Annotated in this window: 45 protein-coding genes and 2 riboswitches; of the genes, 8 read left to right on the forward strand and 37 right to left on the reverse strand. The window is 55.8% G+C overall.

The genetic code is table 11. The annotated features are described in order from the left end of the window. Nucleotides 1-72: 72 nt before the first annotated feature. The 6 genes from ACN0VL_RS04935 to ACN0VL_RS04960 form a co-directional block, all read right to left on the reverse strand. On the reverse strand, nucleotides 73-429 hold the full coding sequence (locus tag ACN0VL_RS04935) for a RidA family protein (protein ID WP_417615077.1): 357 nt from the start codon (nucleotides 427-429) through the stop codon (nucleotides 73-75). A 327-nt stretch (nucleotides 430-756) separates the two neighbouring features. Continuing rightward, the gene (locus tag ACN0VL_RS04940; protein ID WP_417615079.1) at nucleotides 757-3,561 is read right to left on the reverse strand and encodes an FAD-binding and (Fe-S)-binding domain-containing protein; all 2,805 of its coding nucleotides are present in this window, start codon (nucleotides 3,559-3,561) and stop codon (nucleotides 757-759) included. Nucleotides 3,562-3,613: 52 nt separating this feature from the next. Next, nucleotides 3,614-4,267: a LutC/YkgG family protein gene (locus ACN0VL_RS04945; protein ID WP_417615081.1), complete on the reverse strand. Its 654-nt coding sequence runs from the start codon at nucleotides 4,265-4,267 to the stop codon at nucleotides 3,614-3,616. Further along, complete coding sequence (locus ACN0VL_RS04950) at nucleotides 4,267-5,685, reverse strand: LutB/LldF family L-lactate oxidation iron-sulfur protein (protein ID WP_417615083.1); 1,419 nt, start codon at nucleotides 5,683-5,685, stop codon at nucleotides 4,267-4,269. The genes ACN0VL_RS04945 and ACN0VL_RS04950 overlap by 1 nt, the downstream gene beginning before the upstream one ends. Then, nucleotides 5,675-6,448 carry a (Fe-S)-binding protein gene (locus ACN0VL_RS04955; RefSeq protein ID WP_417615085.1) on the reverse strand — a complete coding sequence of 258 codons (774 nt, stop codon included), beginning with the start codon at nucleotides 6,446-6,448 and terminating at the stop codon, nucleotides 5,675-5,677. The genes ACN0VL_RS04950 and ACN0VL_RS04955 overlap by 11 nt, the downstream gene beginning before the upstream one ends. Nucleotides 6,449-6,544: 96 nt before the next feature. Then, nucleotides 6,545-8,245, reverse strand: coding sequence for an L-lactate permease (locus tag ACN0VL_RS04960; protein WP_417615087.1), 1,701 nt, complete (start codon nucleotides 8,243-8,245; stop codon nucleotides 6,545-6,547). 143 nt (nucleotides 8,246-8,388) lie between these two features. Between ACN0VL_RS04960 and ACN0VL_RS04965 the strand changes: the two genes are divergently transcribed. Continuing rightward, the gene (locus ACN0VL_RS04965) at nucleotides 8,389-9,294 is read left to right on the forward strand and encodes a LysR substrate-binding domain-containing protein (protein WP_417615089.1); all 906 of its coding nucleotides are present in this window, start codon (nucleotides 8,389-8,391) and stop codon (nucleotides 9,292-9,294) included. Nucleotides 9,295-9,584: 290 nt separating this feature from the next. Next, entirely contained in the window at nucleotides 9,585-10,616 is a 1,032-nt protein-coding gene (locus ACN0VL_RS04970; protein ID WP_417615091.1) for a Gfo/Idh/MocA family oxidoreductase, read from the forward strand. A 72-nt stretch (nucleotides 10,617-10,688) separates the two neighbouring features. Here ACN0VL_RS04970 and ACN0VL_RS04975 read toward each other — a convergent pair whose 3' ends face one another. From ACN0VL_RS04975 to pyrC, 5 genes are all read right to left on the reverse strand, one after another. Then, nucleotides 10,689-11,729, reverse strand: coding sequence for a YeiH family protein (locus ACN0VL_RS04975; RefSeq protein WP_417615092.1), 1,041 nt, complete (start codon nucleotides 11,727-11,729; stop codon nucleotides 10,689-10,691). Nucleotides 11,730-12,006: 277 nt separating this feature from the next. After that, nucleotides 12,007-12,501 (reverse strand): DUF1456 family protein, encoded by a 495-nt coding sequence (locus ACN0VL_RS04980; protein ID WP_417615094.1) that lies wholly within the window; start codon nucleotides 12,499-12,501, stop codon nucleotides 12,007-12,009. Continuing rightward, complete coding sequence (locus tag ACN0VL_RS04985; RefSeq protein ID WP_417615096.1) at nucleotides 12,494-12,775, reverse strand: RNA recognition motif domain-containing protein; 282 nt, start codon at nucleotides 12,773-12,775, stop codon at nucleotides 12,494-12,496. The genes ACN0VL_RS04980 and ACN0VL_RS04985 overlap by 8 nt, the downstream gene beginning before the upstream one ends. A 197-nt stretch (nucleotides 12,776-12,972) precedes the next feature. Then, nucleotides 12,973-14,412, reverse strand: coding sequence for a sodium:solute symporter family protein (locus tag ACN0VL_RS04990; protein WP_417615098.1), 1,440 nt, complete (start codon nucleotides 14,410-14,412; stop codon nucleotides 12,973-12,975). A 97-nt stretch (nucleotides 14,413-14,509) separates the two neighbouring features. Continuing rightward, nucleotides 14,510-14,638: riboswitch (TPP riboswitch) on the reverse strand. A 105-nt stretch (nucleotides 14,639-14,743) separates the two neighbouring features. After that, nucleotides 14,744-15,787: a dihydroorotase gene (gene pyrC, locus ACN0VL_RS04995; protein WP_417615100.1), complete on the reverse strand. Its 1,044-nt coding sequence runs from the start codon at nucleotides 15,785-15,787 to the stop codon at nucleotides 14,744-14,746. 634 nt (nucleotides 15,788-16,421) lie between these two features. Continuing rightward, a riboswitch (TPP riboswitch) is annotated at nucleotides 16,422-16,525 on the forward strand. A 51-nt stretch (nucleotides 16,526-16,576) separates the two neighbouring features. Between pyrC and ACN0VL_RS05000 the strand changes: the two genes are divergently transcribed. The 3 genes from ACN0VL_RS05000 to ACN0VL_RS05010 all read left to right on the forward strand — a co-directional run bounded on the left by ACN0VL_RS05000 (nucleotide 16,577) and on the right by ACN0VL_RS05010 (nucleotide 19,896). Beyond that, a complete protein-coding gene (locus ACN0VL_RS05000; RefSeq protein WP_417615102.1) occupies nucleotides 16,577-17,380 on the forward strand; it encodes a 3-oxoacyl-ACP reductase in 804 nt (267 codons plus the stop codon). Beyond that, nucleotides 17,380-18,690: an LLM class flavin-dependent oxidoreductase gene (locus ACN0VL_RS05005; protein ID WP_417615104.1), complete on the forward strand. Its 1,311-nt coding sequence runs from the start codon at nucleotides 17,380-17,382 to the stop codon at nucleotides 18,688-18,690. The genes ACN0VL_RS05000 and ACN0VL_RS05005 overlap by 1 nt, the downstream gene beginning before the upstream one ends. A 525-nt stretch (nucleotides 18,691-19,215) precedes the next feature. Next, the gene (locus ACN0VL_RS05010; RefSeq protein ID WP_417615106.1) at nucleotides 19,216-19,896 is read left to right on the forward strand and encodes a type 1 glutamine amidotransferase domain-containing protein; all 681 of its coding nucleotides are present in this window, start codon (nucleotides 19,216-19,218) and stop codon (nucleotides 19,894-19,896) included. 17 nt (nucleotides 19,897-19,913) lie between these two features. On the opposite strand, the gene ACN0VL_RS05015 is transcribed toward ACN0VL_RS05010, so the two are convergent. The 5 genes from ACN0VL_RS05015 to ACN0VL_RS05035 form a co-directional block, all read right to left on the reverse strand. Next, the gene (locus ACN0VL_RS05015) at nucleotides 19,914-20,654 is read right to left on the reverse strand and encodes an ABC transporter permease (RefSeq protein WP_417615108.1); all 741 of its coding nucleotides are present in this window, start codon (nucleotides 20,652-20,654) and stop codon (nucleotides 19,914-19,916) included. Then, nucleotides 20,651-21,604 (reverse strand): ABC transporter ATP-binding protein, encoded by a 954-nt coding sequence (locus ACN0VL_RS05020; protein ID WP_417615110.1) that lies wholly within the window; start codon nucleotides 21,602-21,604, stop codon nucleotides 20,651-20,653. The genes ACN0VL_RS05015 and ACN0VL_RS05020 overlap by 4 nt, the downstream gene beginning before the upstream one ends. Next, a complete protein-coding gene (locus tag ACN0VL_RS05025) occupies nucleotides 21,601-22,752 on the reverse strand; it encodes an ABC transporter permease (protein WP_417615112.1) in 1,152 nt (383 codons plus the stop codon). Before ACN0VL_RS05025 ends, ACN0VL_RS05020 begins: the two co-directional genes overlap by 4 nt. Nucleotides 22,753-22,969: 217 nt before the next feature. Further along, nucleotides 22,970-23,887 (reverse strand): ABC transporter substrate-binding protein, encoded by a 918-nt coding sequence (locus tag ACN0VL_RS05030; protein ID WP_417615114.1) that lies wholly within the window; start codon nucleotides 23,885-23,887, stop codon nucleotides 22,970-22,972. A 104-nt stretch (nucleotides 23,888-23,991) separates the two neighbouring features. Next, on the reverse strand, nucleotides 23,992-28,104 hold the full coding sequence (locus ACN0VL_RS05035) for a hypothetical protein (RefSeq protein WP_417615116.1): 4,113 nt from the start codon (nucleotides 28,102-28,104) through the stop codon (nucleotides 23,992-23,994). Between the two features lie 403 nt (nucleotides 28,105-28,507). On the opposite strand from ACN0VL_RS05035, the gene sstT reads away from it, so the two are divergent. Next, nucleotides 28,508-29,728, forward strand: coding sequence for a serine/threonine transporter SstT (sstT, locus tag ACN0VL_RS05040; protein ID WP_417615118.1), 1,221 nt, complete (start codon nucleotides 28,508-28,510; stop codon nucleotides 29,726-29,728). A 111-nt stretch (nucleotides 29,729-29,839) separates the two neighbouring features. Here the strand turns inward: sstT and ACN0VL_RS05045 are convergent, their stop codons facing one another. The 14 genes from ACN0VL_RS05045 to ACN0VL_RS05110 form a co-directional block, all read right to left on the reverse strand. Then, a complete protein-coding gene (locus tag ACN0VL_RS05045) occupies nucleotides 29,840-31,945 on the reverse strand; it encodes a putative bifunctional diguanylate cyclase/phosphodiesterase (protein WP_417615119.1) in 2,106 nt (701 codons plus the stop codon). A gap of 264 nt (nucleotides 31,946-32,209) precedes the next feature. Beyond that, nucleotides 32,210-33,619, reverse strand: coding sequence for a YfcC family protein (locus tag ACN0VL_RS05050; RefSeq protein ID WP_417615121.1), 1,410 nt, complete (start codon nucleotides 33,617-33,619; stop codon nucleotides 32,210-32,212). Nucleotides 33,620-33,684: 65 nt separating this feature from the next. After that, a complete protein-coding gene (locus tag ACN0VL_RS05055; protein ID WP_417615123.1) occupies nucleotides 33,685-34,794 on the reverse strand; it encodes an NAD/NADP octopine/nopaline dehydrogenase family protein in 1,110 nt (369 codons plus the stop codon). A 194-nt stretch (nucleotides 34,795-34,988) separates the two neighbouring features. Continuing rightward, entirely contained in the window at nucleotides 34,989-35,918 is a 930-nt protein-coding gene (locus ACN0VL_RS05060; protein WP_417615125.1) for a LysR family transcriptional regulator, read from the reverse strand. A gap of 132 nt (nucleotides 35,919-36,050) precedes the next feature. Further along, complete coding sequence (locus tag ACN0VL_RS05065; protein WP_417615127.1) at nucleotides 36,051-36,890, reverse strand: metal ABC transporter permease; 840 nt, start codon at nucleotides 36,888-36,890, stop codon at nucleotides 36,051-36,053. Beyond that, a complete protein-coding gene (locus tag ACN0VL_RS05070; RefSeq protein WP_417615129.1) occupies nucleotides 36,887-37,744 on the reverse strand; it encodes a metal ABC transporter permease in 858 nt (285 codons plus the stop codon). The genes ACN0VL_RS05065 and ACN0VL_RS05070 overlap by 4 nt, the downstream gene beginning before the upstream one ends. After that, nucleotides 37,728-38,648, reverse strand: coding sequence for a manganese/iron ABC transporter ATP-binding protein (locus tag ACN0VL_RS05075; RefSeq protein ID WP_417615131.1), 921 nt, complete (start codon nucleotides 38,646-38,648; stop codon nucleotides 37,728-37,730). The genes ACN0VL_RS05070 and ACN0VL_RS05075 overlap by 17 nt, the downstream gene beginning before the upstream one ends. Continuing rightward, nucleotides 38,645-39,565 (reverse strand): metal ABC transporter substrate-binding protein, encoded by a 921-nt coding sequence (locus ACN0VL_RS05080; RefSeq protein WP_417615133.1) that lies wholly within the window; start codon nucleotides 39,563-39,565, stop codon nucleotides 38,645-38,647. The genes ACN0VL_RS05075 and ACN0VL_RS05080 overlap by 4 nt, the downstream gene beginning before the upstream one ends. A gap of 631 nt (nucleotides 39,566-40,196) precedes the next feature. Next, on the reverse strand, nucleotides 40,197-42,674 hold the full coding sequence (locus tag ACN0VL_RS05085; RefSeq protein WP_417615135.1) for an EAL domain-containing protein: 2,478 nt from the start codon (nucleotides 42,672-42,674) through the stop codon (nucleotides 40,197-40,199). A gap of 24 nt (nucleotides 42,675-42,698) precedes the next feature. Next, nucleotides 42,699-43,799: a polyamine ABC transporter substrate-binding protein gene (locus ACN0VL_RS05090; protein ID WP_417615137.1), complete on the reverse strand. Its 1,101-nt coding sequence runs from the start codon at nucleotides 43,797-43,799 to the stop codon at nucleotides 42,699-42,701. 131 nt (nucleotides 43,800-43,930) lie between these two features. Beyond that, nucleotides 43,931-44,599, reverse strand: a complete 669-nt coding sequence (locus tag ACN0VL_RS05095) for a glutathione S-transferase family protein (protein ID WP_417615139.1) — start codon at nucleotides 44,597-44,599, stop codon at nucleotides 43,931-43,933. A 54-nt stretch (nucleotides 44,600-44,653) separates the two neighbouring features. After that, the gene (locus ACN0VL_RS05100; RefSeq protein WP_417615141.1) at nucleotides 44,654-45,697 is read right to left on the reverse strand and encodes an NADP-dependent oxidoreductase; all 1,044 of its coding nucleotides are present in this window, start codon (nucleotides 45,695-45,697) and stop codon (nucleotides 44,654-44,656) included. A gap of 24 nt (nucleotides 45,698-45,721) precedes the next feature. Beyond that, nucleotides 45,722-46,879: an iron-containing alcohol dehydrogenase gene (locus ACN0VL_RS05105; RefSeq protein ID WP_417615143.1), complete on the reverse strand. Its 1,158-nt coding sequence runs from the start codon at nucleotides 46,877-46,879 to the stop codon at nucleotides 45,722-45,724. A gap of 108 nt (nucleotides 46,880-46,987) precedes the next feature. Beyond that, nucleotides 46,988-47,575, reverse strand: a complete 588-nt coding sequence (locus ACN0VL_RS05110) for a TetR/AcrR family transcriptional regulator (protein ID WP_417615145.1) — start codon at nucleotides 47,573-47,575, stop codon at nucleotides 46,988-46,990. Nucleotides 47,576-47,865: 290 nt separating this feature from the next. Between ACN0VL_RS05110 and ACN0VL_RS05115 the strand changes: the two genes are divergently transcribed. After that, nucleotides 47,866-48,828, forward strand: a complete 963-nt coding sequence (locus ACN0VL_RS05115) for a diguanylate cyclase domain-containing protein (protein ID WP_417615147.1) — start codon at nucleotides 47,866-47,868, stop codon at nucleotides 48,826-48,828. 123 nt (nucleotides 48,829-48,951) lie between these two features. On the opposite strand, the gene wrbA is transcribed toward ACN0VL_RS05115, so the two are convergent. The 4 genes from wrbA to ACN0VL_RS05135 form a co-directional block, all read right to left on the reverse strand. Beyond that, a complete protein-coding gene (gene wrbA / locus ACN0VL_RS05120) occupies nucleotides 48,952-49,551 on the reverse strand; it encodes an NAD(P)H:quinone oxidoreductase (RefSeq protein ID WP_417615149.1) in 600 nt (199 codons plus the stop codon). Between the two features lie 170 nt (nucleotides 49,552-49,721). Further along, nucleotides 49,722-50,420: a pirin family protein gene (locus ACN0VL_RS05125; protein ID WP_417615151.1), complete on the reverse strand. Its 699-nt coding sequence runs from the start codon at nucleotides 50,418-50,420 to the stop codon at nucleotides 49,722-49,724. A 27-nt stretch (nucleotides 50,421-50,447) separates the two neighbouring features. Then, nucleotides 50,448-51,443, reverse strand: coding sequence for a glutathione S-transferase family protein (locus tag ACN0VL_RS05130; protein ID WP_417615153.1), 996 nt, complete (start codon nucleotides 51,441-51,443; stop codon nucleotides 50,448-50,450). A gap of 99 nt (nucleotides 51,444-51,542) precedes the next feature. After that, the gene (locus tag ACN0VL_RS05135) at nucleotides 51,543-52,037 is read right to left on the reverse strand and encodes a DoxX family protein (protein WP_417615155.1); all 495 of its coding nucleotides are present in this window, start codon (nucleotides 52,035-52,037) and stop codon (nucleotides 51,543-51,545) included. Nucleotides 52,038-52,163: 126 nt separating this feature from the next. On the opposite strand from ACN0VL_RS05135, the gene ACN0VL_RS05140 reads away from it, so the two are divergent. Continuing rightward, on the forward strand, nucleotides 52,164-53,087 hold the full coding sequence (locus ACN0VL_RS05140) for a LysR family transcriptional regulator (protein WP_417615157.1): 924 nt from the start codon (nucleotides 52,164-52,166) through the stop codon (nucleotides 53,085-53,087). Between the two features lie 206 nt (nucleotides 53,088-53,293). Here the strand turns inward: ACN0VL_RS05140 and ACN0VL_RS05145 are convergent, their stop codons facing one another. The 3 genes from ACN0VL_RS05145 to nhaD form a co-directional block, all read right to left on the reverse strand. Further along, entirely contained in the window at nucleotides 53,294-54,337 is a 1,044-nt protein-coding gene (locus tag ACN0VL_RS05145; RefSeq protein WP_417615159.1) for a methionine synthase, read from the reverse strand. A 43-nt stretch (nucleotides 54,338-54,380) separates the two neighbouring features. Continuing rightward, nucleotides 54,381-55,370: a DUF1852 domain-containing protein gene (locus tag ACN0VL_RS05150; protein WP_417615161.1), complete on the reverse strand. Its 990-nt coding sequence runs from the start codon at nucleotides 55,368-55,370 to the stop codon at nucleotides 54,381-54,383. A gap of 802 nt (nucleotides 55,371-56,172) precedes the next feature. Beyond that, nucleotides 56,173-57,618 (reverse strand): sodium:proton antiporter NhaD, encoded by a 1,446-nt coding sequence (gene nhaD, locus ACN0VL_RS05155; RefSeq protein ID WP_417615163.1) that lies wholly within the window; start codon nucleotides 57,616-57,618, stop codon nucleotides 56,173-56,175. Nucleotides 57,619-57,671 lie beyond the last annotated feature (53 nt).

A 57,671-nucleotide genomic window follows, 5' to 3' on the forward strand; every position in this document is an offset into this window, starting at 1 on the left:
CTTCACGCTTCACGCTTCACGCTTCACGCTTCACGCTTCACGCTTCACGCTTCACGCTTCACGCTTCACGCTTCACGCTTCACGTTCAACGGCAATCACCGATATTTCTACCAGCAGTTCCGGGCGAGCCATGGCAGCTTCCACACAGGCACGAGCCGGAGCATGGCCCTCGGGTACCCAGGCATCCCATACCGCATTCATTTCGGCAAAATCAGCCATTGTTTTCAGATAAATAGTGGCAGACAGCATGTGTTCCCGGCTTGAACCTGCGGCCAGCAATAACTCATCGACTTTATCCAACATGGTGACCGTTTGTTCGGTAATATCTTTGCTGGCATCTTTACAGACCTGGCCGCACAGATGAATGGTGCCGTTATGCTTGACGATACGGCTCATGCGTTGAGCAACCTGCTGGCGTTCTATAGTCATTTGTACTCCCGGTTAGGTATCAAATCTGGCATGAAAGTGATGGTAGGCTGCAAACTTTAACCGCTGGATTGACGTTGTAAACGTTTAATGAAAAAAAGGGTGAAATACATGGCAGTGATCACGGAGCTGAATATCAATCTTCTTGAATTGGCTGACAGTCAACACTCAAATGAGGCTTTGATCACCCGTGAAGGCATGCCGGAAGATCGCCGCTAGCGTGAAATTCCGACAGGCAACACCTCTATGTTTCACGTGAAACACACCTCTTTCCCCTTACCCCTTACCCCTTACCCCTTACCCCTTACCCCTTACCCCTTACTCTTCACATCATGACTGACTCGCTTCATCGACCAGGTAGAGAATGGACTCGTAGTTGATGCCGCTGTGATGGCTCAGCCCCAGTTCGCAGGTACGGCTATTGCTGACCCCTCGGGTACAGCCGGCGGGTATCTGAGTTTGCAGAGGAGCAAGGGCGGCGGCGTTGAGTTCGGGCAGGGTAAAGCCCTTGTCACCGGCAAAGCCACAGCAGCTGATGTGCTCTGGCACCACCACCTTGTTGGCACAGCGTTGGGCCAGCTCCAGCATCTTGTCTGCCAGCCCCATGCGTTGGCTGCTGCAGGTAATGTGCAGCATTACCGTCTCGTCTACCGGCAGCAGCTTCAATCGTTCCAGAGCCTGCTCCAGCACAAAGGCCACCGGCTCATAAACGGTAAGCGGCAGGGTGAAACCGTCCTGACTCAGCTTGGCACACGGGCTGGTGTCCATGAGTACCGGCCAGCGACCCTGCTCCGAGGCTTGCCATAAATGGGCTTCCAACTGCTGGGTTTTGTCACCGGCGAGCTCGGTCATGCCCTTGCTTTGATAGGGCATGCCGCAACACAGGCTGTTTAAATCCCGAGGTACTATGACATCGAAGCCGGCTTTTTCCAGCACCGCCAGGGTGACTTCGGTCAGTGAGCGGCGATCCCGGGCAGCCGGAGATTGACCCAGAGTCCGGCTGGCGCAGGAGGGGAAATACACTACCCTGGCTCGCCCCTGATCCTGCCCTTGTGGTTTATGCCGATTGGCGGCCGGGGTCGTTGGCAACCACAGGGGTACCTTGTTCTTGCTGAGCTTGCGCAATCCCTGATTAAGGCGGGTTATGGTTTTGTCGCCCAGCAACTTGCGGCCCGCATCGGCGGTATTCAAGCCGATGGCCACAGCTCTGGTGGTGCCTGCGAAGTGTGCTGCGCTCCAGCGGGCGATAGGCTGAAACTTCTGGTAGCGGGCGCTGCGCAGTTTACGTACCAGGTCCCCGGTGTTAATGCCTACCGGGCAGCGCTGTTCACACAGGCCGGTGGCGGCGCAGGTATCGACACCTTGATACTCGAACACCTGCTGCAAGCCGTCGTCTATGACTTCATTGTCGGCCTGTCGCCGTTGTAGTTCCCGATATAGCACTATGCGTTGACGAGGCGTCAGGCTTAAGTTTTGCGATGGGCAGACCGCCTCGCAAAATCCGCACTCGATGCACTTGTCCACCAAGGGGTCGGCGGCCGGTAAGGGTTTCAGGTTGTTAAGGTGCGCCTTGGGGGCGGCATTCACGATGACTCCCGGGTTGAGAATACCATTGGCATCAAACAGTGACTTGATGCGCCGAATGAGCTGATAGCCCGCTTTTCCCCACTCCAGTTCGACATAGGGTGCCATGTTGCGGCCGGTGCCGTGCTCAGCCTTTAACGACCCTTGATACTCCACCGCCACCAGCTGGGTGACTGCATCCATAAAATGGCCATATCGGTCTCGCTCGGCCTGACTATCGAAACCCTGGGTAAAGACGAAGTGCAGGTTACCCGCCAGGGCATGACCGAAGATAATGGCTTCGTGATAGCCAAAGCGTTCGAACAAGGTGGTCAGTTTACGCACCGCCGCGGCAAGATGTTCCACGTGAAACGCTATATCTTCAATCACCACGGTAGTGCCGGTTTCTCGCACCGCACCCACCGCGGGAAACATGCCTTTTCTCATGGCCCACAAGGTGGCGCAGACCGTCGGGTCTTGCGTAAAGGGCACCTGGTTTAGTGGGGAAAATGCGGTGATGGCCGCCATGGCCTGATCACAGTGGTGTTGTAACTGGGCGGCACTTTCCCCGTGAACCTCAATCAGCAAGGCGGCGGCCTCATTATCCAGGGTCTTGATAAAGTCTGGCATGCCGGCGTTGTTGGCAATGGAGCGCAGGGCTCGACCATCCATGAGTTCCACGGCGGCAACGGGGGTGTTGGCCAGTTCGGTCACCGCCAGGCAGGTGGTTTCTATATCCGGATACACCAGCAGGCAAGACGCCTTGAACGGATGATCGGGTACCGTGTGATAGGTTATCTCATTAATGAACCCCAGGGTGCCTTCCGAGCCAATCATCAGATGGGCGAGCATATCGAAGGGATCGGTAAAATCGAGCAGGGCGTTCAGGCTGTAACCCGTGGTGTTTTTCAGTCGATATTTATGGCGAATCAAGTCAGCCAGGGGCGGGTTACTGATGACTTCATGATGCAGCTGCTGCAATCCGTCCAGTAATTGTGGCTGTTGTTCGGCAAAACGAGCACGGCTTTGTGCATCCCGGGTGTCCAGCAAAGTACCATCGGCCAGCACCACACTCATGCCTGCCAGGGTGCGATAAGAGTTTTGCGCCGTACCGCAGCACATGCCAGAGGCATTGTTGGCGGCAATGCCGCCAATTTTACAGCTATTGATAGAGGCCGGATCCGGGCCTATCTTGCGGCCATAGGGCGCCAGATATTTGTTGGCATCGGCCCCGATCACGCCGGGCTGCAGGGTGATTTTATGGCCGTCATCCAGAATATGGTGCTGGCGCCAGTCATCGGTGAGGGTGATCAGCACAGAGTCGGAAACAGCCTGACCAGACAGGCTGGTTCCCGCGGCACGAAAGGTGCAGTGGATGCCATGGCTGCCGCAGAGTTGCAGCACCTGCACCACTTCATCTGTGCTTGCCAGACGTAGTACCATCTTGGGCAGCAGCCGGTAAAAACTGGCGTCGGTGCCGTAGGCCAGACAGAGAGCACTATCGGTAATGATACGCTCGGCGGGCAGAAACTTAGCCAGAGCATCAACCAGCAGGCGATATCTATGTTCCATCAAGGGTCCTCTAACATCAGAACTAAAAGTGAATTTGGTATGGGTACTGTTATCAGACGTCTTCCAGGATCAGTACCAGTAGTTGCTTGGGACCGTGGGCGCCATAGGCTAATGTTTGCTGGATATCGGCAGTCTTGGAAGGACCCGAGATCAGCAGTAAATTAGTGGGCATACCATTAGCCCAGCCTTGTTCCTTCATCATTGCTGGTAAATTAGAATGCAGCGTCGAAGCCTTGAGAATAGCAATATGACAAGGAGGCACCAAGGACAGGGTTCGGGGTTCTGCTGCGTTAGGCCAAAGCACCAAGGTGCCAGTGGCAGCAATGGCACCATGACATCCGGTAATGCCGGCGTCTACCTGGTTGAATAGCTCATCTTTCCATTGTTCCAGCGGAGTATCGAAAAGCAGCTGTTCGGCATGCCCGGCCAAGGCTTGAGTTATCTCGGTATGAAAGTCTCCGCCGGTACCGGTAGTAATTCGCTTTAGTCCCCGTTTGTTGATCTGAGTTTGTAGTGTGCCGATCAACTCGGCATGTTTCAGTGTATATACCTCGGCATGGTTTTGTTGCAGCAAGTCGACCATTCTGGCGAGCATGGTATCTTGGTCGGTTACATCCCAAATAGGATAATCCGGATCATTGACGGGCAGCGGTTGAACCTCTGCCTGGCGGAGTCTGTTGAGAATAGCTTTACGAGCGGTCGACATTATTTGTTCCTTTTGGCCATGAGTTCGCGCAAGGTGTTGGCTGCGGGCTTGGGGGCGGTTCGGCAACGAGTCCATGGTCCAAGCTTGCTGGGGATCAAACCCCGCAGGCGGGTGGCAAACCAGGTAGTCATTCTGTATAGGGCTGGGTGACTGGCAGCAAGGCTAAAGCTGCGCCAGGCAAAGGCTTCCAGATTACTTTTTGCTGCACCTTGCCCCCGTAGTGCCGGCACATCTGGCCGTGGATCCTGTTTAGCTTCTCTACGCAGCCGCAGTAACATTTCAGGAATGGGAATCCGCACCGGGCAGACTTCGCCGCAGGCACCGCAAAGACTAGAAGCAGTGGGAAGATCCTGGGTAGCTTCCAATCCCATCATGTGAGGCGAGATAATCTTGCCGATAGGGCCAGGATAAACGGTACCGTAAGCATGGCCGCCAATCCGTGTATAAACAGGGCAATGGTTCATACAGGCGCCGCAACGAATGCACTGTAATGTCTTGCGCATTTCTTCGTCGAGGAAAGCCTGACTACGACCATTGTCGAGTAATACCAGGTGCACCTCTTTGGGTCCGTCCAGCTCACCGTCCTTACGTGGCCCACTGATCATATTGAAGTAGGTAGTAATAGTTTGACCGGTTGCAGAGCGGGTTAGCGCACTGAACAGCGGCGGTACGTCGGACAGAAACTCCACCACCTTTTCGATGCCTGTAATGGCGATATGGACCTCTGGCACTGTGGTGCACATGCGCCCGTTGCCCTCGTTTTCTACTAAACACAAGGTGCCTGTTTCGGCCACCGCGAAGTTGACCCCCGACACCCCTATGTGGGCGCTACGAAACTTCTCGCGCAGTACATTGCGTCCGGTCTGGATCAGGGTATCCACGTCCAGGGTATGTTTAAAGCCGGGTACGTGCTCGGCAAACAGATCCGCCACCTGTTTCTTGTTCTTGTGAATAGCGGGCATGATGATATGTGACGGCGTTTCGTTGCCAAGCTGGACTATGTATTCGCCCATATCACTTTCCAGGCAGTCGATGCCTTCCTTCGCCATGGCGTGGTTCAGCTCTATCTCTTCGCTCACCATCGACTTGCCCTTGACCGCCAGGGTGCCGCCATGGGATTGAATAATATCGGTAAAGAGGGCGTTGGCCTGCTCGGCATTTTCAGCCCAGTGCACCTGAATACCGTTGGCGATACACTTGGCTTCCAGCTGTTCCAGTAAAGATGGTAACTTACTCAGGCAGCGCTGGCGGATCGTCTCGGCTCGGTCACGAATCGTGCTTTCTTCATGGGGATCGGCGAAAGCACTTTGGCGTTTATCTCGTAGATAATCCATGGCGCCACGGAAGTTGGCGCGCAGCTCGGGATCGAGGAGAGCTGCCTCTGCCTGTGGGTGAAATAGTTGCGGTTTATTGTGCATTTGAACCCTCCAACCGATTCAGCAAGAAGGTTGCTAAATGTGTGCCTTGCAGGTCTTTACCCTGATATTCCAGAGCACCATTGATATTGAGTAAACAGCCCCAGTCAGCACTAATTAATTGTTCGGCTTGAGTCTCGGCCAGGTGTTGGGTCTTGTCCTGCACCATGGCTTCGCTAATCGCAGGGTGCCTGACCGAAAAGGTACCGCCAAAACCACAGCACTCGCTTTCGTAGGCCTGCTCGCGCAGTTCTACTCGGCTCAACTGACTCAGTAGTTGACGACCGGTGACGTGCACCTTCATTTCCCGACGGGCGGCGCATGAGGTATGCAGCACTACCGAAGTGGCTGGACCTTGGTCATCTAGTTTTATGCGACAGACTTGCACCAGAAATTCGGTCAATTCAAATACCCGATCACAGAATTGATTGACTGACTGTTCCTGTTCACTGCCAGCAAATAGTCGACGGTAGTGATGGTGCATCATGCCGCCACAAGAACCTGACAGTACGACAACGGGCCAGGGCTCGGGAAAAAGCTCCATCTGGCTCAGGGCAATCGTTTTGGCGTCATCTTCATAACCGGAAGAGTAGGCTGGCTGCCCGCAGCAAGTTTGTTTGGGAACATAAACAATTTCGACACCGGCCCGTTCCAGCAGCTTCATGGCATCCAACCCACTTTGAGGAGAGAACATGTCTACCAGGCAGGTGGCATAGACATATACCTTGTTAGGCTTGGCGGGATACATGCGAATAGCAGACGACATAAGATTATTCCTTAAATACGACTTCATACAATTGGTTAAAAGCGAGGGCCTGTTTATCGACTCCTCACTTTTGTGCTTATCAGCAGGGAATATGACTCAAGACAACTTCAACAAAGGGTCTGCAATACCCAGCCAATAAATGGCAACCATGCCGATGATGCCGGTGAACACCAGGTAGTAGAAAGTAGGTATTGCCGTCTTGCGCAAGGTCAAACCTTCACGACCGAGCAAGCCAACGGTGGCAGAAGCAGCAACCACGTTATGAATGGCGATCATGTTACCGGCGGCAGCACCCACAGCCTGCAATGCAACCACCATGGCGGTGGATACGTTTAGCGTTTGGGCAACTTCAAACTGAAACTGTGAGAACATCATATTGGAGACGGTGTTTGAGCCAGCAATGAAGGCTCCTAAAGCACCAATGACGGCACTGATTGCAGGGAAGAAATCACCGACCAGGTCTGCTGCAACCTTAGCGGTCATCATCGGCATACTGGCAATATCGGCCTCGTTAATGCCCGAGTTGATAAAGATACGGACCATGGGCACGGTAAACATGAGTACGAAGCCGGCACCAATTAGGGTGCGGGATGACTCTGTTATCGCTGGTACCAGATCTTTGAGTGAACGAGTCTGTGTGAGTACCGCCACCAGAGAAACCATGATCAGAATGCCGCCCGGCAGATACAAAGGCTGAATGCTGGTGCTAACACCGGCTTCACCCAGAATATCGCTAAATGTCATACTCCAACTGGTGAGCAAACCTTTGAAGCTGTCACTGGTACGGCTCAGCACCAGCAATATCGGTAGTAGCAGGTAGGGGAACCAGGCCAGGGGCAGGCTGATTGGCTTTTTCTTCAGATCTTCCTTGTTAATAACCAGTGATCCCAACCATTCTTTAGGCCAGTTTTTTTCTTCTGGAAATTCGAAAACACTCTTGGGGACCAGGAAGCCTTTACGCGCGGCGGGAACCACAATAGACAAGGAGACCAAGCCACCGATTAAGGAGGGGAATTCAGGGCCGAGTACAACACCTGTGATGGCATAGGGAATGGTAAACGCCAGACCGGCAAAAATAGCGAATGGCAGTATATCCAGACCTTCCATCCAGCTTTTTTTCTCGCCGAAGAATCGGGTGAGCATCATGGACATGAACAGTGGCATCAAAATCCCGACGATAGCGTGAGTCACCGACACATAGCTGGTCACTGTGTGCAGATAGGCTTCCCAGCCGGAGCCGGCGGTGGCCAGGGTATTGTTGATGGCGGTGTTATCCAGGCCAGTGGTTACGCCGACTATGATGGGGGTGCCCACAGCACCGAACGATACCGGCGTGCTCTGGATCATCATGCCCATGAGTACCGCGGCGAGGGCCGGGAAGCCCAGTGCCACCATCAACGGAGCCGCCACGGCGGCGGGAGTACCAAATCCTGAAGCACCTTCGATGAAGCAACCAAAGCACCAGGCCACAATAATGGCCTGAATGCGCCGATCCGGGGAGATGGCGGTGAAGCCATTACGGATACTAGTGATGGCTCCGGTGTGCTTTAGGGTATTGAGGAGTAGAATGGCGCCAAAGATAATCCACAGTAAAGAAACGGATACCAGTAATCCTTGCAAGGTGGAGGCGAGCACTCGTGTCGCCGTCATCTCCCAAGCAAACAGGGAAACCAGTACGGTTAAGATAAATGCCAACGGCATGGCGCGTTTGGCTGACCACTGCAGGCCCACCAGTAGAACGGCAGCTAGCAAAATAGGCGTAAACGCTAAGAGTGCCAACAGAGAATGATTAAGCATAGTCTTCCTTTCTTAGTGATAGGTTACTGGCAATAAAAGCCACCCACAGTGGCATAATGGGTGTTAACGGTGTGTAACGATATGCTGTTGTTATTTGTGAATATATAGATTTAATGAAACACACTATTTCCAAAAATGGATGAATGATGCCGAAAACCGACGATCTCGTTCTGTTTGCTCAGGTGATTGAATTAGGCTCCTTCAGCAAGGCAGCCGACGCCAACGGCCTGACCAACTCGGTGGTGAGCAAGCGCATCGCCCGGCTGGAAAAGGAACTGGGCAGCACTCTGATTCACCGCACCACACGACGTTTGACACTGAGCGAGGCGGGGCAGGTGCTGTACCAACACGCCCGTCTGGTGGCACAGGCCGCTCAGGAAGCATTTGACGCTGTGACCGGCTATAGCCAGTCGTTACAGGGGCATATCCGGATGTCGGTCCCTACTATTTCCGGTGAGTTGTTGCTGGCGGAGGCCGTTGCCGAATTTTGTGAACTGCATCCGGCTATTTCGGTGGATATGTCGCTGGAGAATCGTTTCGTGGACCTGATTGGAGAGGGGTATGATCTGGTGATTCGCACCGGGCACCTGGACGACTCCAATCTGATAGCACGTCATATATTGGACTCAAGGTGGACCATTTGTGCCGCCCCCGAATATATCAGTCGTCGTGGCAAACCTTTGGTGCCGGAGGACCTGCTGCAACATAACTGCCTTATCTACAGTTATCAGAAAAGTGGTGCTCGCGACTGGCTGTTCAACCGGCATGGTGAGGTTTATCCGCTACGGGTCGGTGGCAACTTTTCCACCGACAACGCTGCCGCCTTGCGCAAGGCGGCCCTCGCCGGGCATGGCCTGGCCTATATGCCCAGTTGCCTGGTCTACCCGGATCTGCAGGCGGGGCGTCTGGTCGAGTTGTTACCTCGGCAGGTAGGCAAGATACTGGGCATTTATGCCGTTTACCCTTACAGTCGTCAGCCTCCGCGCAAGATCAAGCTGTTGATCGAGCATATCCGCTCCCGTTATATGGATATCAAACATTACTTCTGAGTCGAGTCGGCATCAGGGCTGCGGTCGTATCGAAATCCTCTAACTTTAGCTCCGAGGAGCTGCAGCTGGCAGCGAGTATCAATGGTGTGTTCCAGTCGGGGGTTTTTCATGGCAATGGTGCCGAGTGAGATGGAATGGTGTTAGCATAATATTGTTCGCACGATAATTAAGAATGGACAAGTCGATGCAACATTGTTGCTTTTAGAACAACAAACTAAGTGGAGGATGCTTTATGACCGAATGGATTCTGCGGCCTGGTAAATCCAATGTGACTCTTAACGAGGTTGACCATGATTAAAACTGCCATTATTGGCTACGGCCAGTCCGCCAGTATTTTTCACTTGCCGTTTATTGATAGCCTGTCGGATTTTGAGCTGGTCGCCATCAGTACATCCAAACCGGAAAAAGCGGCTCAGGACTGGCCCGACGTAACGGTATATACGGATGTGGATCAAATGCTGGCGGAGTCAGGTGCGCAATTGGTGGTCATTACCGCGCCGAATGAAGTGCATTACGAGCTGGGGCGCAAGGCGCTGAGTTTGGGGTTGCATGTGGTAATGGAAAACCCGACCGTTACCCAGCTGAATCAAGGTACCGAGCTGATGCGTCTGGCAGACAGCAACCAGCTTTGTTTGATCCCGTTTCATAATCGCCGCTGGGACAGTGACTTCGTGACCCTGCGCAAGCTGCTGGCAGATGATGTTCTGGGGCCGATTCATGGTTTTGAATCTCATTTTGATCGCTTTCGGCCTCGGGTGAGAGCCGAGCAACCGGGAGTGGGTGCCGGGGTCTGGTTTGATCTCGGTGGGCACCTGGTCGATCAGACGCTGGTGTTATTTGGCAAGCCGCTGGCGGTCACGGCACGTTGCCTGTCGATGCGGCCAGGATCCGAAGTCACCGATTATTTTCATGTGCAGCTGCATTACAGCGACAAGGAAGTCTTGTTGCACTCCAGCCCATATCATCCCGGGCCGACCTTACGTTTCAAGCTGCAGGGAGAGCGGGGCTGCTACATCAAGCGCGGTTTCGACCCGCAAGAAGAGCGCCTGCAAAATGGCATAGTGCCGGACTCGCCTTTTTTGGCAAAAGAAGCGGAAGCCGATTATGGAGTCTTTTACTCCGATGATGAGCCACAGGTCATTGAATCGGAAATAGGCGGTTACCGTTATTTTTACCAGGCCACGGCACAGGCAATTCGTGGCGAAGGCCCCTTGCCGGTCACCATGCAGGATGCCCTGGATGGACTGAATATCATTAACCTGGCAGAAGAAAGCTCACGGGAAGGCAAGACCCTTGAATTGAGAGCCACCACCTTCAGGTAGCTTTACTCTGAACCATGTAAAACGGCGACCCCAGGGTCGCCGTTTTACATGGTGGCCGAACTTTGATGAATATTATCTGCTCAGCAGAATATAGGCGATGATCAGGCCGGCGATAAACAGGGTTTCCAGTACCACCAGCAGGACGGGTTTCCAGCCTACCGAGAGAATATCTTTAAGCTGGGTTCGCACACCGAGGGCGGCGATGGCGGTCAGCAGCAGCCAGGAAGAGCTACCGGCCAGCGGCTGGCTGACGGCGGCGGGAATCCACCCCAGGCTGTTAAGAATGAACAGCGCCACAAAGCCGAGCAGAAAGCCGGGAATCGCCACCCCTTTACCGCTGCTGCTTTCACCGCGTTGTCGGGCGGCTCGCTGGATCACAATCCCTATGGTCATGACGATGGGCACCAGCATGGCGACCCGCAGCAGCTTGACGAAGGTACTCAGGTCACCCACTTCGGTCGACATGCTGTAACCGGCACCGACCACCTGGGCGACATCGTGAATGGTGGCACCGATGAACAGGCCTGCTTCCTGCGGGGTCAGATCCAGACTGGTGCTGATCATGGGATACAAGATCATGGCCAGGGTGCTGAGGGTAGTGACGCTGATCACGGTGAACAGGGTATTGCGCTTCATCTGTTCATTTTGATCAAGCACGCTGCTAATAGCCATGGCGGCCGAAGCGCCACAAATGGCGACCGAGCCGCCGGTGAGCGTGCCGAATGAAGAAGAGAATCCCAGCATGCGTGCCATGACCACACCAAAGCCGATGGTCAGCACCACAGATGAACAGACCATGAGCAGCGGTGACCAGCCCAGGGTGAGCACGTCGCTGAAGGTAATGCGCAGCCCCAGCATGGCAACCCCGATGCGAAGCACCGTTCTGGCGGAAAACTCCAGCCCCGGCAGGCAGACGGACTCCTGACTCAGAAAGTTGAATGCCAGCCCGAGCAACAATGCCATCAGCATGGCGGGGGCACCATATTGCTGGGACAGGAAGCTGGCAGCGATGCCGATAGTGACCGCTACGCACACGCCGGGGAAGTAGCGTTGTCTGGTGTGTTCAATTTTTCGCAACATGCTCATCATAGGGTTATTGCTCGCTTCAGCCATGATGCTGTCCTTGCTGGTTAATCACAGTTGGGGCCGGTAGTCAGGGAGGTAGATCCCAGTATGTTCTCATAGTAAGAGGGGGGCGTGGGAGTATCTAATGCCTTTTTATAGCCGCGCGGTTACTTTTAAGCATACAGGCAGCATAGTGACGTGCATGGGAGAGGGGAGCGCGAGGGGGGCTATCTGGTTGTTGTGGCCGGGCTGTTGGCACAGGGCCATTCTCTAAACCTGGCAGGCGTCATGCGGCCGGCGGTAAGCTGCCGACCGCAAAGCGGTATTACTCGGTCGCTGTGGGCGCCTGTTCGCCGCCGTGGCGGCGCTGTAGTGCCAGGCCCTGCAAAAAGTTACGCAAAAACTGGTCGCCACAGGCTTGGTAATGCTTGTGCCCGGGCTTGCGAAACAGTGAGGTCAGCTCGGGTTTTCTAACTTCAAAGCCGGCCAGGGCAAGCAGATCGAGAATGTCTTCTGCTTTTAGCTCCAGTGCCACGCGCAGCTTTTTGAACACCTGGTTGTTGATGGGTTCGGCTTGCTCCGGGCGGGGGGCCGGGTCACCGTCGCGCGGGCCACGATTCTTCAAGATCAGGCCATCTAAAAAGCCCAGGATCTGCTCGTTGCTACAGCTGTGGTAATTGGCATCTTCTTCTTTGGCCAAGAGCGCCAGAAACTGTGCTTCGTTAATGGTCACATTACCCAAACCGAACAGGGAGATTGCATCTTTATCTTTTATATCAAGGGCATAACGAATACGGCGCAATATGTCATTGTTAGTCATTAGCGTTTTGCTCCTCTTTCTTTCCGCCTTCGGGCTTGTCTTCCGCTTTTTTCACGCGAATTTTTTGTCCGTCCAGCTCAATGCCGTTCAGGCTTTTGATGGCTGCCTTGGCCTGAGCCGGATTGGGCATAAAGGCAAAGCCAAAGCCCTTGGAGTTTTTGGTGTTGGGATCCATAACCAGATGGAAATACTGCACTAAGCCATAAGGTGCCAGCAGCGCCAGTACTTGCTCTTCGGTAGTAAGACGGGACAGGCCCCTGATCATAATTTTCATGGTGTCTCCAATATGACGCCGCTGCGCGATACAAGGTGATAAATAAGAATGGACTTGGTGTTAACAGCATAGGCGCTGCTCACTCAAGGGGGGCGCGAGTGTAGCAGTTTGTCTGGCTGACGTCTGCCTGCTTATGGTCGCAAGGGGGCGGCCGCAATGCGTAAAAAGCCGACCACTGGGGGTCGGCTGCGGGCTGATTAATGCTCCAAGCTGCGCACACGCTGGCGCAATATCGAGAAGTCGAACGACTGGCGGTGGGGGATGCACAACAACAGGGCTGAGACCAGCACGGGGACCAGACTGGCCAGCAGAAAGGATTCCAGCAGGTAGTTGAGCGCTTCGCCCGGAGCCGGGAACAGCCAGAGTCCGGCTACCAGACCGGCAAAGGTACTCAGTACGGCGTTATAGCTTCGATAGCGTGCATTATAAAAGCCAAAGAACACCGGAAAGGCCGCGGCACAGCACAAGAGATCGGCCAGCAAGAACAGATATAAAACACTGAAGCCCTGGGAGGCGACAATCAGTACCGGAACTGAGAGCAAGACAATCAACCAGCGCGACAGACCCAGCAGTTTGTTGGCGCTGAACTCGGGCAACAGGCGACGCAAGTCCACCACCATCATGCTGGAAATACCGCTGATGGTAGAGTCGGCGCTGCTCATGATCAGCGCCAGCCCAAACGGCAATAACCCTATGGCAAACCACAGTGGAATATTCGATAACAAGACGTTGAATAATGCCACTGAGCCATCGCCAGGCAGGGCCAATCCCACAAACGCCAAACCAAACAAGCCCATGATAAAAATGACCACGAAGCCGAGCAGACCGCTGACGATAAAGCCGTTACGAATGGCCTTGTTGTCTTGGGCGGCAAAGATGCGCTGCCAGGTACCCTGGTAGAAGAGGCCGGTCAGTACCACGGCAATAAAAAAGGTCAGCCCGGATTTAAAGCCAGCCATATCGAAGGGGTTCAGTAGCTGTGGTGCTTTTTCTTTCAGCCCGGCGATGGTGGGTGCCAGTCCCCCCACGGCTTGCCAGCCGAACAGGATGAGCAATACCAGAAACGGCAGTATCACCAGCATCTGCACCCGGTCGGTAAAAATGGTGACCTTCAGCCCGCCGTAAAGGGTATAGAGCAGGGTGGCTGCCATGACGATAGTGGCCGTCACCCACAAGGGGACCGGCGCCAGCAGTTCAACCATCTTGGCAATGGCCGTTAACCCCGCGGTGAGCGAGATAAACATATAAAACATCATGATGACCATGACGAACAGGTACATGGTCTTGCCGTAGCGATGCAGCACAAACTCGGTCAGGGTATGGCCTTGCGGGATCAGCTCACGCAGACGTTTACCCAGTGGGATCATCATGAAGCGAGGCACTAACGCACCCAGGGCATAGCCGGTGACGGCGCCAATGCCGCCCCAGGTGGCTGCTTCGGCAGGGCCAAATAAAATCCAGGTGCCCATGGTGGTGGCGAGCAGCGTCAGCATGGTCGCGGTGCCATTTTGACTGTTGCGAGCAACAATGAAGTCTTCGAGGTGGTCTTGCTGGCGGCGCGCATAAATCAGGCCGGGTATGGCAAAGACAGCGGCAAAAAAACAGAGCCAAAGAATGGCGTCGGTAGTGCTGAGCATGGGTTCTCCCTTTGCCTATCACAGGCAAGCATGAGGATTAGAGCCAGTCATTGGCTGCAAAAGCCGGGTAACAGCGAGCCGCTCAGGAGGGAGAGTGAGGGTAAATCATTTCCTTCCCTTCGCCGGCATTATCCGGATCAGGTTCGAAGGGTTACCGCAGCAAGTTGCGGAATCTCAGCCAGTTTAGGTGTCATTAATAACACCTGAGGCTCCCCCAGGAATGGTCATGAGAGTAAAAACTATCGTGACGCTTGTCAAACGATTGCAGTGTTGTGAGAAGTAGAGGTGAGGCGTAACCCTGTACGCCTCGGCACTCACAGTTTGCCGTGGGTTATTTAACCGCCCAGCCAATGCTCTCGCCGGCACGGATTGGCACCAGCTTGTCTCCACCTAACGCCAGGGTCTCGGGCACAGTCCAGGACTCCTTGACCAGGGTGATGGTGTCGGTGTTGCGCGGCAGGCCGTAAAAGTCCGGGCCGTAGTGGCTGGTAAAGGCTTCCAGCTTGTCCAGTGCACCCGCGTCGTCAAAGGCTTCGGCATACAGCTCAACGGCGGCGTGTGAGGTATAGGCGCCGGCGCAGCCACAGGCGGCTTCTTTACGGTGCTGAAAATGCGGCGCCGAGTCGGTGCCCATGAAGAACTTCTTGTTGCCACTGGTGGCGGCACGCACCAGCGCTTGCTGATGGGTGTTGCGCTTGAGAATAGGCAGGCAATAAAAATGGGGGCGTATGCCTCCCACCAGCATGTGGTTACGGTTGAACAACAGGTGGTGGGCGGTGATGGTGGCCGCGACATTGTCACCGGCCTGCTCGACGAAGTTCACCGCATGCTCGGTAGTAATGTGCTCGAGCACGATTTTCAGCTCGGGAAAATCGCGCACTACATCGGGCAGCACTGTGTCGAGGAACACTTTTTCCCGGTCGAAAATATCGATGCTGGCGTCGGTGACTTCACCGTGCACCAATAACAAGACGCCGGTTTCCTGCATCACTTCCAGTACCGGATAAATATTTTTAACGTCGGTTACGCCGGAGTCGGAGTTGGTGGTGGCACCGGCCGGGTACAGCTTGCAGGCGACGATTTTGCCACAGGCTTTGGCGCGACGGATTTCTTCGGGGTCGGTGTTGTCGGTTAAATACAAACTCATCAAGGGCTCAAACTGGCTGCCCTGGGGGCGAACGGCCGTAATGCGGTCGTAATAGGCCAGCGCCAGCTCTGTGGTGGTGGCCGGCGGCAGCAGGTTGGGCATGACAAGCGCACGGCCCAGGTAGCGACTGGCATCGCGCACCGTGTCTTTGAGTTGGTCGCCATCGCGCAGGTGCAAGTGCCAGTCGTCGGGGCGGGTGATGGTTAACGTGGTCTTTTGTGTGGTCATAGTCAGCTCGGCGGGGTATCCATTACATCCAGATCTGTATTATCCATGCTCAGCCGACTTTAACCAAACCTTAGAGAGCTTTAAGCCGTCAGCTATAAGCGATCAATCTGTCTCTTAGTCACAACAATTTGTTGATACTTTTTGAAATTAGTGTGGCCCTCAGGCAGAGGGCACTGCTCCTCCGACACGCCGTGAACCCATCCATGGGGGCTCAAACCGCGCCATCCCTGGCGCGGATGGTCGGTTGAGCAGATACCCTCTGCCTTCCCGTTGACACCGGTACCGTCGGTCAGTGATGCTCACCGAAGACTCTGTGCCTAAAAAGAGGCGGCTGGGATAGCCTCAGCCGACCAGCACATGACAGGACGTCATGTGCTGAGCGTCGCAGGGATGCGGTTTAGCGTGTCGGAGGAGGGTACCCAGTTGCCTCTGGGCATTAATTCATTGGCTAGCGATTTGTGGCTAAGAGACAGGCGATAAGCTGTAAGCCAGAAGAAAAATCGAAACATGAACAATGTCACCTGATTTTCATTCAGTAAACGGCGTTAACCCAGATTGTCAGGCCACTCGGGCTGCTGATCGCTTCCAGCTATGGCTTAACGCTCCCCGAAGGGGGAGGGGTATGCTATGGTTTAGCCGTGACACGGGGTGTCTGGCAGTAATGACGGCCAGGCTGAGATAACACCCGTCGAACCTGATCCAGTTCATACTGGCGAAGGGATGTCAGCCCTGCGGCTCATGGCTATTAGTGCCTATCCATGCCTTCGCCTCTGATTCTTAGAGGTAGCAATGCAACAACACGCAACACAACAAGCAACACAACAATCTTCCCCCTCATTCGAGCAACAGCTGGTGCTGGTGACCGGTGGCGGCCGTGGTTTGGGCGAACACCTGGTGCGCGCCTTTCTGCGTGAAGGGGCCAGAGTAGTGATCAACTACCTGAACAGTGCCGAGGCGGCGAACCAGCTGGCGGCGGACTACCCCGAGCACGCACTGGCACTGCAAGCCGACGTCACCGATGCGGCCGCAGTGCAAGCCATGTTTGCCAGAGCAAGCGCGCATTTTGGCCAGCCCATTACCACAGTTATTAACAACGCCTTGCCGGCTTTTTCCTTTAATGGTGATGCGCGCGAAAGCGCAGAACAGCTTAGCTGGACCAGCATGCACCAACAGTTTGAAGGCGTTATAAAGGGCGCCCTGAATACCACGCAGGCAGCCTTGCCCGGCATGCGCGAGGCGGGCTTTGGCCGCATCGTCAACGTGGGTACCAACCTGTTTCAGAATCCGGTGGTGCCGTATCACGATTACACCGCCGCCAAGGCGGCACTGTTATCGCTGACCCGTACCTTGTCTCAGGACCTGGGGCCCGATCAGATTACCGTCAATATGGTATCCGGCGGCTTGTTGCGCACCACGGATGCCTCGGCGGCCACCCCCGAAGCGGTATTCGATTATATTGCCGCCAACACGCCGCTGCGCCGCGTGACCACGCCGGCGGAATTTGCCGATGCCATCCTGTTCTTCGCCTCCCCCTGGTCGCGTTCGGTGACCGGGCAGAATCTGGTGGTCGACGGCGGTCTGGTGAAAAACTGATGGCGGCAACAAACGATACTCGGCGCATGATGCACCTCAATCTGTTTTTAATGGGCTGTGGTCATCACAAGGGCGCCTGGCGCCACCCTGATTCATCGGTGGAGCAGCTGGGCGATATTCGCTATTACGAGCGGCTGGCGCAAACCGCCGAGCGTGGCAAGCTGGATGCGGTGTTCTTTGCCGATGGGCAGTCGGCGGGTAATGTCTCCGATGGCAGCCCCTGGTTTTTGGAACCGCTGACCACCATGGCCGCCATGAGTCGCGCCACGGACAAGATTGGCCTGATCAGCACCGTCTCCAGCACCTTTTACACCCCCTTTCATGCGGCCAGAATGATGGCGTCACTGGATCATATTTCCGGTGGGCGCATGGGTTGGAATGTGGTGACCTCCATGTTTGATGTTGAGGCGCGCAACCATAACTACCAGACCATGCCGGTGCATGCGGACCGCTATCGCCGTGCCGACGAGTTTGTGGATGCGGTGCTCAAGTTATGGGACTCCTGGCAGGCCGATGCCCTGAGCTTCGATCGCTTTGGCCACTATGCGGACCCCGATAAAGTGCAGCCCATTCATCACGAGGGCGAGTTCTTCCTGGTGGATGGGCCCTTGAACGTGCCGCGCCCGCCCCAGGGGCACCCGGTGTTGTTTCAGGCTGGCGCCTCTGAACCTGGCCGGGAACTGGCTGCGCGACGGGCCGAAGCCATTTATGCGGTGGCCTACGACTTGCCCGCCGCCCAAGATTATTATCGCGATATCAAGCGGCGAGTGGCTGCCTCAGGTCGCCGTGTAGAGGTACCCATCATGCCGGGTCTGGTGACCTATGTGGCCGCCACCGAAGAAGAGGCGAAAGCCAGGCAGCGGGAGCTGGACGAGTTGCTGCCGGTAGAGGCCTCGTTACGTCAGCTTGGACTGTTTACCGAGCAGGACTGCATGAACTGGGAGCTGGATGCGCCGGTGCCGGCCTTGCCGTCACTGGAGGCTTTTACCGGACCCAAGGGGCGCTATAGCACCATTTTACGCATTATCGAAACCGAGCAACCCACGGTACGTCAATTGCTGGGGCGGCTGGCGGCCGGCGGTGGCCATTGCACTATGGTGGGTACGCCCGAGTCGATAGCCGATCGCATGGAGCAGTGGTTCCGCAACGAAGGCGCCGACGGTTTCAACCTGATGCCACCTTCGTTACCCGCCGGCATAGAAGACTTCGTCGATCAGGTGGTACCGGAGCTACAAAGGCGCGGTGTGTTCCGCACCGAATATCAAGGCACCACCCTGCGGGATCATCTGGGGTTGGCTCGGCCCGAGTAAGCGTAACGCCGCCGGTTTGTCTTTCTCGTCACCCTCGCGAAGGCGGGGGTCCAGTGTCTGTGCAGGAGAGGTGCGGGCTGACTGATCTGTGCCACAGGCCCTGGGTTCTCGTTACCGCCTGCGCGAGGATGATGTTCCTTCGCGGGGGTGACGACAGAACCACACCTGTTATGCAGGATTACTGGCACATCGGGCAAAGGGATCTGCTCCGCCGACACGCTTCAAATAAATGACACTCACCGTTTTTAACCTGCTGCGAACATTCACTGGATGTTCGGTCAGGTTGAAACGGTTCGTCACGGCGAGGCAAGCTCGCCCCCTGCACGCTCAACACATGACATCCCTGTCATGTGATGGTCGGCGGAGCAGATCCCTTTGCCCTCCTTCAAGATCCTGTGTTGCCTCTGGAATCAGGGGCAGATTCTTACTGGGAGTGCTATAGAAGGCGGCACTACAACGGTGTCATTTTGTCGTGTCGTCGGCTAACCTGATAAGCACGTTTTCTGTAACGAACAAGGAGTCGATATGCGTATTCTGATGGTACTGACCTCTCATGACCGCTTGGGGGACACCGGTGAAAAGACCGGTTTCTGGCTGGAGGAATTTGCCGCTCCTTATTACGTGTTCAAGGATGCCGGTGCCACTATTGCCCTGGCTTCCCCCCAGGGCGGTCAGCCGCCGCTGGATCCGAAAAGTGATGCGCCGGACGCCCAGACCGAAGCCACCGAACGTTTCCGCGGCGATCCTGTCGCTCAGGCAGAGCTGGCCAGTACCCACAAGCTGACGGAGATGTCGGCAGCCGACTTTGATGCGGTGTTTTATCCCGGCGGCCATGGCCCGCTGTGGGATCTGGCAGAAGATAAAGACTCCATCGCGCTGATCGAGGCCTTTGCCGCGGCCAGCAAACCGGTGGCGGCCGTGTGTCATGCCCCTGCGGTGTTGCGCCATACCAGAGCCGGCACCGGTAAATACCTGGTGGATGGCAAACGGGTAACCGGCTTTACCAACAGCGAAGAAGCCGCGGTACAACTGACCGACATAGTGCCTTTTCTGGTGGAAGACATGCTCCGGAAAAACGGCGGCGATTATCGCAAGGCCGATGACTGGCAGCCCTATGTGGAAACCGATGGCCTGCTGGTAACCGGCCAGAACCCAGCCTCTTCCGAACCGGCGGCCAGCGCCCTGCTGGCGCTATTGAAGCATTAAGTTGAAGCGCTGATCGTTCAGCCCGGCGGCGACAGCCGCCGTTCCAGCCGCTGAAACAGGGCGTCGGTCAGTATGGCCACCAGCGCAACCATAATGCCGCCCTGCAGCACGAAGGCCATATTGTCGGTCAGCAGGCCGGCAATAATCACCTCCCCGAATCCCTTGGCCGCCACCGTCGACCCTATGGTGGCGGTACCTATGCTGATCACCAGCGAAATACGGATGCCGGCGATGATCATCGGCAGTGCCAGTGGCAGCTCCACCGACCACAGTTGCTGGCGCGGGCTCATGCCCATGCCGCGCGCCGCCTCACGCACGCTGTCGGGCACCTGCTGCAGGCCGGTGACGGTATTTTCATAGATAGGCAGCATGCCATAGAGAAACAGCGCCACCAGAGTGGGTGTCAGACCAAAACCCAGCGCCGGTACTGCCAGCGCCAGCACCGCCACCGGCGGAAAGGTCTGGCCCAGGTTGGCGATGGCCCGGGCCAGGGGCAGAAATTCCCGGCCGGCGGCGCGGGTAACCAGAATGCCGCCACCCACTGCCACCAGGGTGGCCGCGGCAATGGCGAGGAAGACCGCCGCCAGGTGCCAGATCAGCAGGTTGAAGAAGCTGTCGCGAGGGTAAATGGCCGGAGCCCGGGCATCTACCAAGGGGCGAAACAGTGGCTCCAGCCATGACATGTTCAGGGTCATGATCAGCAACACCAGCAAGGGGAGGCCCATGCCCAGCCAGCCGCGAACAGACGGACGCATCATGCTCTGGCACCCTGTTGCAATAAATCATGCAGCGTAACCTGACCTAGGGGGTTGCCGGCATCATCCACTACCCGCAGTTGTTGCGCCTTCTCCCAGATCAGCAGCGCCATGGCATCGCGCAGACTGGTGCTGGCCGTGATGGTGGGCGCCGCTGCCGCAGGCTGTTGTTGCAAGGGCAGGGGCGTCATCACCTGACTCACCTGCTTGATGGCCAGCAGTCGCAGCGACCTGTCCATCCCGCCCACCAGACTCTGCACGAAGCCTTCTCGGGGGTGGCGTAACAGGGTTTCGGGGCTGTCCAGTTGCAGCAGCTCACCCTTGTCCATGACCGCGATCACATCGGCCATTTTCACCGCTTCTTCCAGATCGTGGGTCACCATTATGATGGTGATGCCCAGCAGCTTCTGTACCCTTAACAGTTCGTCTTGCAGCAACTCCCGGGTTAATGGATCCAGGGCACCGAAAGGCTCGTCCATCAGCAGCAGCTCCGGCCGGGCGGCCAGTGCCCGGGCCACGCCTACCCGCTGTTGTTCGCCGCCCGACAGCTGGTGTGGGTATTTGCCGGCGAAGGTGCTGGCATCCAGCTTGAACAGGGTCAGCAGCTCGGTAACCCGAGCATCGATATCCGCTTTTTCCCAGCCCAGTAGTTTGGGTACGGTGGCAATATTCTGATGGATGGTTCGATGAGGAAAAAGCCCCACTCCCTGAATGACGTAGCCGATGCGCCGCCGCAGCTGTTCTGGCGGCAATGTGGTGACATCCTGATCATTGATCAGGATCTGGCCGTGACTGGGCTCTATCAGCCGGTTGATCATGCGTAGCGTGGTGGATTTGCCACAGCCCGAGGTGCCCACCAGCATGCAGAACCGGCCGTGATCCACCTTGAATGAGAGATCCTTGACGGCAACTTGAGATCCAAATCGTTTGCCGAGATCTTTTACTTCGATCATGTTTTATCGCCTCGTTGCAGGGCAATCAGGGTGTCGATCACAATGGCGAATAAAAAGGCCAGTATGAGGGTAGGCACGGCGCCCAGTATCACCAGATCGGTGGCTGTCTGGCCCAGCCCCTGAAAAATATAGGTGCCAAAACCGCCGCCACCGACCAAGGCGGCGACGGCCACCAGACCGATGTTCATGGTCACCACTACGCGCAAGCCGGTCAGGATCACCGGCATGGCCAGCGGAAACTCCACTTGCCACAGCCGCTGACCAGCGTTCATCCCCATGCCAAGGGCGGCTTCCCGTACCTGAGGGTCTATTTTGTCGAACCCCAGCGCGGTATTACTCACTATGGGTAACAGCGAATAGAAGAACAGGGCGATCACCGCCGGGGCGGCGCCAATACCGCGGATGCCCAGTTCGGCCAGTATCGGGTAGCCGGTAGCCAGCAGGCTGAGGGGGATCATCAGCAGGCCGAACATGGCCAGGCTGGGGATGGTCTGCAGGATATTAAGCACCGGAAACACCATGGCCTTCAGCCTGGCCGAGCGATGACAACGCACGCCCAGCGGAATGCCCACCAGCACCGCGGGGATGATGCTGCCCAGGGACAGCTGCAGATGACGAACCGCCTGATGCCAGAAGTCGGTTTGATTGTGATATTCCCGCAACAGCGATAATGCATTCCAGTGGCCGGAGGCCAGCAATATCATGACCGCCGTCACTATCGAGATAACCAGCGCCAGCCGGAGCAGGGGAGTGAGTGCCAGCTTGATGGCGACATCGGTGAGCAACAGCGCCAGCCAGAATATGGCCAGCCAGAAGCCGGCGTTGAGCGAAACCCGAGACAGTGGGCTGGCATCGCTCAGCAGCTGTGTTCCACTGGCACCGGCGGTATACATCAGCGCCATCAGCGTCAGAAAGGTCAGCAGCAGCCGAGCGCCCAATGCAGTGTTGAAAAGGGACAGCAGGCTGGTAAGCGCTAACATCACCAGCAGTGGTGCCAGCGAATAAAGGCTGGCCGCATCCAGCAGGCCGAGGCTCTGGCCGGGCATGATGCGGTTGGGTTGCAGGCTGACGAAGGGCAGGGCAAACAACGACAGCAGCAGGGCAACCCCGAGCGTACTGCCGACCTTGTCCAGATTGGAAAACTTCAAAAAAACTCCTGGCACATACTTAAAAAAACCGTCGATTTATATTGCTGTCTCTCAGCAGCAACCGAGGTGCTGGTGGGAGTGCAGACAGGCGACACCAGAGCATAAAGGAGGGCAAAGGGTCTGCTCCGCCGACCATCCGCGCCATGGGTGGCGCGGCTGAGCCTCCAGGGAGGGGTTTACGGCGAGTCGGCGGAGCGGGCCCTTTGGCCGATGCGTGTCAGTCCTTCAAAAAGCCGTTGTCGGACAGGTAGCTTCTGGCCACCGCCTGAGCGCTTTCGCCACCGATGGCGATGCGACTGTTCAGCTGTTGCAGGGTCTTGACGTCCAGCGATTGGAAGATGGGTCCCAGAATGGTGGCGATCTCGGGGTGTGCCTGCAGGATTTGTTCGCGCACTATGGGCGCCGGGGCATAAACGGGTTGTACGCCCTTGTCGTCTTCCATGACTACCAGGCCGACCGAGGCGATGGCGCCGTCTGTGCCGTAGACCATGGCCGCGTTGGTGTTATCGGTCTGCAGCGCGGCGGCCTTGATGGTGGCCGCCGTGTTGCCACCGGCCAGCACCAGCAGCTGATTATCGCTTAGCGTGAAATCATAGGTCTGTTGAAAGGCAGGTAATACCGCCGGGCTGGACACAAACTCGGCCGAAGCAGCCAGTTTGACCTTGCCGCCCTGGCTGACGTAGCGACCGAAGTCGGACATGGTTTGTAAGTGGTTACTATCGGCAATATCCTGACGCAGCGCTATGGCCCAGGTGTTGTTGGCGTTGGCCGGCGTCAGCCAGACCAGCTGGTGCTGGTCGTAGTCCAGCTGTTTGGCCAGCTCGTAGCCCTGCTCAAAGTTTCTCCATGCCGACTCGGCTTCCCGGTTGTGGAAGAAAGCGGCGTTGCCGGTGTATTCCGGGTAGATATCGATTTCACCGGAGGTAATGGCTTTGCGCACTATGGGGGTGCCCCCCAGCTGGGAGCGATTCTCTACATCTAGCCCCGCGTTTTCCAGCGCCAGATAGATAACATTACCCAGCAGACCGCCTTCGGTATCTATCTTGGAAGACACCACTATGGCGTCGGCGGCCAGGCCGGGCTGTGCCACAACCAGAGAAAGGGTAAACATGGCCGAAGCCAGCGACTTTTTCATGTAATTTGTCCTTGTCTTGAATACGGGTCCTGTCAATGCATGGGTTACTCTATGCAATGCTCGCCTGTCGGTAAACCGCTAACCTCATTTGATTCCCACTAGACTCAGTTTTGGGGTGGCTTTTTGCCACTCTCCGAGCCTGGGATCACATCTGTTTTGTCTGTTTTGGCATGTCGCGCGATGCGCAGGCTGAATGGCCGCCAGATCCCGTGCCAAGAGAAGCACTCCCATCCCCAGCGCAGCCAGCCGAGTAGGGCAAAGGCCAGCCACAATGCCCAGCCGAGCATCAACAAGCGATACACCAGCAAGGGCACGGATAATACCCAGGCCTGAGGCAGGCTGGCATCGCTTCTATCCTGATACCAGCGCAGCAGATTGCCATAAGAGTGGTTGCCACTAATCTGCATATTGGGCAGCCCCAGCAGGCCCTGCTGTATGGCAAAAAACAGATAGCTCAAGGCCAGCAGGGTAAGCAGTACCAAGCCGATTTGTACCAGGTTGAACCATTTGCCCACCGCTTCATGTTGCCAGCGGCCACGCAAACCCAAGGCCAGTAACCAGCCCACCACGATAAAAGTCATCCATAGCGGTATTTGCGTCAGCCCTATGCCCAGCAATAACCAATGATGAAAACGCAGTGGCGTAAAGGGCACGCGGCTTAAGGCCAGGGCCAGCAGCAGGGTAATCGCCAGCAAGCTCCAGAATAATACTGCCGGGCCCATGTGTGGCCCCATGGCGAATAACACCCAGCGGTCCTCACCCAGGGTGAGTTCAATCTCATTATTGACGCTGGGGCTGTTCAACCCGATGACGGGCGTGGTGTACAGCGGTTGAATGCCGCCATTATGGCGCCAGCTGATGTTCAGACTGTGTGCACCAGGGGTCAGCGGAATGGTCAGGCTGTTGTCTGGTTGCAAGCGAATGGGTTGGCTTTTACCGTTGATGACTACCGACTGCAGGCTGATGTCGTCGGGCAGTTGCAGGCTGTGCTGACCGCCCTGGCTGCTGCGTAGTTGCAGCACCAGACTGGCATCCACGGCTCTGTGACCTGGCGCCATCGTCAGCCTGGTGCTGTCTATGGTCAGGGTTTGCCCGGTTACGCCGGCAGGGCGGGTGATGCGTAGCGCCAGTGATTCACCTGGCCAGGGTCGCCATTCCGGCAGCCAGTGTCCGCCGGCATCCTGATGATGGATCACCGGCAGGCCGCTGGTTGCTACGTGCCAGATGGCGCTGGCATCCAGTTGCCAGCTTTCGGTCCAGCGTTCGGTATCGGCGGCGGTCAGCGTCAGCTCGGCTGACTTGTCCAGGCGCGACTGCCAACTGGCTTCACGCTGGTTGGCTGCCAGACTCAGTATCGCCTTGCCGTCTTGCACCTCAATGCCATCCGTGAGTACCGACTCACCGGTGAGCAAAGGGATGGCCAGGGAAACAGGCTGACCAGGCGGGGATAGGCGGCGCACGCGCGTTTCTATGGTCCAGTCCAGATCCAGCCGTAACACGCGGTTTACCTGCACGAAGCTCGGTTGCGCCCCCGGCTCCAGCTTGCGGGGAGTTGAGGCCGAGTGGGTTGGCTGCACCCGATTTAATTGCAATTGGGCATGGGGCACGCCATTTTCATCGACCCCTTGCAGGGTCCAGCCCGAGGCTTGCACCGTGACCCTATGGGGGCGCAGCGGCAGTGGCAGCTGTATGTTGCCCTGTTTGGGCAGGGGGCCGGCGAGACGCACGGCATGAATACCGGCTGGCAGACGCATGTACAGGGTGCCGTCCTGATGGCGGAGCAGGGCGCTGGTGGCGCTACCCTCCAGCAGTACCTGACTGGGTAACCAGTGCTCGGCGTTGGCGGGCAGCGGAACGGCCACGTTTTGCTGGGTATGTACTTCGAGATCGGCAACCAGTTGTTGTGCATCGACGGTGAGCTGCATGCTGGTGATTTGCGCGCACTGTGGCAGGCAGTCGGGGGGCGCCAGCAGGCGTTCTTTAAGTTGGGCTAACAGCCGGGCATCGGGCATGTCTGCCTGTACCGGGGTGGGCACCGCCATGAGCAACGGAATAACCAGGGTAGCGGGCACCAGCAACGACCACAGGCTGTGCTGTTGATGGATTCCCTGTTGCCGGCTGATACTCACCCCCGCCATGCGTAATATCAACAGGCTGACCAGCAGCACGCGCAGCAGGTTTAATATCAGGTTCATGGTCGGAGAAAGCAGCACCAGTTGTATTTGCTGATCCCGTTGTACCGGGCCATTCCAGGTAAAGTCTATGCTGTTCCATTGCCAGTTGGGCAGGCCGGATCCGGTTTGTACCTTGGCGTTGGGGTCGATTTGCGTGAGCGGCGCCGCCTTACCCGGGGCCGCAGCAGAAGAGAGGCGCTTGGCAGCAAGATCTTGCTGTTGTAATAACGGAGCGGCCAGTTCCAGCTGGTCACGGCTTATCGACTCCATGGGTGCCTCCGCCATAATGGGAGCAGGGTTGTCGGGCGTAGTGTGCGCTAACTGCGGATACATGGCAGTACGTACCTGATCCACCATAAAAGGAATGGCAATCAGCAACAGCACCAGCAGGCTGAGATTACGATAACCGATCACCCCTTTCTTCAAGCGGCCAGCGGGTAACACCCTAAGCAGTGCCGTGGCGGCCAGCAGATGCAACCACACCCAGCGCGGTGCCCCCAGGCCTGCCGCCTGGTGCCAGATCAGTGCCAGCGTCAGCAAGGTGACCAGCCCCCATTGCCAACCCCATAGGCGAAAGGCGGCCACGGCGGCAATCAATACCAAAAACAAGTCCAGCAGGGTCCAGCGCTGTAGCCAGGTCTCGGGCGCTTGATCCATGCCCGAGGCCGAGAGCAAAAGCCAGCCGGGCGGCAGGTGTAATCGGGTATGCAGAGACTGCAAGTCAAGATCCCAGCCAACGGCTGCCAGGGTATAAATGGCTCCTTGGTAGCGGCTATCGGCCGTTAAATCAAGCTGACCGCGACGCACCTCCACCCCCACTTGCTCCGACTCGGGCTGTTGGGTAATAAACTGGGCTTGCCCGTCAATCGCGACCCGCCCCAGCTGCAACTCGGGGCGGGTTTCCAGCCGCCAGCCCTGGTTCATTTGGCCGGTAATGGTGTCTTGCACACTATAACCGCCACCATCAAAGTCCAGCCACAGCTGGCGCTGCAGGCGCAATTGGTCGGGTTGTGTATCTTGATTGCCGCGGCGAATCTCTCGAAGCTGCATGCTCTCGCCCCGGGTGACTTGATAAGCCGGTAACTGCCGCCAATCCGCCGGCAGGTTTGTTTGCTGGGGATCGATGGCCGTCAGGTTTTCTACTTCCACCAGGCGCAGCGAAGGGGCGGCCTGAAACACCCAGACTTCCTGTTCTGGCCAGGGAGCGGGAGCCTCGGGCAGAGTCAGGCGGTTGATATTGGCGGGGTGGCGGCTAACCAGACTGATGCTCCAGCGGCCGGGGCGAACCTGCACTCTCAACCGGCCATCGGGCTCCAGTCTGGCGGGCAGGGGGCTATCAAGCTGCAGCGGTATTTGCCGATCGAGTAATAACGGGCCCAGCAAGAGCTCACGCTGTTCACCGGCGACGTCCAGGTTCACCAGGGTGGTCACCTGCAGGGGAATATTGTCTGCTACCTTGCGATACACCTGCAGCGACAGGGCATCGCCTTGGGGTGTCGTAGCGGCTTGATCCGGGTTGTTTTTGCCCAGCCACAAACGGCCTTTGTCATCCAGCTCTACCGATTCCACAACCTTATTGTTGATAGTAAGTGCTAACAACCCGGTTGCCGGGGTCAGCATCAAGTTTTTAGGTAATCGCGCCCATTGCCATTGCCCGGTAATCAGATGTTGGCCGGCGGGCAGCTTGATGCGAGGGCGGCCATTATCAACCGAGACTGGCTGGGGGTTACCGTTTACTGTGATGTGTTGTGGCCAGTGTTGCTGATTACCGGGCAGCTGCACCCAGCTCTCGGCATACAGTTGCCACTGCTGACTGAACTGGCCGCCATTATCGGTTAACTTCAGCGTCAGTCGCGTTGGCCAGGCGCATTGATAGCCATCGGCCTGGTTATAGATGAAGGGACATTGGCGCTGCTCCTCGCCTTCCAGCACCCAGTTTATCCAGGGCTGTAACGGCGCCGGTACTTGCTCTGGACTGATGGCGCGAGCAGAAAGCGAAAACAGGGTAAGCATCATCAGTAATACAAGCGTGCCTCGGCGCATAAGATTCCCTTCTTTGCTGAGTCGATAACGGGCGGTATTGTGATTCTGTCTGGGTTATAGCCTAGCACGAAGGCTTTAAACATAATCGTGATCGGTGAGACGCAAGGAGATAAAGGAGATAGTGGTCAAAACTGCATATCTGCAGCATCGGTGTTTTCCTCCTCACCCCTCACCCCTCACCCCTCACCCCTCACCCCTTACGTACTCCGGCTGTGCTCCGGTTTTTTTATTGCTAAAACTGAGCGCTAAGATTTTTTATATAACCAAACAGCATTAAAATGGGGTCTAGATGTGCAGTCTGTTGCAAAGTGCTACACCTTTGGTTTTTTTCTAGTGGTTTATGCTATAAAGTCACCACAATATTGGTATATGAGATGGATTTTTTACCCATCAAAGGATGACTATGAGCTCCACACAACCCCTGTTATTGCGTCTGTCTAACCGTGTTAGTTTAGTGACGCAGATTTTGATTGGCATTATTGCCGGTACCCTGCTGGCCGTTGTTGCGCCAGAGGCCGCCATCTCGGTTGGCTTGTTGGGTAACTTGTTTGTTAGCGCGCTGAAGGCCGTGGCGCCGGTACTGGTTTTTGTACTGGTGGCTTCGTCGATTGCCAACCACCGAAAAGGCAGCCAGACCAGTATCAAGCCCGTCTTGACCCTGTATCTGGTGGGGACCTTTGTGGCGGCGTTAACCGCCGTGGTGATGAGCTTTGCGTTTCCTACCGAACTGGTGTTGGCGACCAACGGCGCCGAGGCAACGCCGCCCGAGGGTATAGGCGAAGTCTTGCAGACGCTGCTGTTCAAGGTGGTTGATAACCCCGTTAATGCGCTGCTGACCGGTAACTTTATCGGAGTATTGGCCTGGGCCATTGGTTTGGGCCTGGCGATGCGCCACGGTGCAGACTCCAGCAAGCATCTGTTTAAAGACATCGCCGATGGCGTATCCAGCATCGTAAAAGTAGTCATTCGCCTGGCGCCTATCGGTATTTTTGGCCTGGTGGCCAATACCATAGCCGCCACCGGTTTTGATGCCTTGTGGGGCTATGCCCATTTGCTGGCCGTGTTGTTGGGGTCCATGCTGGTGATTGCGCTGGTGATGAACCCGCTGCTCGTTTATATCAAGATTCGCCGCAACCCTTATCCGCTGGTATTCAAGTGCCTGCGTGAAAGTGGCGTTACCGCCTTCTTTACCCGTAGTTCGGCGGCCAACATTCCGGTCAACATGGAGTTGTGCAAGCGCCTTGACCTGCATGAAGATACTTACTCGGTCTCCATCCCGCTGGGAGCCACCATTAACATGGGGGGGGCCGCCATTACCATTACCGTGCTGACCCTGGCTGCCGTACATACCCTGGGCATTGAAGTGGATATGGGTACTGCCTTGCTGTTAAGCATAATAGCGGCTGTGTCTGCCTGTGGTGCGTCGGGCGTAGCGGGTGGCTCTTTGCTGCTGATACCGCTGGCGTGTAGCCTGTTTGGTATTTCCAATGAAGTCGCCATGCAGGTTGTGGCGGTGGGCTTTATTATTGGTGTGCTGCAAGACTCGGCAGAAACCGGCCTGAACAGTTCTACCGATGTGCTGTTTACCGCCGCCGCTTGCCAGGCTGAACAAAACAAAGCCTGATTCTCGGACCTGAAGAAAGCGCAAGGCCGCGGGCATATGCCCGCGGCCTTTTTTTATCTCTGAATACTGGCACTACGGCCCGGTATCACTCCAGCCGCAGTAAGAACGGTGTCAGCCTGATCTGGCCGGGGAGCCAAAGGGAGTGCCTGCCTGGAAGGCAGACGGGGTCGTACCGGTCGGGGCCAGCAGTTGGGCCAGCTCGTCGGCCGGTACCGCCCTGGAAAACAGGAACCCCTGCAGCTCGTCGCAACCGTGGGCTATCAGGAAGTCCCGCTGGGCCTCGTTTTCCACCCCTTCGGCTACCACCTTCATGTGCAGTCGGTGGGCCAGTTCGATAATCGCCAGGCTGAGTACCGTATCCCGGGGAATGTCCTGCACAAAGGAGCGATCCAGTTTCAGCCGGCTGACCGGAAACTGCTTCAGGTAAGACAGCGAAGAGTAGCCGGTACCAAAATCATCGATGGCCAGCTGTACCCCCAGTTGCCGTATGCTGGCGAGCAGGATGAGTATGGACTCGTTGCCCTGGATCAGCATGCTTTCGGTCAGCTCCAGTTCGAGACTGCCGGCGGGTAACCGGGTTTCCTGCAGTATCTGTGCTATGCGCTTGACCAGATCCGGCTGATGCAGCTGTCGTTCCGACAGATTGACCGACACCCTGAGCAGGGGCAGGCCCTGCTGTTGCCAGTGCTGCAGCTGGCTGCAGGCGGTGCGCAGCACCCATTCGCCGAGGGGGACTATCAAGCCACTGCGCTCGGCCAGTGGAATAAACTCGGCGGGGGAGATCGGTCCCCTGACCGGATGCTGCCAGCGCAGCAAGGCCTCAACCGCCACACAGCGACCGTTGGCCGCTTGCACCAGGGGCTGATAGTGGACGCTGAACTGGTTTCGTTCGAGCGCTTGTGCCAGGTCGTTTTCAAGCGTCAGCCGTGTCAGGGCTTCCTGGTTCAGCTCTGGCTGATAGCAATGGTAGGCGTTACGACCCTCGGCCTTGGCCTGGTACATGGCGGCATCGGCATTGAGCAGCAGCGTCTCGCTGGTTTGTCCGTCTTCAGGATACTGAGCAATGCCGATGCTGACGCTGATCCGGACCTGCTGCTCATGCAGCCAGAAGGGCTGGGTGAGTTGTTCCAGTATGCGCTTGGCGACGGTCTGGGGAGAGAAGGGAACATCGTGTTGAGTCGGGACCAGCACGATGGCGAACTCGTCACCGCCCAGGCGGGCCAGGGTATCATGAGCGCGCAGGCACAGTTGCAGTCGCCGGGTCACCTGCTGCAGCAGCAGATCCCCGGCGGCATGCCCCAGGCTGTCGTTGACCTCCTTGAACCTGTCCAAATCCAGCATCATGACCGTCACCGGAGCCTTGCTCCTGTGTGCCAGCTGGATGGCTTGCGTCAGTCGGTCATGAAACAACAGTCGGTTGGGCAGGCCGGTCAGATTATCGTGCTGAGCTTGGTGCCTGAGCTGTTCTTCGAGCCGTTTCTGGGCGGTGATATCGTAAGCCGAGATCATGGCGCCAATTTGGTTACCCGTTTCATCATGGATGGGACCGCCACTGAGCAGCAGAATATGGAGAGACTGGTCCTGCTCCCGGATGGTGATTTCTTCCGCTTCGATCACTTCACCACGCAGGGCACGGTAAAGCGGTAATTGCTTCAGAGACAGGGGAGACTCCCCGTTTGCCGCATAGCAGGGATAGCGACGGTGCCACTCCTTGAGGCTCAGGCCTGCGGTGGCCCAGGGCAAATCTTCCAGGTTGCGGTTATTACAGTGGATGATGTGGCCGTCGATATTGCAGGCTACTACCAGATCATGACTCTGGCCCACCACGGCTTCGGTAAATGTTTTCGCCTTCAGCAGTTCGGAAGTATGCTCCCGGACCTGCCGGTGCAGGCGCTCCGTCATCTGGCTCTGGGTAGGGAGCCAGATTAACAGCCCCCACAACAGCATCAGGAAGCCACCCGAATACCCCACTACCTTTTCCAGAAAGGCTTGAGCTGGCGTATCGCCAATCACGATGAATGGTGACAGGGCAGCAAACTCGTCGGTAATATCCAGCAGGGAGGCAAAGGTCAGCAGGGCGAAGCCGGTCACGATTCTGGCCCAGCCTTTTTGTTTCAGATTACGGGATCGTCCCTGCCAAATCAGGACTCCCAGAATAGATAGCGAAACCAGTGCCTTCAGTATTTCGACGGCGACGTCGAATGTTTCTACACCCATGTGTTATTGCTCCGTCCATGGCGCAATGCGAAGAGGTACGCCAGTTACCTGCTTGTTATAAAAATCATTCCCACCATTATAGTCAGGCACAGGTATCAGAATAGGTTTCATATGAATAATTAGCTACCAAAAAGCAGCTTTATTGATCGGGAGCAAGCCGAGTGCCAGGTAGAGCAGAATAACGCCTGATCCCAGGGGCTGAAGAACGAGCAAGGCCGCGGGCATAATGCCCGCGGCCTTTTGTTATCGATGCTGAACGGTGAATTAATTACCCAGTATCACGCCCAGGCTGAGCAGCGCCATCACCATCAGGGTCAGCACGCCGAGCAGGGGGCCGATAAATTTCAGCCAGGTGCCGTAGGATACCCGGCCTATGGCCAGGCCGCCCATGACGATGCCGGAAGTCGGCGTCACCAGGTTGGGCAGGCCGGAGGCAGACTGGAAGGCGGTGACCACCAGATCGCGGCCGATGCCGGAAAAGTCGGCCAGGGGCGCCAGTATCGGCATCGACAGCACCGCCAACCCGGAGGAAGAAGGCACGATCAGACTCATCACCGCTTCTATAAAGTAAATGGCGTTGATAAAGACGATCTGGTGCATGCCCGACAGCAGGTCCTCGGCATAATGGAGTATGGTGTGGGTGATATTGCCGTTATCCATTACCACCACCAGGCCCCGGGCAATGGCGATAATCAGCGCCACGCCGAGCAGATCCTTGGCACCATCAATAAAGCTGCCGGTCAGATCGGTTTCCGACAGCCGGGCCACCAGGCCCACCAGTATGCTGGCCGCGATAAAGAGCGCCGACAGCTCGGCCATCCACCAGCCACCCGCCGACACACCCCACATCATGACGCCGAAGGTCAGGGCGAAGATGGCCAGGATCAGCTTGCGGGTCCGGGTCAGCTCGGGGGCCTGCTGTGTCTTGCCGTGCAGAAAGTGACGCTCGTTGTCTTCCTTCTGATGGGCGACCAGAGAGCGAGAGGGATCCCGTTTCACTTTTTCGGCATAACGCATCACGTAGAAGACACAGGCCAGCCAGCCCAGCACCAGAATGGCCAGCCGCAGGCCAAAACCCTCCATGAAGTTGATTTCGGCGGCATTGGAGGCGATCACGGTGGCGAAGGGGTTGATGGTGGAGCCCAGGCAGCCGATACCGGCACCTATCATGATGATGGCGACGCCCACTATGCTGTCGTAGCCGGCGGCGATCATCACCGGGATCAGCAGGGCATAGAAGGGAAGGGTTTCTTCGGCCATGCCATAGACGGTGCCGCCGAGGGCAAAGAGTCCCATCAGCAGGGGGATCATCCACTTTTCCCGGCCCTTGAGCCGGGCCATGCTGCCGTTGATGCCGGCATCGATGGCGCCGGTGCGGGTCACCACACCCAGAAAGCCACCGATCACCAGCACAAACAGGGCCACGTCGACGGCACGGGCGGCATAGCTGGCGGGATCATAAAACCCCTGCACCGGGGCCATCATGATTTCGACAATCCCCTGTGGATTGGCATCCACCGGCTGGTAGGAACCCGCTACCGGTACCTCGCGGCCCAGGGCTTCGTTCTTTTCCATCTGATACTGACCGGCGGGGACGATCCAGGTCAGGGCCGCCATGACTATGGTCAGCATAAACAAGATGGTGTAAGCGGAAGGAAACTTAATTTTTTTCATCAGAACATCCTAATGTACATCAACTGGATACCCGACGAAGGGGCGACGGCCCCCTCGGCTGGGGATCAGGCAACCAGTTCCATGATTTCCTGAACCGACTTTCCGGCCAGGCCCATTTTTTCCAGAGTGCGTCCGCTGCGGAAGTAGTCGGCTTCGTTATAGGCATTGTCGATATGCAGGCAGGATTCGACCAGGGCGGTTTTCACCCCGGCGAGCCGGCCGAATTCGAAACAGGGCACCAGCAGGTAGGCGGCATCTTCGGTGATGTAGCGATCCTGGGACGACTTGGGCGCGCTGTTGAGTTTGCCGTGGGTTTCCGAGGTGCGGTTCAGCTCATAGACGCTGTCGGCGTTCAGGCCATACAGGCTGTTCATGGCCTCCAGTTCGGATTTCAGCGTCAGGCCCAGGGCCTGGCCCACCGCCAGCCGTTCCTGCTCCATGACCGCCGCCGCCCGGGCGGTGGCCGGTGAGCAGCAGTCCTTGTAATAATTGAACTGGCCGTTGAAGTTTTCCAGCAGGCCCATGTTGAGGGTGGTCAGTAGCGGGTGACCACCGAAATTGATGTTTTCCAGTCCGGCGGCAATCACGTTGTCCAGAGCGGTCAGGGGCAGCGGCATGAGTGGCTGCAGGCGCTCAATGGCCTCCTGGGTACGGCTGGCGGGCAGTGCCGCCACCGGCAGGTGCTCTTTCATGCCGAGAATGGCCAGTTGCGCCGGACCCACGATGCGGGTCGCCCAGGGGATGGAAATGGCATCGACCAGGGTCACATCCAGGGCCTGGTAGCCGGCTTCCTGCTTGATGCGGTTAAAGACCAGGGAGCCGTAGTTACCCGGCATCAGCAATATTGTCTGGCCATCGCGCAGATGAGGCAGCATGGCGTTGAACAGGGGCTCCTGGGCGAAGGAAGGGACCGGCAGTACCAGCACATCGGAGAAGGCCACCGCCTCGGCCAGATCGCGGCTCAGGGTGTGGATGGCCTGGGTACCGGCGAATTCCAGAGGCACCTCGTTGAACTCGGCCAGGGCCTGAATGCCACCGCGTTGGGCGATGTCGTCCAGGGGCTGATCGAAACCGGGGGCACCGTACAGGCAGACCTGAGTACCCAGCAGGGATAAATGATAGGCGGCGGTCAAACCGGCATTACCGGAACCGATCACTGAGACACGAGTAGACATGGTATTTCCTCTGACGATTAATGGCTGATGGGGGTCAGATTAGGAAAAACCGTAAGCCTAGAATAATGCACAGGCCTTCTCGCACCATGCAGAAAAGACATACTGTGCCGAGCGTTGGCATGTAAAGGGTTGATGAGAAAGATGTTAACGTTATGATGCGCCTCATCACCATCGAAGGTAAAATGTGATCAGGATCACCTTTGTTCGGAGAGGTCCCGTATTGGTCCCATATTCAGGGCTATTCCCAGCTCATCGGCCAGCTCGGTAAAGTGGTCGATAAAGCGCTGGGCATGACGATTGGGTGGGCGCAGGGCCGGATAGAGCACTTCAAATTCGAATGGCAATGAAAAGGCCAGTGGCCGTTCAATGACGGCGTTATGCTCGCTGGCAATGCGGGCGGTAAAGGGATCCGTGATCGTCATGCCCAGACCTTCCCGTACCAGGGCGGCCGCCGTGGTGGCCAGCGACACCTCTATTCGCTCGGTCATGTCCAGCTGATAGCGACGCAGCAGCGCATCGAACTGGCGTTGGCTGACGTCTTTTTCATGGCGGATCAGCGGCAGTTCGGCCAGATCATTCACATCAATATGTGATTTTTCTGCCAGGGGTGAACCGGCAGGCAGCAGGCATACCGACTCGCATTGCACTCGCTGGGCTCTGACTCCGGCCAGTGGCTCATCGATAAAGGCAAAGCCGATGTCGGTGGTCTGGCTTTGTATCCTGTTCACCACTTCTTCCGAACGGTAGGTCTTCAGCGCCACCTTCATTTGCGATGCGTGAAGCAGAAACCGGGCCAGGGTGCGAGGTAAAAAGTCGTTGGACAGCAGCGGCATGGCGGCGATATTGAGGCTGCCGAAGCGATGAGCACGAATGGAGGCCGCCGCCTTGTCCAGCCCGGAGAAGGCCTCGAAAGCCCGGACTACCTCCAGATAAAAGGCCTCGCCATCGTCGCTGAGCTGCAGCCGGTTGCCCTTGCGGATAAACAGCTGAAACCCCAACCGCTGTTCAAGCGCCGCCAATAATCGGCTGGTGGCCGGCTGGCTGAGATTAAGCCGCTCGGCGGCTGCCGTGACCGTCTGACATTCGACAATCGCCTTGAAGGCGTTGAGGTGGGAGAGTTTCATAAGGCGTTAGCCTGTCATCCTGAGTTGGGCCGGACTGGGTGGCATGCCACCCTCCAGAAGCAAATAGGGTATTAGAGCACATGTATGGACAGAAAATGGAGTGCCGATCTTTTTATGTCAGTGAGCAGTCGCTCACTTTTCAAGCTGTATATCACCTCTTGCTTGCCTGCGGGTGGCGCGTATAAAGGCGGCAATAAAGAACAGGGTGAGCAGCAGCACTATGGTGGGTGCCGGCGCACTGTCGATGAAAAATGACCCATATACGCCAAAAAAGGCGCCTGTTACGGCGATCACCATAGATAACAGCAACATGGTGCTGAATTTATTGGTGAGCAGAAAGGCGATGGCGCCCGGGGCGATCAGCAGCGAGATGGCCAGAATCAGCCCGACCGACTTCAAGGCGGCCACTATGGTCAGCGCAATCAAGCACAACAGGCTGTAATGCAGCACATTGACTCTGAGGCCAATGGCCTGGGCGTGAGCGGGGTCGAAGGCGTGCAGTAAAAAGTCTTTCCACTTACCACCCAGTATCACGACAGTGACCAGGGCGATTACGCCGGTGTCGATAATATCCGGCCAGCCCACGCCCAGCATGTCGCCGAACAGAATATGATCCAAATGCACATCGGAATGAATTTTGACGTACAGCAGCAGCCCCAGACCAAACATGCCGGAAAACACTATGCCCATCAGGGTATCTTGCTTGATGCGGCTGTTGTTCTTTAAAAAGCCAATCGACAGCGCACACACCATGCCGGCGATAAAGGCCCCCAGGGTGAAGGGCGCGCCGACGATATAGGCGATCACCACCCCGGGAAACACCGCATGACTCATGGCATCGCCCATCAAGGCCCAGCCTTTGAGCACTAAAAAGCAGGACAGCAGGGCAGTGGGCACCGCAATCAGCACCGAAATAAGCAGCGCGTTGACCATAAAACTGAACTGAAACGGCGCCAACAAGGTCTCTATCATGGCGTGACCTCCAGCGCCTGTGCCGCACGGCGGCGGGCGGCAAAATAACCGTGCTTGGGTGCCAGAAAAAAGGCCAGTAAAAACAACAAGGTTTGCAGTACGACGATAATGCCGCCGGTCGCACCATCGAGAAAGTAGCTGGCATAGGCGCCAACAAAGCTGGTGAGCGCACCAATCATCACGGCAATGATCAACAGCCTGGGAAAACGGTCGGTGAGCAGGTACGCGGTCGCGCCCGGTGTGACCACCATGCAAATCACCAGAAATGCGCCCACGGTTTGCAGGGCGGCGACGGTAGAGGCGGCCAGCAGCGTAAAAAACAGCAGCTTGATTCGAGTAGGGTTAATGCCAATGGAATGGGCATGGTTTTCATCGAAGAACACCACCAGTATGTCTTTCCATTTAACCAGCAAGATCAGCAGCGAGACCAGGCTGATGATCACCAGTTGCAGTATGTCTTGCGGATCGATGGCCAGAATATTGCCCAGCACTATGGTTTTGATGTTTACCGCCATGGGTTTCAGCGACACCATAAACAAGCCCAGCGCAAAAAAACTGGAGAAAATCAGCCCGATAATCACGTCTTCTTTCAGCTTGCTGCGTTGATTCAAAAACAGCATGGCGCCGGCCGCGAGACCACCGGAAAGAAACGCACCCAGCGAAAAGGGCAGCCCCAGCATATAAGCGCCCGCCACGCCCGGCACTATGGAGTGGGACAAGGCATCGCCAATCAGCGACCAGCCTTTCAGCATCAAGTAACAGGATAAAAATGCACACACCCCGCCCACCAGGGCAGATACCCACATGGCGTTGATCATGTACTGATAACCAAAGGGTTCAAGCAGTATCGTCATCGCTTTTTCCCTCCGACTTGCTTTGGGCTTCCCGGCTATGCACCTGGCCGGCCTTGATGATCAGCGGGCGTTCGTCGTCACTGATAATACCGATGGCATGAGATCGGCCGTGACTGTTTTCATTGAGCACAAAATGGCGCAGTACGCCGCCGAAGGCCAGCTCCAGGTTATCCTGGGTAAAGGTATCCTGGGTGGTGCCATGGGCCAGTATCGTGCCTTTGATCAAGATGGTGCGATCGCAAAATTCCGGCACCGAGCCCAGGTTGTGAGTAGACACCAACATCACGCGCCCTTCTGCCCGCAGTTCACGCAGCAGCGCGATGATCTGATCTTCGGTTTTGACATCGACGCCGGTAAAAGGCTCATCAAGCAGAATAATGCGACCATTTTGCGCCAGGGCGCGGGCCAGAAACACCCGCTTCTTCTGGCCGCCCGATAACTCCCCAATCTGGCGTTTGCGAAACTCGGTCATATTGACCCGTGCCAATGCCTGAGCGACCGCTGCGTGATCCTCGGCTTTGGCGCGACGCAGCCAACCCATGTGGCCATATCGACCCATCATCACCACATCTTCGACCAGCACCGGGAAGTTCCAGTCCACTTCTTCGGCTTGTGGCACATAGGCCACCAGATTCTTGCGCAGGGCCTCGTCAACACTCATGCCCAAGACGCTGATATTGCCCTTGGCCAGGCGCACAAACCCCATAATGGCCTTGAACAGGGTCGACTTGCCCGAGCCGTTAACGCCCACCAAAGCCGTTATGGTGCCGGTAGGAATGGCAAAACTGGCGTCCCGCAGTGCCGTATGGCCGTTACGATAGGTCACGGTAACGTCTGCTACTTTCATGCCGGCACCGGCAGCGAAAGCGGTGACCTCATCTGTTTGCTGATGCCGATCCATCATTTGGCCAATCCTTCTTTTATGCCGGTCACTATGGTTTGTGAAGTGACGCTGAGCAGGTCGAGATAAGTCGGCACCGGGCCATCAGCCGCACTAAGGGAGTCGACATACAGCACACCGCCATAATGGCTGCCGGTTTCCCGCGCGACCTGCCTGGCGGGCTTGTCGGAAATGGTACTTTCGCTGAAAATTGCGGGTATGTGTTGCTGGCGCATTGTGTCTATCACCTTGCGTACCTGCTGTGGTGTGCCTTGCTGATCGGCGTTAATGGGCCACAAATACAGCTCTTTCAAGCCAAAGTCCCGGGCCAGATAAGAAAAGGCGCCCTCACTGGTAACCAGCCAGCGCTTGTCGGCAGGCAGCTCATTAATCAGCTGTTGAATAGGCGCAATTTCCGCTGCAATTTTTGCCTTGTAGGCGGCGGCATTGTTTTGGTAAATCTCGGCATTGTCGGGATCGTACTTCACGAAGGCGTCGCGAATATTATCCACGTAAATCATGGCGTTTTTAGGTGACATCCAGGCATGAGGGTTGGGTTTTCCCTCATAAGGGCCATCGACTACGCCCATGGGATCTATGCCATTGGACACCACGACTTCGGGCATTTCTTTCATGTTTTGATAAAACTTCTTGAACCACAACTCAAGATTGAGTCCGTTGTAAAAAATAAGCTGGGCATCGTGGGCGCGAATAATATCCCCCGGGGTCGGCTGATATTCATGAATTTCGGCACCTGGCTTGGTTATGGACTCAACAATGGCCACATCACCGGCCACGTTTTGCGCCATATCGGCAATCACGGTAAAAGTGGTCACGGCCTTGAATTTTTCCTGAGCGCTGGCGGAGGTGGCCAACAACAGGGCTGAAAATGCGACTGCCAACAAACTCTTTAATGCAGCAACTGCCTTCCTGTCTAACATGGTTGTTCCTTAACAAAGCGTGAAAACATCTAGGGTCTGTTGACCTTGCGCGGTTAAATTTTGTTCGAGTTAAACGCGTTTTTATCGCGGCGGGAGGTGTGTAGCCTAGTCACTCTAAGCAAGCATCTCTCAACAAAGAGAAAAACGCGTTTAGCCGAACCCGTAGGGTTTCAAAAATCATCTCGAAAGGTCAACAGACCCTAGAGCCTAGCTTTTACTTTATTTTATGTAAATGAGAATTATTATTGATTATGTGTTGGGTACATGGCTCTTGATTAATAGATGAGTGAACGACATAACAAGGGCCGCCACAGCGGCCCATCATGGGTGTCATCCAGCGTGACACCACATTAAGTGAATGTGATCTATATCTCAAATATAGCGTGTAACCCACGCCACATTTAACAAATCTACGGTGTGCCCCAAGGTGATCGCCTTGGCGAAGGCGTTTTTCAGGACATAGCGGTACGTGAACGCAAGCAGGAGCAAGCTAAGGCTCAGGCAAAGGCTGATGTTTCCGGCGGTTGATGCAAGCAACAGGCTGTTACCTGGTATCGGAGTAATAACCGGCCATTGGTGAAAGGGAGCCGAGTAGATGAATAAACAACCGGTGGGCAGGTGCAAGCCGGTTTTAGAGTTCAGCCACCCGTTGTTGCGGCGCCAAGTCTGTGCTCAGGTAGGCGGTAAATTCTGCTTTCAGCAGAGGCTTACAGAAGTAAAACCCCTGAATGAGATCCACTCCCTTTTGCTGCAAGTAGGCCAGTTCGATCTCGTTTTCGACTCCTTCGGCCACCACTTCCAGGTTGAGCTGTTTGGCCATGGCAATCACGGCGGACATGATCGCCTTGCCATCGTTGCCCTGGTTCAGGTCGGTGACAAAGCTTCTGTCTATTTTCAGCTCGTCTATTGGTAGCCCTTTGAGTGCACTCAAAGAGGAATAGCCGGTACCGAAGTCGTCCAGAGCGACCCGGATGCCGGCCTTGCGAATTTCCCTCAGCTGGGCGATGGCTTCTTCTCCCTGCATGATGCAGGATTCGGTCACCTCCACCGAGAGGCAGTCGGGAGCAAGATCCAGGCTGGTCAGGCAATCCAGCAGTAGCTGGTGCATGTTTTCCCTGATCAGCTGCACAAAAGAGACGTTCACCGATACCCGAGGCACCGGGTGTCCGCAGGCTTGCCAGGCTTTAATTTGCTGGCAGGCCTCCAGGATCACCCAGCGGCCCAGCGGCAGGATCAGGCCGGATTGCTCGGCGATGGGAATAAACACATTGGGCGGTATCCAGCCCTTGTCCGGGTGATGCCAGCGGAGCAGGGCCTCGCAGCCCACCAAGCGGCCACTGCGGGCGCAAATCTGGGGCTGGTAGGCCAGCTGCAGTTCATTGTGGTCGAGCGCTCGGTGCAGATCGTCCTTGATTTCCAGGTTCTTGAGCGAGATCAGGGCAGAACTGCGACAGAAGAAGCGGTAGGTGTTCTTGCCTTCGCGTTTGGCATCGTACATGGCCAGATCGGCGCTTTTCAGCAGCTCGCTCACGTTTTCTCCCACCTCGGCGGCCAGGGCGATGCCGATACTGACCCCGATACGCAGCTTTCGGTCATTTACCATCAGGGGGGAAGCCAGGGCGTCCAGGATGCGTCTGGCCACGGTTTCGGCTTCGCTTCGGCTCCGGATGTTCCGCAGCAGTATGGTGAACTCGTCACCACCCAGCCGAGCCAGCAGGGAGGAGGACTCCTCCCTGCTGGCGGTGGTCGAGCTTAATATATCGGTTTCACGCAGGGCTTGTTCTATGCGCCGAGCTACGGCCATCAGCATGGCGTCACCGGTCTCGTGGCCCATGGTATCGTTGATGTGCTTGAATTCATCCAGATCGAGAAACAGCAGGGCGATCTCGGGGGGAGCGTCATCGCTGTTGGCATAGTGATGCTCCAGAGTTTCCAGCAGCTGACGTCGGTTTGGCAGCCGGGTGAGGCTGTCCATATACGCGATGTCGTGCAGTTCCTGCTTCTGTTCGAGCAGGGCCTGGCCCATATCCCGTACCGTATTGGCCAGGCTGGCTATTTCGTCATTGCTGCGACTGTAAAAGTGCCAGCCCCTCCCTTGCCCTAGCTGGCGAGCCGACTGGCCTAGCTGCTGTATGGGATTCATAAGCAGCCGGTTCAACAGCCAATACAGCAGCAGCATGCTGACCAGCGTGACGGCGACGGTGTTTCTGACTGAGCTGGAACTCACTTCCCACAGTAACTGGTACAGCCCGGATGCGGGCCAGCCGATGGAGAAGTTGAGGCCGTCCATCAAGGGCATTTGTCCCACCAGGTAGGCTTGTGCATCGAGCAACAGGTTTTCTGTATAACGAATAGATTCATCATTGGCCTCCAACCCGAGAGTGGCCAGAGTCGACAGCCCCTCGGTCGACAGTCGAGTGTCTCCCTGTTCCAGCACCCGGGTGCCGTCGTTATGATAAAGCAGACTGAACCCCTCGCTAAACAGACTGTGGTTGTCGACGATGGGCTTGAAGAAATCCAGGTTGGACTTGATGACCAGGTAGCCCTTGACCTCGCCCTGGCTGTTTTTGGTTCTTTCTACCGGGTTGTGCAGCACCAGTTTTCTGAGTGCCATCAGCATCCAGCGGCCGGTATCGGGGTCGATGATGATGCAGACCTTGTAGTCGGCATTCGAGGTCTTTATGGCCTGGAAGTAGTCGGTATCCTGTTCGTCATCGGTCTGGTTCAGGGAGTCGTCTATCAGCAGTGCCAGCTCTTCATAGCCATCCGGCATCAGCAGGCTGACTTCCTGGTATTCGGGATAAATCGACATAAAAGACTCGAACTCTCTGGTCAGCACGTTATGCATGACATGGGCTCGAATATTTTCATCGGTCATCAAATAACGGTTAAGAACCACATTACTGGCCAGTATCGCGCTGTCGCCCTCTATCACCTTCAACTTGGCCTGCAAGGTACTTTTTACCTGCCGCAGAGAGTCCTTGGTCTGCACCTGGATCTGCTTTCTGACATAGTTCTGATAAAGATGATAAGAGGTGCCAATCAACACCAATGCTTGCACCAGCAGCAGGGGCAATAGCCACAGGGCTATCTTGGGTTTGAGTTGCATCTGCTTCTCCTGCCGATGACTAAGCTACTCGCGGTTTGCTCGAGTAATATCCCTCATGATCCTTCTGTGCTGCTTGATAAGCTTTGGCGGCAGTATGTGATGGGTTTCGGATTTTGCCAGTTTGGTTTTGTCTGGGTAAATAAGCGGATTACTTAGAAAATCGGCAGGCAGCAGAGCCTCCGCCGCTTGGTTGGGGGTGGCGCTGTTGATATAAAGCGCATTTTTTGCCGCCTGCGCGGGCCGATTGATGAAATCCACGAAGCGATGCGCCAGCTCCGGATTATCCGCCTTGGCGGCAAGGCAAATAAAATCTGCCCAAACCACGCCGCCTTCTTCCGGCAGCACATACTCGATGCGGGGTTCGGCTTCCTTCAGCATCAGGGCATCGCCACTGTAGGTGAGGATGGCACTGACTTCACCGGTGACCAGCTTGGCCTTTGATGTCTCTACCGCCACGGGAGAATACCCGGCAACGCTGGGTGCCTGGGCCAGTAGTAACTGGCGGGCTTGCTCCAGCTGTTGAGGGGCGTCGCTGTTCATGGAATACCCCAGAGATTTGAGCGCCATGCCGATGACTTCCTCCCCGTTATCCGACATCAAAATTCGACCTTTAAGCTCGGGGGCGGGCTCATAAAGCTGTTGCCAACGGGTCATGGGTTCGGGAACCAGATCCGTGCGGTAGGCGATGCCAGTGGTACCCCAGGCATAAGGAACACAGCGCTTATCCCGGGCTTCGAGTCCGGACAGTTCAGGCAGCCTGGCCTGGGTTAAATTGGGTGCTTGCCGGGAGTCAAACTCGGTAATCCAGTCTAATTGATGGTAAAAAGACGTGGTCACAGAATCGACCAGAATCAGATCCACTCCCACTGCATTTGAGGTAGTCATAATTTCGTCGCGGGCAGCATCCGATTCGTAATAGACGAATTTGACCTTGGCGTTATGTTCGGTTTCAAACTCGGCCACCATGTCGTCATCGATATATTCCCCCCAGGTGAGGAAGGTCAGCGTGGCGGGTTTTTCTGTCGCCAATGCCAGTCCGGGAACGAGCAGCAGGACGGCGAGAAAAGGCGTCAGCAGGGCGTTCTTTGCCGTGCCAAGAGTGAAATATGGGGGAATAGTGTTCATCCATGAACTCCTAAATATACGCACCAGTAAGCGCTAGTGTAGACCTTATTGGAACTGGTCGTAGTTTACTAACATCGTTTAATAACGCAGCAACGTCAATGCCTTTGTCTATAAATTGGGACGGCGCCGCATTAATCGTTTTTGAACGACAGTTGGGAATCTTGTTCTTTTATTCTGCTGCCGAGCGGGTATTTGGCTTCCGTCCGTTCGGCGGCCTGATAGCTTGTGTGGCTGGCCAACTGTTGCTGATAGCGCTCAATGTTGGGGTAACCTGCTATGGCGTTATTGTTAGCGAGAATATCCAGGATGAAGGACATCATGATGTCGGCGCCGGTGAGCTTGTCGGCCACCAGATAATCGCGTCCGGCCAGGCTCTGTTCCAGATGACCGGTTACCTTGGTTATTTCGGTGTCGGCATAGCGGGCCAGAAAGTTGGTTTCGGCACCGTCCATGTCTACGAACAGCTTCAGCAGCAGCGGCAATATGGCCGAGCTTTCGGCGAAATGAATCCAGTACAGATAATCGGCGTAATCTTGGTGGTCACGAGCCGGAGCCAGCCGCTCGGGGGCAAAGCGTTCGATCAAATATTCGGTGATGGCGCCTGACTCGGCCAGTACCTTGCCGTCGATTTCGATGACTGGGGACTTGCCGAGTGGGTGTATCTTGGTTAGCTCTGGGGGCGCCAGCCGAGTGTGTTCATTACGCTGATAGTGTTCGATGTGATAGGGCTGCCCCAGTTCCTCCAGCAGCCAGATGATGCGTTTGGATCGAGACTGATTCAGATGATGCAGTGTGATCATGGGTTGACCTCTCTTATTGAGCGGGGCGGCGACAACGGCCACCCCGGTTGCCAGTTAAGCCAGTTCGTCGTCGCCGACGCGTACCACCAGCTTGCCAAAGTTTTCACCCTGCAGCAGGCCGATAAAGGCTTGTGGCGCTTGATCCAGTTCTTCCACTATTTGCTCGCGGTAGTGAATTTTACCGTCCTGCAGCCACTGGCTCATGTCCTGGGCAAATTCGTGATAACGGTGCGCGTAATCGTCGAAGATGATAAAGCCCTTCACCGTCAGTCGTTTAACCAGAATAGTGCCCATCAATTGACCCAGGCGATCCGGCCCGTTTGGCAGGGCGGTGGCGTTGTACTGTGAAATTAAGCCGCATACCGGAATACGGGCACCGGTGTTGAGCAGCGGCAGCACCGCATCCAGTACCTTGCCGCCGACGTTTTCGTAGTACACATCGATGCCGGCTGGACAGGCCTTGGCTAACTGCTCGGCAAAGTCATCGGCCTTGTGGTCGATGCAGGCGTCCACGCCCAGAGAGTCCAGGGCATAGCGGCATTTTTCTGCACCGCCGGCGATGGCGACCACCTTGCAGCCCTTGAGCTTACCGATTTGCGCCACCATGGAGCCCACGGCGCCGGTGGCGGCGGCCACTACTATGGTTTCGCCCGGTTGCGGTTTGCCGATATCCAGCAACCCCATATAGGCGGTAAAACCGGGCATGCCCAGCACACCCAAGGCATAAGAGGGTGGCACCTGGGCTGGGTCCAGCTTGATCAGGCCCTCGCCATTCGAGAGAGCATAATCCTGCCAGCCGCTGTAGCTCAGCACCCAGTCGCCAACTTTAAAGTCCGGGTGCAGGCTTAGCTGCACTCGGCTGACGGTGCCGCCGACCATGGGCTCACCCATGGCGACCGGTTCGGCGTAGGACTTGGCGTCGCTCATGCGGCCGCGCATGTAAGGGTCCAGGCTCAAAAACACGGTACGCAGCAAGATTTCACCTTGTTTGGGCTCGGGTATTGCTGTTTCTTGCAGGGAAAAATCGTCAGTGGTGGGCGCGCCCACTGGGCGTGAGGCCAGGGTAAGCTGACGGTTAATCACGTTATTCTGTTTCATACGGACTCCTTGTTACTTGGCAGATTACAGGCTGGCTAACAGTATTTGACGGCAGTGTTCGGGGGTGATATCGCCGTGTTCGCCCAGGGCCACCATGCCGTGGCTTTGCAGGCTGTCGATGATGGGGTCGATATGATCGGCACCCAGACCATAGTCGCCGAGGCGGGTCTTGACGCCGACCGACTCGAAGAAAGCACGGGTTTTCTCGATGGCGGCTTCGGCTTTTTCATGGTCGCTGCCCTCACGGATATCCCACACGCGCTCGGCATATTGCACCAGCTTGCCCAGTTTGGTCGCCTTACGCTGGCGCAGCATTTCCGGCAGTATAATGGCCAGGGTTTGCGCATGATCCAGACCGTGTAAAGCGGTAAGTTCGTGGCCCAGCATATGGGTGGCCCAATCTTGTGGTACACCGGCACCAATCAGACCATTCAAGGCCAGGGTGGCGGTCCACATCAGGCTGGCGCGGGTTTGGTAGTCTTCTGGCTCGGCCAGGGTCTGGGGGCCGATTTCAATCAGGGTTTGCAGCAGCCCTTCGGCGAAGCGATCCTGCACCGGTGCCTGAGCCGGATAGGTCAGGTATTGCTCCATGACGTGAATAAAGGCATCGACCACGCCGTTGGCCACCTGACGGGTGGGCAGGGTGTAGGTCTTGACCGGATCCAGCACGGAAAAGCGCGGGAACACCAATTCGCTCATGAAGGGCAGTTTGGCTTGCAACGCCTTGCGGGTAATCACCCCTCCCTTGTTCATCTCGGAGCCGGTGGCCGGCAGGGTCAGCACGCTACCAAAGGGCAGGGCGCGCTCTATGTTCTGGCCGCCTTGTTGCAGAATTTCCCAGGCATCGCCTTCGAACAGGGCGGCGGCAGCCACGAACTTGGTGCCATCGATCACCGAGCCACCGCCGACCGCGAGCAGAAAGTCGATATCGTTATTGCGTACCAGTGCCACCGCTTCCATCAGGGTCTCGAAGCTGGGGTTGGGTTCTATGCCACCAAACAGCTGTACTTCGCGCTCACCCAGGGCGGCGGTGACTTCGTCCAGGGTGCCGGTGCGGCGAGCGCTTTCGCCGCCAAACAACACCAGCACGCGGGCATCGGCCGGTACCAGCTGGTTCAGGCTGGCAATTTTTCCGGCGCCAAATTCAATACGGGTCGGGTTGTAAAAGCTGAAATCCTGCATGAGTTACCTTCGTTTCGTGTTAATGATAAAAAATTAAATTAGACCGGTCGTCTAGTTAAATGATGTAAAAAAAGCTCGCACCATAGGCGAGCTTATCGCAATAACAAACTACTCGGCGTTGAGCAGCTGGCGAGTCATCTGCATGGCCAGATCCATGTGTTGTTCGTCGCGATGCAGCTTGGTCAGCAAGCTGGCGCCGAGCCACAACTGATACAGGCTGGTGGCCAGAAAAGCGGGCTGCGCAGACTGCAAGGAGCCATCACTCAACCCGGCTTCAATACAGCGGGTAATACGTTCTATGACCTTGTTGGTACCGGCTTTTAAGGTGAGCCGCATCGGCTCCGACAAGTCCGCCACTTCGGCACTCAGCTTGACCACCAGGCAGTCGCTGCGGCTTTCCGGGCCACAATAGCGACGTTGCCATTCACTCCAGTAGCTCATCAACTGCTGTTGACTACTCAGGCTGGGCTGGCTGAACAGCTGGTCGAGTTCCGCCAGATAAAAATGGAAATAATCTTCCAGCAGCGCTTGGCCAAACTGCTCCTTCGACTTGAAGTAGTGATAAAAGGAGCCCTTGGGTACGCCGGCTTGCTGCAGCAGACTGCTGAGTCCAACCGAGCTGAAGCCCCGAGCGGCGAGCGTCTCGCGGCCGATGTTCAGCAAATGCTGGCGGGTATCTTGATGTTTTGCGTTCATGGCGAGTATCTTAGTTTCAATTAGACCAGTCGTCTAGTGTTTCTTGTCAATGTCTCCATTTTACAGGCTGCAGCCGTTAAATCTGCCCCTACCTGCTGTCGCTAGCAGGTAGGGGCTGCGTTATCTGTTGCGACGCAGCAAGCCGATCGCCTGATAATTATAAATGCTTTTATGGCTTTATTTTTTAACACATTGTTTTTAATTGTTTTTATCTCTGGTAGACCCGAGTATATCCTTGGGTTTGTGCTATTTTGAATGGCATCACTTCTTGGATAAATGGAATTAACGAGATGAAACCACCCAAAATCCCGGCCGATGAAGCCCAGCGCCTTGAGACCCTGCGGGCGCTCAAAATCCTTGATTCTGCCCCTGAAGAACGTTTTGATCGCCTCACCCGCATGGCCAAGCGCATGTTTGGTGTGCCTATCGCGCTGGTCAGCATCATCGACAGCGACCGACAGTGGTTCAAGTCGGCCCAGGGGCTAGATGCAACCGAGACCCCAAGAGATCTTTCCTTCTGTGGTCATGCCATTCTGGGGGAGGGGCTGTTTTTAATACCCGACGCCATCGAAGATGAACGCTTCCACGACAATCCGCTGGTAACGGAGGCACCAAACATTCGTTTTTATGCCGGCTGCCCGTTGCGGGTTGCCAATGGCCACAAGATGGGCACCCTGTGCCTGATTGATGACAAGCCAAGGGTGATGGACGAGGAAGACCAGCAGCTGCTCCGGGATCTGGCAGCCATGGCCGAGCAGGAAATTGCCGCATTGCAGCTGGCGACCCTGGATGAACTGACCGCCATTTCCAATCGCCGCGGCTTTATCTCGCTGGCCCAGCATGCCCTGGCCATGTGCCGGCGCCATCGGCAGTCGGCGACGCTGGTATTTTTCGATCTGGACGACTTCAAGCCTATTAATGATACCTTTGGCCATGCCGAGGGTGATATCGCACTGATCGCCTTTGCCAATCTGCTGCGGGCAAGTTTCCGTGAGTCGGATGTGTTTGCCCGGGTGGGAGGAGATGAGTTCGTGGTGCTGTTGACCGGTACCGGAGAGGAGTACATACAACTGGTACTTAAACGCTTTCAGCGAGCGGTGGATCAGTACAACACAGAAGCGGCACGGGGCTATGATCTGAAGTACAGCGCCGGCTACGCCATCCAGAAAAGTGACGACAGCAGTGATATCGAAACCCTGATGGCACGAGCGGATGCGCTGCAGTACGAGCAGAAGAAAGAGCACAAGCGCTAGGGTCTGATTTGATATGCATTGGCCGTGACTACGAAAGTCTGCTCGCGGCGGGAGTAAACCTTGAAGGAAAGTCATCGGCGCCCCTGGAGGAGTATATCCTTCCAGGGGCGCCGAGAGGGGCTGTTAAGCGTTAAGCTTGGCTGTAATTTTCGCGACATGTTCACCCTGATGACGGGCGATACCCAGCTCACGCTCGTCTGGTTGGCGCGAGCCATCGCCGCCGGCAATGGTCGAGGCGCCGTAGGGTGTGCCGCCACCGACCTGGGAAATATCAAACAGCGCTGGCGTGGTATAGCCGATGGGGACGATGATCATGCCGTGGTGCGCCAGCGTGGTCCAGGTAGAGGTGATCGTCATCTCTTGCCCGCCACCGGTGCCGGTCGAAGTGAATACGCTGGCTACTTTGCCGGCCAGGCTGCCATTGGCCCAAAGACCGCCGGTCTGGTCGAAGAAGGTGCGCATCTGACCGGACATGTTGCCGAAGCGAGTGGGCGTGCCCACTATGATGGCATCGTACTCCGCCAGTTCCGCCGGCGTGGCGACGGGCGCATCTTGATCAACCTTGCCGCCGGCCGCCTTGAACGCTTCGGCATTCATGGTTTCCGGTACACGCTTCACCGTTACCTCCACTCCAGCGACGGCACGAGCGCCTTCGGCGACGGCGTGCGCCATGGTTTCCATGTGGCCGTACATGGAATAATAAAGAACCAGAACCTTAGTCATTTTTACGTCCTCTTTCGGTGTGGTTTGATTTGTATCTGTAGCTCTTGTGATGCGGGCGAGCAGATCACCAAGTAATCCCATCGGGAACACTCCATTCAGCGTTGGAGGAGGCGGGAACACGCCCCTTCAATGTAGTTTATATCCGGGAACCAACAAGCCGGGCTCCTTGCTTATGCCACATCCACCAGCACGATTTCGCTGTCTTGCCGGGCACTGACCTTCAGCAGGAGTTCATCGCGAATGGCAACGCCGTCGCCGGCAGTGGCCACCACGCCGTTCACTTCGATTTGGCCGCTGGCCGGCACCAGATAGACTTTGCGGCCGGCCGCGATCTTATATTCGGTGTTTTGACCTGCCTCCAGGGTGGCGGCGACCAAACGTGCATTGGCGCGGATTGGCAGCGCCTCGGTCTCACCGGGCAGGCCGCTGGCGAGGGTGACAAAAGATCCGCTGCGCTCGCCCCTGGGAAACGGCTTGGTGCCCCAGGTCGGCGGCAGGCCGGTTTCATTGGGCATGATCCATATCTGGAAGATTTGAGTCGTCTCGTCCTCTTCATTCATCTCGCTGTGTGCAATACCCGTTCCGGCGCTCATCACCTGTACGTCACCGGCTTCGGTTCGGCCCCGGTTGCCGAGATTATCCTGGTGGGTAATGGCACCCTTTCGCACATAAGTGATGATTTCCATGTCGCGGTGCGGATGGCGCGGAAAGCCCGAATGTGCAGCAATAGTGTCGTCATTCCAGACTCTGAGATTTCCCCAATGCATGCGCTCTGGATCGTAATATTCGGCAAAGGAAAAATGGTGGCGGGTATCCAGCCAGCCATGGTGGGCGCCGCCCAGTTCGCGGTGGGGTCGTAGTTCGATCATTGCAGAACCTCCTGCTTAACTTGCTTCTCAGTTAGCCTGACGTGGCGTGAGTTGCTCGCGACCGTGGGGGCCATCGAGATTCAATACCGGGCCTGCCGGCACCACACCGGTTGGATTGATGGTGGCGTGGCTGCGGTAATAGTGCTCTTTGATATGTTTCATGTTGACCGTCTCGGCCACGCCAGGCCACTGGTACAGCTCTCGCACATAACCGGCCAGATGCGGATAATCCTGGATCTGCTTCAGGTTGCACTTGAAGTGGCCGTGATACACGGGATCAAAACGGATAAGCGTGGTAAACAAGCGCCAGTCTGCTTCGGTGATCTGTTCGCCGAGCAGGTAACGCCGTGTCGACAGGCGCTGATCCAGTTCATCCAAGGCCTCGAACAAGGGGAATACCGCCTGCTCATAGGCTTCCTGAGTGGTGGCGAACCCGGCCTTGTAGACCCCGTTGTTTACCTGGTCGTAGATTTGGGCGTTGAGACTGTCAATCTCGGTGCGCAGCGCCTCTGGATAATAATCGCCGGGCTTGGCGCCGATGCCGTCGAAAGCCGAATTCAGCATACGGATAATCTCGGAAGACTCGTTGCTGACAAAGCGGTTTTGTTTTTTATCCCATAGCACCGGAATGGTCACACGCCCGGTGTACTCGGGGTCGGCGGCGGTATAAATCTGGTGCATGTACTGTGCCTGAAAGAGGGGATCGGCCACCACGCCGTCGTCCGCGTCAAAGGTCCAGCCATGCTCACCCATTAACGGGTTGACCACGGATACCGAAATCATCGACTCCAGCCCTTTCAGTTTACGAAAAATCAACGTTCTGTGTGCCCAGGGGCAGGCCAGGGAAACATATAGATGATAGCGTCCGGCTTCGGCCTTGAACCCGGCTTCACCGGTCGGGCCGGCACTGCCGTCGGCGGTGATCCAGTTGCGAAATTGCGACTCGCTGCGCGCGAAGCGACCGTTGTTGGATTTGGTGTCATACCACTGGTCTACCCAGTGTCCATTTACAAGCAGGCCCATGTTGGTGCCTCCGTTTATATTTGAATATATGGGCCAGAGGAGTTTCTCTCCCCTGGCGCGACTGTAATGAGCATAATCGATATTGAGTGGGCAGTGGTGTTATGCGCCTGAGCTCGGTGATGGCGAGCGGCCTGGCTCGGCGCCGTCTTTATTCGTCATGTCACTCAGCTTGCGATCCAGCGACCACTTGCCGCCCCCGTTAAACACCAATGCCACCGAGATGCTGAGCAGAGCAAGGCCGAATTCATAGCCGTTGTTGCTCATGAAGAGTCCATTGGCAAGGTGAACCGTGATGATGGCGACGAGCATGGTGATCGCCAGCACGAAGGCCGCGGGCCGGGTCAGCAGGCCAGTGAGCAGGGCGAGACCACCAAAGAACTCGGCACTACCTGCTGCCAGCGCCATCAGGTAGCCCGGCTCCAGGCCGATGGATGCCATCCACTGCCCGGTGCCTTCCAGACCGTAGCCGCCGAAGCTGCCGAACAGTTTTTGAGCGCCATGGGCGACGAACATGATGCCCGCCGGAACACGAAGTGCCAGGCTGGTGAAGCTGTTGTCGGTGACCAGAGTACGGTGGACAAGATCTTTGCTCATGCTGTTAGCTCCCAGTAATATCAATGAGGTAATATCAGTTCTGCTGTTCAATGGAACTACTATATTTAAAAGAGTTAGCAACTAATAGCGGAACAATTTGACCTTTATCATCAGGAAAACTGAACTATGATTTCGCTGATCACTCTTGATGCACTGCAGACACTCGATGCGATAGAGCGCCGCCAAAGCTTTGCCGCCGCCGCCGAAGAGTTGCACCGTGTGCCGTCCGCCGTTTCCTACACCATCAACAAGCTGGAAGAGGATCTTGGGGTCGCGCTCTTTGACCGCAGTCGGCGTAAAGCTGAGCTGACCGCCACAGGGCGCCTGGTGCTGGAGCAGGGCCGGCACATTCTCAAGGCCTCCGAGGAATTGACGGCACTGGCCCGCCAGGCGGCGGACGGCTGGGAAGCCGAGCTCAGGATCTGTATCGACAGCGTACTGAGCTGCGATCCTGTTTATGAGCTGATTGAAGCCTTTCAGCAGGTACAGCCCAAGACCGAAATACGCCTGAGTGAAGAAGTGCTCGGCGGCAGCTGGGATGCATTAAGTGACGATCGTTGTGACCTGGTGATTGGGGCCGAAGGGGCTCCCCCTGCTACGGGGTTCGCCCTTCACTCGTTGGGGAAGGTGGACTTTGAGTTTGCGGTAGCCGCCGGTCATCCGCTGACCCAACTGCCCATGCCGCTGCCGGCGAGTGCGATCCAGGACTACCCGACTGTGATAGTGGCCGACAGCTCACGGTGTTTACCCGTCCGCTCCTCCGGGCTGCTGGATGGTCGCAGCCGAATTATAGTGCCGACCATAGGGCACAAGATAGAGGCACAGTGCAAAGGGCTGGGCGTCGGCTATTTGCCGCGACACCGAATTATGCAGGAACTGGCCGAAGGGAAACTGGAGCTGTTAACCGTGGATGCGCCACGACCACCGGTAGAAATATCGGTCGCCTGGCATCGTGGTGATACAGGGAAAGGACTCAAGTGGCTTGTCGACCGCCTCAAACAGATGCAGTTCGCCCCCGCCCTTGGCACACTTATCAGAGCAGGGGTTTAATATGCTTGCTATGACCGCCTTTTAATCAAGTAATGAGCCGAATAAATGGCTAATCGGCTCATTAGTCAAGCCGGTTAGCCGCGTTGTTCGGCTCACGGCGGTGAAGGATGCCCGTATCGCTGGTGCTCCGACCCAATATCTGAACCGTTGTTTAATGTGTTTGGTATCAGTACCCGGCTATGAGCTGCGACAGAGAGTTCCCCGATTCAGGAAACAACGGCCTGGGTCGCGAGCTCTCTGCGGATGATTTCTGCTCCTGCATTCAAGGCATTTAGCTTGCCTCTTGCGACGTCACGAGATAAGGGTGCCATGCCACAGTTGGTACAAGGGTAGAGCTTGTCGGCATCTACAAACTCAAGGGCTTTTCGTAGCGTATTGGCGACCTCTTCTGGCGTCTCAATGCGATTGCTTGCCACATCAATGGCTCCTACCATCACCTTTTTACCTCGTATGAGTTCAAGCAGCTCGATTGGAACATGAGAGTTGTGACATTCTAACGAGATAATATCGATATTAGACTTTTGCAGCTTGGGAAAGACCTCTTCGTACTGTCTCCACTCGGAGCCTAATGTCTTTTTCCAATCCGTATTGGCTTTAATGCCATAACCATAGCAAATATGCACAGCCGTTTGACACTTAAGGCCTTCAATGGCTCTTTCTAAGGCTGCAATTCCCCAGTCATTTACCTCATCAAAAAAGACATTAAATGCAGGTTCATCAAACTGGATAATATCCACACCAGCCGCCTCTAGCTCCTTGGCTTCCTGGTTGAGTATTTTGGCAAATTCCCAGGCCAGTTTTTCGCGGCTTTTATAATGGTCATCATAAAGCGTATCTATCATCGTCATGGGACCTGGCAGGGCCCATTTAATGGGTTGCTTGGTTTGCTGACGTAAAAACTTGGCATCTTCAACAAAAACCGACTTTGGGCGACTCACTGGACCCACGACCGTCGGTACACTGGCATCATAGCGATCACGAATTTTAACGGTCTTGCGTTTTTCAAAATCAACACCGTCAAGGTGTTCAATAAAGGTAGTCACAAAATGTTGGCGTGTTTGCTCGCCATCACTGACAATATCAACACCTGCTTGTTGCTGTTCTTGCAACGACACACGTAAAGCATCGTGTTGACCAGCAATTAATTCTTCGTCCTGCAATTTCCAGGGTGACCAAAGTGTCTCAGGTTGTGCAAGCCAGGAAGGTTTGGGTAAGCTTCCCGCAGTTGAAGTAGGTAATAATTTTTTCATAATAAATACCGTTTTATATTTTAGTTAATTATAAAGCCCGAGTTCAGGAAGCGTAGCTAGCAGACCACTGCTCAAGGACAGCTTGGTATGGCTTGATGAAGTTCTCCTCAGCCACTTTTCCCTGCTTGATAGCTAACATGCTACGCTCTTCTCGATCATAAACAATTCGAGTCGATGAATGATCCGGATTCTTCAAATTGGGTTTATAGCTCTTTCCTGCCGCAGCATTAGCATTATGAATCTCGGGTCGGTAAATTTTTTGAAAGGTTTCCATCGTGCTAATGGTGCTGATGAGCTCAAGATTACTGTAATCATTAAGCAAATCGCCATAGAAGTAAAAAGCCAGAGGCGCAACGCTATTGGGTGGCATGAAATAGCGAACTTCCAGCCCCATTTTACTAAAATACTTTTCAGTCAAAGATGATTCACTTGGCTGATATTCAACACCTAATATGGGGTGCTGGTTTCCAGTCTGATGATAGGTCACCTTATCCGAAATGCTGAGGCATATAACCGGTGGTTTAATAAATTTCTGCTTGTAGGTGTCTGAGTTAACAAAACACTTGAAGAGCTTACCATGCAGATCACCAAAGTTATCCGGAATACTAAATTCGGGTTTTCCCTTGTTATGGTTCAGTAACAATACGCTAAAGTCATAGTCTCGCACATAAGAGGAAAAGTTATTTCCCACTATGCCTTCAATGCGCTTGTTGGTTTTGTGATCAACAATGTTTGTTTTCAATATTTCAATGGTAGGAAAGGTACGCTCACTGCCATTGTGATCATTGTTAATATCCATATCCACGGAAATGATTTCAAGTTCGACAGAGTAACGATCCCCTGTGGGGTTATCCCAATGCGCCAAGGCATTGAAACGATTGTCAATCATCTTTAAGGCGTTGCGCAAGTTCTCTTGGCGGCTCTCTCCTCTAGCCAAATTGGCAAAGTTGGTAGTGATACGCGTATTGTCCGAGGGCTGATAATTTTCATCGAAACCAATGCTTTTTATAGCGAATGTAAAGTCGTTACTCATAGTGATCTGGCATCCAATTTTCCGAGATAAAATCTGAATTTATTCCTTGCTCTTTCTGGAGTTGCTGGCTTTTTAACCGGCGAGCTGCGCAGTCTTTTCTGGTTGCTCATCTGATTAACAATCCACTGCAATTCTATCTAGAAGTCCAGATGTCTAGAGCTAAGCTTAGATATGTTATACAGGGGCAATTACATGAACAAAAATGATTTTATTTCATCAATAGATGAGCCAGGCTCATGGTTTCCTGTAAACGAGCACTCTTCTGGTCACGGTATGCCAGGTTCACGGTTTGGCCGTGCTTGCAGATGCCGCGCTAGCCCGGAGGTCAGAGGCACCTCCATCAGGAGATCGGAACCTGAGTGATACCAATCTAAGTAAAAATATGATCTATCTTAAAGCTGAGTATCAGAGGAAACAGAGTCAGCTCCCACGACACGCCATAAACCCATCCCTGGGGGCTCGGGAAATGACATCCCTGTCATTTCACGGTCGTGGGAGCCGATCTCTGTTGCCTCTCCACAAGCACCGAGTTGCCTGTAGATAGCACCTACAGGCAACTCCGCAGCTGGGGGCGGATGAAGGGATCTACTCCACCGACCATCACATGACAAGGAGGTCATGTGTTTGAGCGCCACAGGGAGGTGCTTGCAGCGTGTCGGTGGAGTAGACCCTTCGTTCGGCCTTTCCAGAGCAGCTAAATAGACCAGTTACTTACTCAGTTTGGTATGAGGGGGGAGGGGGTGAAAAAGGCCCCTGACGCTGTGGCGTTCAGGGGCCTTTATTTCAATGGTATCGCTATGGGTTAACCGAACACCTTGAAGCTGTCGGCGTTTAACCACAGGTGAGCCAGAATACTGACCACATAACCGAGAAAGATCACCGGTGTCCACTTCAGGTGACCAAAAAAGGTGTACATGCCGCGCGCCTGGCCCATTAACGCTACCCCCGCCGCCGAGCCGACCGACAACAGGCTGCCGCCCACACCGGCCGTCAAGGTGATCAGTAACCAGTTACCATGGGACATTTCCGGCTCCATGGTCAGCACTGCAAACATCACCGGAATGTTATCCACCACGGCCGAGACGACCCCCAGGGCAATATTGGCATAGACCGCATCCCAGCCGCCATACAGCACCTCGGATACCAACGCCAGATAGCCCATAAAGCCAAGGCCACCCACACACATTACCACCCCATAAAAGAACAGTAAGGTATCCCACTCGGCCCGGGCTACCCGGCTGAATACGTCAAAGGGCACCACGCTGCCCAGGCGTTTGAGGGCTTCTTCATCGCCCCGCTTTTCTGCCATCACCCGCTTGCGGGCAAGCGAACTGGGGAGCGTCTGGCGCAAGTAGTAGCCAAAAAACTGCAAATACCCCAAGCCCGTCATCATGCCCAGCACCGGAGGAAGGTTCAGCAGACTGTGGCAGGCAACGGCGGTCGCTACCGTCAATAAAAACAGCAACACGATACGAAACGCGCCGCGTTTTAGCACCGTATTTTCGTACACCGCCGCCGGACGACGCTTCTCGATATAAAAGCTCATCACTATGGCCGGCACCAAATAGTTGAGTACCGCCGGAATAAACAGAATAAAGAATTCGTTGAACTTGATGATGCCGGCTTGCCATACCATCAGGGTGGTAATGTCGCCAAAGGGGCTGAAGGCACCTCCGGCGTTGGCCGCCACCACTATGTTGATGCAGCACAGATTGATAAAGCGCTTGTCTCCTTCCCCCACCTTGATCACCACGGCACACATCAATAACGCCGTGGTCAGGTTGTCGGCAACGGGAGAGATAAAAAACGCCAGCCAACCGGTGAGCCAGAACAAGGATTGATAACTGAAGCCCTTACGCACCATCCAGACACGCAGCGCATCAAACAGCCCCCGCTCTTCCATGGCATTGATATAGGTCATGGCCACCAGCAGGAACAGCAGCAGCTCGGCATACTCCAGCAAGTTATGCCGAAACGCCTCTTCCGTTAAACCGGGAATATCATGATTAATATAGGTCCAGCCAATGGCAACCCATATGATGCCGGCCGCAACGAGCACGGGCTTGGATTTGCGCAGGTGCAGATATTCTTCACCCATGACCAGCAGGTAAGCAACAACGAAGACAATCACGGCAAAGATGCCGACCGAAGTACGAGTTAAATCAAGCGGCGCCTCAGCCGCAAAAACCGAGGTGCTGAACAGTGCTATCAGCCCCCCAAGAGTGAATAAGCACAGTTTCCTTTGCATTTTTTTTCTCGCTTTTGGTATTTTGGCTATAGCTACGAGTGAGGTTGATTCTA

Origin of the sequence: Oceanisphaera sp. (assembly GCF_048268965.1) — a bacterium.
In the GTDB taxonomy this organism is placed as follows: domain Bacteria; phylum Pseudomonadota; class Gammaproteobacteria; order Enterobacterales; family Aeromonadaceae; genus Oceanimonas.

Coding starts and splice junctions, on each gene's coding strand:
- ACN0VL_RS04935 (WP_417615077.1), bottom strand. CDS start 429: ATGACTATAGAACGCCAGCAGGTTGCTCAACGCATGAGCCGTATCGTC.
- ACN0VL_RS04940 (WP_417615079.1), bottom strand. CDS start 3,561: ATGGAACATAGATATCGCCTGCTGGTTGATGCTCTGGCTAAGTTTCTG.
- ACN0VL_RS04945 (WP_417615081.1), bottom strand. CDS start 4,267: ATGTCGACCGCTCGTAAAGCTATTCTCAACAGACTCCGCCAGGCAGAG.
- ACN0VL_RS04950 (WP_417615083.1), bottom strand. CDS start 5,685: ATGCACAATAAACCGCAACTATTTCACCCACAGGCAGAGGCAGCTCTC.
- ACN0VL_RS04955 (WP_417615085.1), bottom strand. CDS start 6,448: ATGTCGTCTGCTATTCGCATGTATCCCGCCAAGCCTAACAAGGTATAT.
- ACN0VL_RS04960 (WP_417615087.1), bottom strand. CDS start 8,245: ATGCTTAATCATTCTCTGTTGGCACTCTTAGCGTTTACGCCTATTTTG.
- ACN0VL_RS04965 (WP_417615089.1), top strand. CDS start 8,389: ATGATGCCGAAAACCGACGATCTCGTTCTGTTTGCTCAGGTGATTGAA.
- ACN0VL_RS04970 (WP_417615091.1), top strand. CDS start 9,585: ATGATTAAAACTGCCATTATTGGCTACGGCCAGTCCGCCAGTATTTTT.
- ACN0VL_RS04975 (WP_417615092.1), bottom strand. CDS start 11,729: ATGGCTGAAGCGAGCAATAACCCTATGATGAGCATGTTGCGAAAAATT.
- ACN0VL_RS04980 (WP_417615094.1), bottom strand. CDS start 12,501: ATGACTAACAATGACATATTGCGCCGTATTCGTTATGCCCTTGATATA.
- ACN0VL_RS04985 (WP_417615096.1), bottom strand. CDS start 12,775: ATGAAAATTATGATCAGGGGCCTGTCCCGTCTTACTACCGAAGAGCAA.
- ACN0VL_RS04990 (WP_417615098.1), bottom strand. CDS start 14,412: ATGCTCAGCACTACCGACGCCATTCTTTGGCTCTGTTTTTTTGCCGCT.
- pyrC (WP_417615100.1), bottom strand. CDS start 15,787: ATGACCACACAAAAGACCACGTTAACCATCACCCGCCCCGACGACTGG.
- ACN0VL_RS05000 (WP_417615102.1), top strand. CDS start 16,577: ATGCAACAACACGCAACACAACAAGCAACACAACAATCTTCCCCCTCA.
- ACN0VL_RS05005 (WP_417615104.1), top strand. CDS start 17,380: ATGGCGGCAACAAACGATACTCGGCGCATGATGCACCTCAATCTGTTT.
- ACN0VL_RS05010 (WP_417615106.1), top strand. CDS start 19,216: ATGCGTATTCTGATGGTACTGACCTCTCATGACCGCTTGGGGGACACC.
- ACN0VL_RS05015 (WP_417615108.1), bottom strand. CDS start 20,654: ATGATGCGTCCGTCTGTTCGCGGCTGGCTGGGCATGGGCCTCCCCTTG.
- ACN0VL_RS05020 (WP_417615110.1), bottom strand. CDS start 21,604: ATGATCGAAGTAAAAGATCTCGGCAAACGATTTGGATCTCAAGTTGCC.
- ACN0VL_RS05030 (WP_417615114.1), bottom strand. CDS start 23,887: ATGAAAAAGTCGCTGGCTTCGGCCATGTTTACCCTTTCTCTGGTTGTG.
- ACN0VL_RS05035 (WP_417615116.1), bottom strand. CDS start 28,104: ATGCGCCGAGGCACGCTTGTATTACTGATGATGCTTACCCTGTTTTCG.
- sstT (WP_417615118.1), top strand. CDS start 28,508: ATGAGCTCCACACAACCCCTGTTATTGCGTCTGTCTAACCGTGTTAGT.
- ACN0VL_RS05045 (WP_417615119.1), bottom strand. CDS start 31,945: ATGGGTGTAGAAACATTCGACGTCGCCGTCGAAATACTGAAGGCACTG.
- ACN0VL_RS05050 (WP_417615121.1), bottom strand. CDS start 33,619: ATGAAAAAAATTAAGTTTCCTTCCGCTTACACCATCTTGTTTATGCTG.
- ACN0VL_RS05055 (WP_417615123.1), bottom strand. CDS start 34,794: ATGTCTACTCGTGTCTCAGTGATCGGTTCCGGTAATGCCGGTTTGACC.
- ACN0VL_RS05060 (WP_417615125.1), bottom strand. CDS start 35,918: ATGAAACTCTCCCACCTCAACGCCTTCAAGGCGATTGTCGAATGTCAG.
- ACN0VL_RS05065 (WP_417615127.1), bottom strand. CDS start 36,890: ATGATAGAGACCTTGTTGGCGCCGTTTCAGTTCAGTTTTATGGTCAAC.
- ACN0VL_RS05070 (WP_417615129.1), bottom strand. CDS start 37,744: ATGACGATACTGCTTGAACCCTTTGGTTATCAGTACATGATCAACGCC.
- ACN0VL_RS05075 (WP_417615131.1), bottom strand. CDS start 38,648: ATGATGGATCGGCATCAGCAAACAGATGAGGTCACCGCTTTCGCTGCC.
- ACN0VL_RS05080 (WP_417615133.1), bottom strand. CDS start 39,565: ATGTTAGACAGGAAGGCAGTTGCTGCATTAAAGAGTTTGTTGGCAGTC.
- ACN0VL_RS05085 (WP_417615135.1), bottom strand. CDS start 42,674: ATGCAACTCAAACCCAAGATAGCCCTGTGGCTATTGCCCCTGCTGCTG.
- ACN0VL_RS05090 (WP_417615137.1), bottom strand. CDS start 43,799: ATGAACACTATTCCCCCATATTTCACTCTTGGCACGGCAAAGAACGCC.
- ACN0VL_RS05095 (WP_417615139.1), bottom strand. CDS start 44,599: ATGATCACACTGCATCATCTGAATCAGTCTCGATCCAAACGCATCATC.
- ACN0VL_RS05100 (WP_417615141.1), bottom strand. CDS start 45,697: ATGAAACAGAATAACGTGATTAACCGTCAGCTTACCCTGGCCTCACGC.
- ACN0VL_RS05105 (WP_417615143.1), bottom strand. CDS start 46,879: ATGCAGGATTTCAGCTTTTACAACCCGACCCGTATTGAATTTGGCGCC.
- ACN0VL_RS05110 (WP_417615145.1), bottom strand. CDS start 47,575: ATGAACGCAAAACATCAAGATACCCGCCAGCATTTGCTGAACATCGGC.
- ACN0VL_RS05115 (WP_417615147.1), top strand. CDS start 47,866: ATGAAACCACCCAAAATCCCGGCCGATGAAGCCCAGCGCCTTGAGACC.
- wrbA (WP_417615149.1), bottom strand. CDS start 49,551: ATGACTAAGGTTCTGGTTCTTTATTATTCCATGTACGGCCACATGGAA.
- ACN0VL_RS05125 (WP_417615151.1), bottom strand. CDS start 50,420: ATGATCGAACTACGACCCCACCGCGAACTGGGCGGCGCCCACCATGGC.
- ACN0VL_RS05130 (WP_417615153.1), bottom strand. CDS start 51,443: ATGGGCCTGCTTGTAAATGGACACTGGGTAGACCAGTGGTATGACACC.
- ACN0VL_RS05135 (WP_417615155.1), bottom strand. CDS start 52,037: ATGAGCAAAGATCTTGTCCACCGTACTCTGGTCACCGACAACAGCTTC.
- ACN0VL_RS05140 (WP_417615157.1), top strand. CDS start 52,164: ATGATTTCGCTGATCACTCTTGATGCACTGCAGACACTCGATGCGATA.
- ACN0VL_RS05145 (WP_417615159.1), bottom strand. CDS start 54,337: ATGAAAAAATTATTACCTACTTCAACTGCGGGAAGCTTACCCAAACCT.
- ACN0VL_RS05150 (WP_417615161.1), bottom strand. CDS start 55,370: ATGAGTAACGACTTTACATTCGCTATAAAAAGCATTGGTTTCGATGAA.
- nhaD (WP_417615163.1), bottom strand. CDS start 57,618: ATGCAAAGGAAACTGTGCTTATTCACTCTTGGGGGGCTGATAGCACTG.